Source organism: Aeromonas allosaccharophila (assembly GCF_016026615.1).
GTDB lineage: Bacteria > Pseudomonadota > Gammaproteobacteria > Enterobacterales > Aeromonadaceae > Aeromonas > Aeromonas allosaccharophila.
Genome location: NZ_CP065745.1, coordinates 1,260,557 through 1,318,227 on the forward strand (window position 1 = coordinate 1,260,557; position 57,671 = coordinate 1,318,227).

Here is a 57,671-nt window from a genome sequence, read left to right on the forward strand (position 1 = left end):
GATTGGTCGATCCTCATACCTGGAAAAACGTTCTTGGTAAGATGGCATAACATGAAAAGTGTGCGGTTTCCCAAATAATCAAGGCAAGCCGCAGCTTGCCTTGGAAGAGAGGGAAAGAGGATCAACCGTGAGTGTTGTGGACAAAACAGGTGGTGAGCTGGGCGTGAATGGCCTGCATCACGTTGTGGCGATTGATGACCCCGAGCAGGCGTCCCTCCTCTACCACCGGATAGATCTTCGGCTTTTGCCCCATCATCATCTCTGCCAGGGTCAAAATGCTGGTATCGGGCCTCACCGTCAGCACTTCTTTGCGCATCACATCCTTGACCTGTGCCACCTGCTCGCAGTGGTAGGCCTCCTTGAGCATCACGGCGATGCAGTCCTGCTCGGAGATCCAGCCGATCAGATGGCCCTTCTCATCCACCACCGGCCCCCCCAGCTGATGGCTGTTCAGAAATTTTTCGACCGCAGATTGCACCATCATGTCGGCTGTGAAGGTGATGGGTCTGCTCTGCATATAATCCTTGGCTTTTAGCGATTCCATATCTGTCCCCTAATGGTCATTCAAGCTCTCTTCTGCATACCGATACGGCATTCTGCACGGCTTGTTCCAAGCATAGCTGGCTCACTGCAAGATGGTTCAGTGACCAACCCTCCCTCAACATATTGCATGCACCTCCTCGCGAGTCGGGATCGCCGCCATCATCATCTGCGGCAGGTGGTCAGCCAGCACCGCCACCACGGCGGGATCGACCCGTCCCTGATCCGCCAGTTGTTGCAAAAAGGCCAACGCATCACGAGCTGGCAACCCGCGTCGGTAAGGTCGGTCCTGCACCATCGCCTGAAAGATATCGGCCACCCGCAAAATACGCGCTTCCGGCGCCATGGCGGATGCTGGCAGATGGAACGGATAGCCCTCCCCGTCCGGCTCCTCATGGTGATAGGCCGCCCAGCAGGCAATCTCTTCAAAACCCTCGATGTGGCGCAGGATCTGGTAAGTCTCGAAGCTGTGGGCCTTGATAACGGCACGCTCCTCTTTCGTCAGGCTGGCAGGCTTGTCGAGGATTTCATCCGGTACCCTGAGCTTGCCCAGATCGTGCAATAACCCGGCGATCTCCAGCATGTCGCAGTGAATGGCACCCACCCCCATCTGTTCCGCCAACGCACGAGACAAGCGACTCACCCCGAGAGAGTGGGTCATGGTAAAGGGGCTCTTGGCATCGACGATGCCGGAGAAGATCTGCGCCAGCGCCTTCAACTCCCCGTTGAAGGTCAGACAGGGCTCCCGCTCTTTCAGCATCTCCAGCATGTAATCGTTGATCGCGCGAGCTTCCAGCTGCAGCCAGAATGCCTCCGAACGGGACGCCTTGAGGAAAGCATCCAGTAACTCGGGGGCAAAAAACTCACCGCTGCATGCCTTCAGTCTCTCCCGGATCTCGGCAGTGTGCATCAACAGCGATCCGTCAGCGTAATAAGGGGCAGCCAGCGCATCACAACGATCCACCAAAAAGATCAGGTTGGCCTGACGGGCAACCCTGGGATCCACATCTGCCATCTCGTGCAACAGGTGCCAGTGGGTATGGTGATAACGGATGGGAAGCGCCAGCGGGGCCAGCAAACGGAAATCCTTGAGCAGCTGATACCCCACCTCGCAGTGGCGCTGGGAGGACTCCCAATCGAACTCGCTGACCAGATGGTGATGGGTAGTGGTCGAGGAGACACCGATATCATGCAGCACCCCCAGCTCGAACAGCAGACAGCGCTCGGCTTCACTCATCCCCAGCACCCGGCTGCACTCGGCGGCCATGATCCCGACACGTTTACCGTGGGCCACATCGCCAATGCCCACCAAGTCCAGCGAGGCTGACAGGGAATAAACCACCTGTCTGAGATCTACTTGCAACGAAAAGGGGGCTGCGCGTTGTACTCTGTCCATGATCCGTATCCCATGGGATGTGATAGTTGAAGGTTGGAGTCGTTTTGCTCCTTACTGTCTATCAATTTAGTCAATGGCACGCGCCTTTGCCTCACCCTTTTCGGCGGATATCGGCCCCAACATTCACAGACTCGCACTCACACTGAAGCGCACGGCTTGCGATAAACCGCATTCTCAATCTGTCCATTATTTTTCAGTTAAATAATGAACGTACCAGGCCGCCTGTTCGATGGCTAACTGACTCATATTTAAAAATGCGGGCGAGCTTAATAAACCACCACCGTGCTTTGCTTAAGTGTCAGTTAATTTAAATTAAAGTGTCGCTCTGGCAAAAATACCCAATAAACACGGCTGTTTATTTCCCCTGATTTGAATACCGCTTTATTACCCGAGATGTGAGCCCTGTCACCCCGCCCATTAAGCAGCACCCGTTGACGACAGGGCCCCGCACCGCCTGTGCCCCTTGTGTTGTATGGGATAGCGCTCCCAAGCAGGCTAAAAACACACCGGATAACCAGCAGTTATATTCGCTATAAGGCGACAGGGAGATAACCGCTCAATAGAGTGAAACTGTTGAACGCTGTTTTGTGGAAACTGATGGGTCAACCCGACGGATTTCGCCCCGCTATTTTCCGGTCAAGGTGAGCTACGAGATAACACCACGCCTATCTATGTTATTGGTGATGGCTGATATTTCCGCCCTGTCGATAGGTATTCCCGGTTTTCATCAGACCGCTTTGTGTAAACATTCACATCAGATTAGGAGTTGAGCCAATAATGGCCATTAATTTAAACAAAATAGCAATGAGCCTTGCATTAATGGCCACTGCCGGGAGTGCCGCAGCCGCCGCCAAACCCAACATTCTTGCGATCATGGGTGATGACATCGGCTACTGGAACATCAGCGCCTACAACCAGGGCATGATGGGCTACCAGACCCCGAACCTGGACCGTATCGCCAGCGAAGGTGCGGTCTTTACCGATCATTACGGTCAGCAATCCTGTACCGCCGGTCGCGCCGCCTTTATCACCGGTGAAGAGCCGTTCCGTACCGGTCTGTTGACCATCGGCATGCCGGGCTCTACCCAAGGTATTGCGGAGTGGACTCCCACCATCGGTGATCTGCTCAAGGAGCAGGGTTACATGACCGCTCAGTTCGGCAAGAACCACCTGGGTGACCGCGATCAGCACCTGCCGACCAAGCACGGCTTCGACGAATTCTTCGGTAACCTCTACCACCTGAACGCGGAAGAGGAGCCGGAAACTTACTACTACCCGAAAGATCCGGAATTCAAGAAGAAGTACGGCCCGCGTGGCGTGATCAAGGCCTCTGCCGACGGCAAGATTGAAGATACCGGCCCCATGACCCGCAAGCGCATGGAGCATGCTGACGAAGAGTTCCTCGAATCCACTCTGGCGTTCATGGATAAAGCGGTCAAGGCCAAGAAGCCCTTCTTCATCTGGCACAACGCCACCCGTATGCACGTCTGGACCCGCCTGCAAGAGAAGTATCAGGGCAAATCCGGCGTCAGCATCTATGCCGATGGCATGCTGGAGCACGATGACCACGTAGGTATCCTGCTCAACAAGCTGGACGAGCTGGGTGTCGCCAACAATACCATCGTGATCTACACCACCGACAACGGCGCCGAAACAGCTACCTGGCCGGATGGCGGCACCACGCCGTTCTACGGCGAGAAGGGCACCACCTGGGAAGGCGGAATGCGGGTACCCCAGCTGGTTCGCTGGCCGGGCGTGATCAAGCCGGGCACCAAGGTCAACGCCATGATGGCGCACCAGGACTGGATGCCGACCCTGCTGGCTGCCGCTGGCGTGCCGGACGTGAAAGAGAAGCTGGCCAAAGGCTACAAGGCCAACGGCAAAGAGTGGCGCGTCCACCTGGACGGCTACAACTTCATGCCGTACCTGTCTGGTAAAACCGAGACTGCACCGCGCAACTCCATGCTCTACTTCTCTGCCAACGGCGAACTGAACGCCGTGCGCTGGAATGACTTCAAGCTGAACTTCGCCACCATGCAGGGCAACATCTCCGATGCCACCCGCGAGATCCCGAACTGGCCGCAAATCATCAACCTGCGCGCCGACCCGTTCGAGAAGGCACCGCACGAGTCAGGCATGTACATGCGCTGGATGGGTGACAACATGTGGCTGTTCGTCCCGGTACAGGGCATCCTGAAAGGGTTCTTCGACACCCTGCCAGGCTACCCGATGCAGCAGAGCTTCCAGATGAACCCGGCCAACATCAGCTCCCAGAGCCTGATGCTGCAGGGCAAGCTGGCAGAGCTGGACGCACTCAAGCAAAAAGTCGCCACCATCAAGTAAGGTGCTGACGCCAACGCCCATCAATGTATTGATGGGCGTTTTCACTTTCCGCTCCGCTCCCCCCGAACCGTGCGGAAAGTGAAAACCGGTTGGCGCCCCTGCCAGCCCCCTCGCTTTGCCTCGTTATATGCACTCAGTGGAAACCGCTATGAACCCCTTGCAACAACAGATCTCTCAACTCATCGAACAGGTTGGTCAAAGCGTGGTCGGCCAGTCCCATGTGATCCGCGCCTTGGTCATCGGCCTGCTGACCAATAGCCATGTGCTGCTCGAAGGTCTGCCCGGTACCGCCAAGACCCGCTCGGTCAAGGCGCTGGCCGAGGCGCTCAACGCCAGCTTTGGCCGCATTCAGTTCACCCCCGATCTGCTCCCCTCCGATGTGACCGGCACCGAGATGTATCAGGAGCACGAGGGGGCCCACCAGTTGCGCTTCCAGCAAGGCCCCATCTTCAACAGCATCGTACTGGCCGACGAGGTGAACCGCGCACCGGCCAAGGTGCAGGCCGCGCTGCTCGAAGCCATGGCCGAGGGCACCGTCACCGTCGGTGACAAGAGCCACCGCCTGCCGGAACTCTTTATGGTGCTGGCCACCCAGAACCCCATCGAGCAGGAGGGCACCTACCCGCTGCCGGAAGCCCAGATGGACCGCTTCGCCCTCAAGGTGTCGGTGGCCTATCCCGACGACGAGGCAGAGCTTGCCATCATTCGGCTGGTGCGGGCCGAAGAGCGTGGCAACCACCAGCAGGGCGCACGCTTCGCCCCCCTCTCCCCCGAGCTGATCCTGCAGGCTCGGGCCGAGCTCTCGGCCATGACCATCTCGCCGCTGGTGGAGCACTACATCATCGCGCTGGTGATGGCGACCCGCCATCCCGACCGCTATCCAGACGCCGATCTGGCGCAGTGGCTTGCGGTCGGCGCCAGCCCCCGCGCCTCCATTGCGCTCGACAAGTGCGCCCGCGCCTATGCCTGGCTACAAGGCCGCAACCATGTGCTGCCCGACGATGTACGCGCCATGGTGCCCAGCGTACTTGGCCACCGCTTTACCCTCAGTTATGACGCGCTGGCACAAGGGGTGGATCACCAGCAGGTGGTGATGGCGCTGCTCGATCACGTTGTCATCGGATAAGTGACGCCATGAATCCTCGCACCTTATCTCATGACGGGCTGACGCATAGCGGGCTGACACATAGCGGACAGCCGCCCGGTGGCGACCCGCGCATTCATTGTGATTACCTGACGCTGGTGCGGCTGCAGGGACTGGTTGGCCAGTTTTCGCTGCTGCCACGGCTCAATAGCGGCAGTGTGCTGTGCGGTCGCCATCAGTCCCGTTTTCGCGGCCGGGGGCTCAACTTCGAGGAGCTGCGCCACTACCAGCAGGGGGATGACATTCGCACCCTGGACTGGAAAGTGACCCTGCGTACCGGTCGCCCCCATGTGCGCAGCTACAGCGAAGAGAAAGATCGCCACGTGATCCTCTGTGTCGATCAGCGCAGCAGCATGTTCTTCTCCTCGGTGGAGGTGATGAAGTCGGTGGTGGCCGCCGAAGCGGCCGCCCTGCTCGGCTGGCAGGTACTGAAAGAAAATGATCGGGTCGGACTCGCCATTCTGCATTGCGACGGCGTGGAGTGGCTGCGGGGCCAGCGATCCCGTGGCCACTGGCTGGCGAGGTTGCGCCAGCTATGCGCCGCCAATCATGCCCTCTCGGTGACCAGCCATGACAGCGAGGCAGGCGGGCTGGGCTCGCTGCTGGCGATGCTGGGCCGCCTCAAGTTGAAAAATGCCACCCTGATCTTTCTCAGCGACTGGTCAGGCGTCACCGAGGCCGAGCTGACCCGCCTCAACTACTTGCAGCAGCACAACGATGTGCTGGCCCTGCATATTGCCGATCCTCTCGAAGCGACGCTCTCGACAACCACCGCCAATGCCCCCTGGGTGGTCGGGGATGGTCAGTACCAGCTCAATATCGCCCCCCATCAGTTACCCATGCTGGATCAGGGGCTGGCTCGCCAGCAACAGCTGAAAAAAGATCAACTGGTGCGCTTGATGGCGCTCAAGAGCTTGCCCCTCATCTGCCTCGACACCAGTGGCCACCACCTCGCCCATCTCATTACCGCCTTGGGAGGAACTCAGTGACGATCCACAAGCTACCCGGCACCTATATGCTGCGCGAATTGCAGGATGTGACCATGCCTGACGCCATCAGCTGGCAACCGCAAACCGCAGGCTGGCTGCTGCTTGCCCTGCTCCTGGGCGCGCTGGCGCTGCTCTGGCTCTATCACAGGGTGCAGAGCTGGTGGCAGCAGCGTTACCGCCGTGAAGCACTGGCGGCCCTGCGCGCCATCAACTGGTCTGATGCCGGGGCCAGTCTGGGGCTGTTTCATATCATCAAGGCGGTGTTGACCCACCTTGATCCCCGGCACGCCAAACTGTTTGGCATGGCCCTGCTGCAGACCCTCGACAACGCCCTGCCCGAGCGGCAGCCCCGCTTCGCCACCGAGTTGGGGGAGCGCTGGCTGGTATCGCTGGTGTGTGATCAGGTGGTGTTGAGCGTCAGTGATCAGCTCTGTCTGGTTTCCCTGTGCAGCGACTGGCTTGCCCATCACCAGCCCCCCGTTCACACTGCCTCGCTGGCGGCGGAGGCCCGCCATGCTTGATGCCGGTCTCGAATTTGCCCATCCCCACTGCTTCTGGCTGCTGCCCCTGCCCCTGCTGGTGTTTCGCCTGATCCCGGCCTATCGCACCCGGCAGAGTGCCATCAAGGTGCCCTTCTTCACTCTGCTGATTGAGCTGCTGGATGAGCCGCCGCAAGAGGGGGCGACCCAGCTCACCCCCAGCTGGTGGCAACGGGTCGCCCTGATCACCGTCTGGTTGCTGGCGGTAGTGGCGCTGGCCAAGCCCACCATCTATGGCCCACCGCAAGTGCGCGAGCGGTTCGGGCGGGATGTGATGATCGTGCTGGATCTCTCCGGCTCCATGGCCGAGACCGATTTTTCCCCCGATCCCGGCAAGCCGATCAGCAGACTGGATGCCGCCAAAGGGGTGCTGGAACAATTTGCTGCAACGCGCGAGGGGGATCGACTCGGGCTGATCCTGTTTGGCGATGCTGCCTTTATCCAGGCGCCGTTTACCGCCGATCTCGACACCTGGCAAGCCCTGTTGCAGGAGACCGATGTCGCCATGGCGGGTCAGAGCACCCATCTGGGGGACGCCATCGGGCTGGCGATCAAGGCGTTTCGCCAAAGTGATCGCAATGAACCGAATGCCCAGATGGCCAGCAAACGGGAGAAGGTCGTCATCATCCTCACTGATGGCAACGACACCGGCAGTTTTGTCAGCCCCCGCGATGCGGCCCGGGTGGCAGCGGTCAACGGGGTGCGGCTGCACGCCATCGCCATGGGGGATCCGGCCACCGTCGGCGAACAGGCCCTCGATCTCGACACCCTGCAGCAGTTGGCGACCCTGACCGGTGGCCAGCTGTTTCAGGCCCTCGATCAGGCGCAACTGACGCGCGCCTATCAGGTGATCGGTGAGCTGGAGCCACAACGCTACGAAAGTACCCGTTTTCAGACCCGCGAAAGCCTGCACCACTACCTGATCGCCGCCTGCGTCGGCCTTTATCTCGGTCTCTTTTCCCTGTTGACCCTCAGGCGTTATCGCCTGCGCCCTGCTCGCCAAGGAGACACCCATGATTGACACCCTGTTCTGGCAACAGCTCTGGTTGAATGCCCACTTGCTGCGTCCCTGGTGGCTGCTCGCCTATCTCCCCCTCATCGCCATCATGGTGCTGCGCTGGCGCATGGACGAGGCGGGCAACTGGCAACGGCGCCTGCCTGCACATCTGCGCAAGGCGCTGACGCTGGGTGAAACCGGCTGGAAAAAGAATCTGCCCCTCAAGGCGCTGGCGCTGTTGATGGGGCTCGCCATCCTGATCTGCACCGGCCCGACCTGGAGCCGCGAGCCCTCCCCCTTTGGCGAAGATCAGGGGGCGCTGCTGATCCTGCTCGATAACAGCGACTCCATGCTGGAAGAGGATATCGCTCCCAACCGGCTGGCGCGGGCCAAGCAAAAGATCAACGACCTGCTGGCGACCCGCGGCGGCGGACGCAGCGGTCTGGTGGTGTTTGCCGGCTCGGCCCACACCGCCATGCCGCTGACCCGCGACACCGCCGTGTTTGCCCCCTTTCTCGCCGCCATTCGCCCCGAGATCATGCCCAAAGCGGGCAAGCATACCGAACAGGTGATCCCCCTGCTCACCGATCTGCTGGCCGATGAGCGAGGCAGTACCGTGTTGCTGATCAGCGACGGCATCAGCCCGTCCGCCATCGCCCCGCTGGCCGACTATTTCCGTGGCCAATCCCACCAACTGCTGATCCTGGCTGCCGGCGATCCGGCGCAAGGCGGCAAGCGCCCGCTGGATCTCGCTTCCCTGCGGCAGCTGGCCAGCGACAGTGATGGCTCCCTGTTTACCATGACGGTCGATAATGGGGACGTCGCGGACATCAACCGCGCAGTGGCTCGCCACTTTCAGATCCACAGCGACTCCCTGATGCCCTGGCAGGACATGGGCTACTATCTGCTGTTTCCAGTGGTCGCCCTGCTGCTGCTGTGGTTTCGCAAGGGCTGGCTGGTGCAGTGGAGTCTGGTGGCGGCGGTCGGTCTCTCCCTGTTGCAGACCACGCCGGCGCAAGCCACCACCTTCTCGCTGGCACCGCCTGAGCCGCAAGCGCCAACCAGCAACCACTGGGCTCAGGGGCTGAAACAGCAGTGGCTCGATCTCTGGCTCACCTCGGATCAACAGGGGCAGTGGTACTTCCAGCAGGGCGACTATCTGGAAGCGGCGAAACACTATGCGGATCCCTTCTACAAAGGGGTGGCCTACTACTATGGCGCCGAGTTTGCGCTGGCCCAGTCTGCCTTCCTGCAAGCCGACTCCGAACAGGCGCTGCTCTATGCCGGCAACGCCCTCGCCAGACAGCGCGAATATCTGGCCGCCCGCAGCCTGTTCCGGCAACTGGCGGATGAGGCGAGCAACCCCGTGGTGCGCAATGCAGCCGCCAACAACTATCGGGTGATGTGCGGGATCGTCGACGAGATCAATCGTGCCAGCCAGAGCCAGACCGGCACCCCGGACGGCCCGGATCACTCCCGTGAACTGCCCGAAGATGAACCGCGCACCGCCGAAGGAGCCGAGGAGAAAGTCCCCGCCGCCCTGATGGAGCGGGAAACCCTGACGGCGGATCAGATCCTGGCCAATCCGGCCCAGGCCGAAAAATGGCTGCGCCGGGTCGAATCTGACCCGGGCGACTTCTTGCAGGCCAAATTCCGCCTGCAGTTGCAGGAGCAGCAACAGCGATCACGTCAACCGCGGGTCGCCAGCCACGAGGAGCCTGCCCATGCGCACTAACTACCGGATGCAGATCGCCATCACCCTGTTGCTCGGAACAATGTTGCTCGGGGCCATGCTGCCCGCGACTGCCGCTGCACAGGAGCACGCGCCAGCGGCTCAGGTGACCCTCAATAGCTGGCTGAAAGATCAGGGAGAAAACAATGCCCCCTATGCCGTCAACCAGCAGATCACCCTCTATCTGGAGCTGGCCACCAACCGCTGGTTTACCGCCGGCACCCGCATCGGCCAGTTCGAGCTGCCCGGGGTCATGGTCAAACAGCGCAGCACACTGGCGACCAACTTCACCCAGCGCCAGGATGGCGAAACCTGGTCGCACCAGCGCTGGGAGCTGACTCTCTATCCCCAACAATCCGGCCAGTTCGAGATCCCCGCCATTGCGGTGCGCGTCACGGTCGCCCAGCCGGATGGGAGATCGCAGCCGCTCACCCTCACCACCCGGCCCCAACGCTTTGCCGCCGCCCTGCCCGACCCCGCCCTGACGGTCGGCGGTCGCTGGCTGAGTGCCAGCAACCTCACCCTGAGCCAACGTTGGCAGAACTCTGCAGATGACCAGGCCGACGGCGAGCTGCGGGTGGGGGATGCCATCACCCGCACCGTCACCGCCAACGGGCAGGATACCCTCTCGGTGCTGATCCCGCCGCTGATCCCGGCGTACGATGACGATGAGCGGGTGCAGGCCTATCCGGCGCAAGCCCGGCTAGACGACACCCAGGAGCGGGGGGAGTACCTCTCGTCGCGCGAAGATCAGACCACCTATATCGTGCAGCGCGGCGGTGAATTAACCCTGCCCGCGCTGGAGCTGAGATGGTGGAACAGCCAGACCCGCCAACTGGAGACCCTGACGCTCCCCGGCCAGAACTTGCGGGTGCGCCACACGCCCGCCTCCTGGCTGGCGGCCTATGGGCCCGGGCTGGCTGCGGTGGCGGGCGCGCTGACCCTGCTGGTGCTGGTGCTGTTGGCCATCGCCCGCTACTACCGCCACCGCCCTCGTCCGCTCGGCTGGCAATACGGCGCCGCCATCTGGCGCCAACAGTGGGGAACGGTACGGGTACTGGCCTATCGTTATCTGCGCAGCAAACAGGGGACGCTGGAGCTGGGCCGCGTCAGCTGCGATCCAGCGTGGCAACAGCAGCAGGCCGCCTTCCAGCAAGGGACGCTCGATCGGGTTGGCTCGCTCAGGATGGGGTGGCGCCTGCTGGCGCACCTGCGACTGCCCAAAGGCCTGCGTGGCGCGCAGCTGCGCCGCTATATTGGCTGGCGAGCGGCCCTGCCAAGCCTGGCAAAGCCGGATGACAGCACGACGACCGGCGATCACTCTGCCAGCCACGCATCCGCCAGCAACTCGGCCACCAGCAATAGCGGCAATAAAGAGGGATAACCGCAACCCCTTCTGTGGTTGTACCTGCAGGCGCTCTTCATTACACTGCCGGAACTGGATACCGGCCAGCGGGCCGCGCCAAGTGATTGGTGTGGCACGCTTTCTCTCCCTTGCTACCAAGCAACCTTTGCGGCCGCGTGATCGATCCCACGGACATGTAACGAGGCCCCCTTTGCTTGATATCCGCAGTACCGAGCTGAATCTCATCCCGATCTTTGTCGCCATCTATGAAGAGCGCAGCCTCTCGCGGGCGGCGACGCGCATGGAGATCAGTCAGCCCGCCGTCAGCAAGGCCCTCAAACGGCTGCGGGAGATCTACGACGATCCCCTGTTTCACCGCAAGGTCGCGGGGATGGAGCCCACCTCCTTTGCCATCGACATCTATCCGGCCATGGCGGCGGCGCTGAAGAACTTCAGCTCGACCCTCTCCACCTCCCGAGCGTTCAACCCGCGCACCTCCCAGCGGGTCTTCTCCATTGCCTGCATCACCCTGGTCAGCGCCCGGCTGATCCCGGCCCTGCTGTGCAAGATCCGCGAGCAGGCTCCCGGCATCGCGCTGGAGGTACATCCCCTCTTTACCGAAGATATGGAGAGCGATCTGCGGATGCAGCGCTATGACCTCATCATTGACATGACCCAGAGCGGGCGCAGCATGCTCAAGAGCGAGGTGCTCTATGCAGAGCAGGTGAAGGTGGTGTGCGCCAGCGACCACCCGCGACTGGGCAGCGACCTGACGGTGGAGGCGTATTTTACCGAGGAGCATGTGGCGCTGGCCCAGTGGCAGGTACGGGGCAGCATGATCACCGCCGAACACCTGCCGCAAATGGCCAATCGAAATATCGTGGTACGGGTACCGAGCGCCATGGAGATGCTGCCCATCATTGCGCGCAGCGAGATCATCGGGGTATTGCCCCACTCCACCATAGAGACCTTTGCCGGCATCTATGACGTGCGGGTACTCCCCTTTCCATTTGATGAGTCGGTGTTCAGTCTGTCGGCCATCTGGCACCCGAGCCGGACGGCCGAGGCGGGCCACCGCTGGTTGCGCCAGCAGCTGTTCGAGGTGGTCAGCGAGCTGGGGCTGACCCCCTCCATCGAACAGCCCTAGCGGGCATCACGCACCAGGCGCAGCCCCATGTCAGCCATCATCACCGACTGGCTGGCAAAATCGCGCCGGTAGTTCTCGCAAAGCTCTGCCTCGTAGGAGTAACTGCCCCCTCGCACCGACTTATGGGCGAGGTGGATCTTGCTCTCCTGAGCGTTGTTCGGGTTATCTTGCGGGCTGTGGCGGTAGAAGGTCTCTTCAAAGGCATCGACCACAAACTCCCCCACATTGCCGGTCATGTCGTAGATCCCCAGCTCGTTGGGCTTTTTCAGCCCCACCGGATAGGCGCGGTTCTTGGCGTTGTCGCTATACCAGGCCACCTCGTCAATCTGATCGGAGCCGCTATAACGATAACCCCGACTGAGCTTGCCCCCCCTGGCGGCATACTCCCACTCCGCCTCGGTGGGCAGACGGTAAGTGCCACCGGTCAACGCGTTAAGCCGCGTCACAAACAGATTGGCCTGCTGCCAGCTGAGGTTGTTGACCGGTACGCTGGGTGACTGGAAGTAGCTGATGGAGGGCCCCATCACCGCTTCGAACAGGGCCTGGGTCACCTCGAATTTGGCCATGTAGAAGCTGTTGACCGCCACCGTGTGTACCGGCCCGTCAGCAGGTTTGGCGCCCGGTTCTTCTGAACCCATCTCGAAACGGCCTCCTTCCACCAACACCATGTCCGCTTCAATCTTCTGCTGCAGCGGATGGATCGGCTTGTTGGCATGGTGCCAGAGGGTACAGCCCGCCACCAGCAGGGTGGTGGCCAGCAAGGGAATCGCAAGTTTGAATGGCGTGTAGTTCATCATCTGACCTGTGCAGTAAAAGAGAGCGCAGCCGTTATTGGCCAGCCAAAACCGAAGGATTGCCCGCTTGGCCCGAGCGCTTGCCGTTAAGCTCGGCCAGCACCTCGGGGGGCGCTATCTTGCCAAGTTCGCTCATGCAGGCATCACTCTTGGGGTGAGCGTGGCGCAGATAGATATCGCACACCGCATAGAGCTGCTCCGGCGCACCGGAGATCCGGTAGGCCAACTCGAACGAACCGGTGGCCTTGTCGAGATCCAGCGGCTCTTGCAGCACTCCGTTGAGATACCAGAAGTAGCTGTTAGTGCCAGCGAGCTCCGCCGCCTGCTCCATGGTCGCCGCAGCGGCTGTTTTATCGCCGAGCCGGACTTGCGTCAGCGCCTTGGCGTAATGGAGGCTGGCATTCTCCGGCAGCGCGGTGAGCCCTTTGTCGAGCACAGCCAGCGCCTCGGTATCCCGTTGCTGGGCCCGCAAGTTGTCAGAGAGGCCAAGCCAGAGCTGGGGATTGTCGGGCTGATTGGCAAGCAACTGTTCGTAGCCCGCCTGCGCCTTGGCCCATTGGCGGGTCCAGCGATAGAGATCTGCCTGCAACTGTTTCAACGCTGGATCCGGCTGTTTGGCGAGATAATCGCTCACCTCCGCCAGCGGCTGGCGCATGGCGCGCAGTTGGCCCTCATCCATGGCGCCATAATCGCGCGCCAGATTGAGGGTGGCCACGCGACGCACCTCGGCACTGCTGTCTGTGAGCAGCGGCGAGAGCAGCCGCCAGCGGTGCGCAAACTGATAAGGATCTGCGGCAATCACCGCCGCTTCGCGCACCAATGCATTCTCATCACGCAGGCTTCTGGCCACCGCCACCAGACTGTTTTGGTTCGGGTAAGCAGCCAGCTGGCGCAGGGCATCGGCCCGTTCCACCGCTGGCAGGGAGATATCCTGGGCACTATAGGCCCACTGCTGGATCTGCGCTGCCGAGATCTGTGCTGCCGAGGGCGCCGCCGCAGATTGTGCGACCACCGGGGGCGTCTGCACCACCGCAGCCGACGGCTCGGCCGCTAGCACATGACCCGCACAGACCAGCCCAAGGGCCAACCACAGGGGGCGCACCGCCCCCGCCAACGGACGACGGCCATCACGCATCTTCAACATATTCACCCCTTATTTCACCAGCGGCTTGTTGATCACCGCATCGCGGTATTTGCCATGCGCCACCGGATAACCGGCGCGGCGCAGGATATAGGCCATCGACTGATCGATGTGGTTGAAGAACTTGTGCCATCCTGCGCAGAGGTAGTTCAGACCCGCCTCCCCCTCGTCAGTGCGGATAAAGCGGTTCTTCGGGCACTCGCCATAGCAGGCAAACTGGTAGTCACACTGCTGGCACTGACGGGTCAGACTTCGTGACTTGGCAAAGCCGAACGCTTGCTGATCGGGGGAGTAGGCCAGCTCGCTGAGCGGCTGATGGTGGATATTGCCGATCTTGTACTTGGGATAGACATAGTGGTCGCAGGCGAACACATCGCCGTTGGGCTCCATTGCCAGCCCCTTGCCGCAGATCTCCCCCAGGGTACAGAGGGGGTTCTTGCGTCCCATCCAGGTCTCGACACACGCCTCGAAATATTGCACGAAGACCCGCCCCAGATCCCGCTCTGCCCACTCGTTGAAAATAGTGATGAGAAAATCCCCCCACCCTTCGGCCGAGACGCACCAGGGCTCGACCACCGAGTTCTTGTGCCACGGATTGAGGCGCTTGTCCCCCTGCCGGAGCTGCTCCTGCTGCTGCCAGGTCTGGGGCGCGGTGGTGCGAAAGCTCTTCTGCTCGACGATGGGGATAAACTGCATCTGGGGCGACTTCACCTCGTCGCGCAGGAAGCGATAGACCTCCAGCGCATTCTTGCTGGTGAGGTTGTTGACGCAAGTCAGGGTGGCAAACTTCACCTTGTACTTGTGCAACAGCGCCACCGCCGCCATCACCTGCTTGAAGGTGCCACGGCCGGCGCGGTTGACCCGATAGGCGTTGTGCAGCAGCTCGGGGCCATCGATGCTCAGGCCAATGAGGAAGTTGTTGGCTGCCAGAAACTCGCACCACTCGTCGTTGAGCAGGATGCCGTTGGTCTGCAGATCGTTGGCGATCACCACCCCTTGCGGCTGGTATTTGCGCTGCAACTCGACCACCTTGCGAAAATAGTCGAGCCCGAGCAGGGTCGGCTCGCCCCCCTGCCAGGAGAAGATGATCTCGGGGGTATTCTGCCCCTCGATATATTGGCGGATATAGGTCTCAAGGGTCTGCTCGTCCATCTCGGGAGAGCACCCCTTCTTGTATTGCAACAGATCCTGCTTGCTGAGGTAGTAGCAGTAAGTGCAGTCGATGTTACACACGGCCCCGATCGGTTTGGCCATCACGTGCATCCGCTTGGATGCCTTGCCGTTGAACTGTGGACCCTGAGTAATCACCATAACTGCACCACCTGAAAAATTGTTGTTTTGAGGTGTGCAGTCTAAAGGCTCGTGCTGTCACGCGCTTGTTATACCCCTTATAACCAGAAGGCATGGGGCACCCGTGGGTAGAGGGATCGCTGGCTCCGGCAGCCAGCTGACAACGCTGCATGACACCACCATAACCGGCCATCAATACATCGCGTTGGAACGCGTGCTCAACTACTGTTAAAAGCATGCTGAACAACGGGTTAGCGCAAGCGGCCCGACAACAGGCGGCAACAACAACTCACCAGGGATGACGATCATGAGCCACAAGAAATCAAAATCAGCGCCATCGGATCCGACCACAGACAAGGAACCGCTTGGCAACAAGGCATACGAGAAGGAGTTGCGGCGCCTGCATGCCGAGCTGGTGAAACTGCAGCAGTGGGTGGTACACAAGGGGCTCAAGGTCTGCATCGTCTTTGAGGGCCGTGATGGCGCAGGCAAGGGGGGAACCATCAAGGCGCTCACCGAACGGGTCAGCCCCAGGGTGTTCCGGGTGATCGCGCTGCCCGCCCCCACTGAGCGGGAGAAGAGCCAGCTCTATTTTCAGCGTTACATTCCCCATCTGCCGGCCGCGGGGGAGATCGTGATCTTCGATCGCAGCTGGTACAACCGGGCCGGTGTTGAGCGCGTGATGGGATTCTGCAGCCCGGAGGCCAGCGACAAGTTCCTGGCTGGCACCCCGCTGGTCGAGCGGGCCATGGTCGATTCGGGCATCATACTGCTCAAATACTGGCTGGAGGTCAGCCCTGCCGAACAGGAGCGTCGCCTGCGAGACCGGATCGATGATGGACGCAAGATCTGGAAGCTCTCCCCCATGGATATCAAATCGTTTGATCGCTGGGATGAGTACACCCAGGCACGAGATGCCATGTTTGCAGCCACCGACACCGCCTGGGCGCCCTGGTTTGTAGCCCGCTCTGAAGACAAGAAGCGGGTGCGGCTCAATATCATTTCTCACCTGCTCGCCCACGTCCCTTATGAGGCATTGCCAAGCGCGCCCATCAAGTTGCCAAAGCGCAAGATCGGCAAGATAAAACCGGCCGATCATCCATTTCGCTATATTCCGGAACTATTCTGAGCCCGTCGGGGGAGCTAACGCTCCCCCTGCTCCCCTGACCATTGTTGCTGATACTGACGGATCGCCGCTCTGGCATTAAATAACAGACGCGTCTCTCCCAACTGCCGGGCCAGACCACAGCGGCGGACATTTTCCAGCACCTCGGGATTGAGCCCAGCCAGAGCTCACCCCCCTTGAGCCGCGCATGCTGATCTCCCTCCACCAGCATCATCAGTGCCGAATACTCCACATCAGTGACGCGACTCATGTCCAGTACCACCACCCGGGGCTGATGCTGTGCGATCAACTGCCGGATCCGGGCCGCGACATGCTGCACATTGATGAAAAAGAGGCGCCCCTCCGGACGAAGGATGAGCAGCCCCGTAAAGGTCTCATCATCGGGATGACGCTCCGACAAGGGGCGCAAGACATCCTCTCCGGGTTTGCGCCCGATCACATAGACCCGGGGCTGGGCCGTCTGGCTCGCCAAGCCCAGCAGTGAGGCCAGGATGGCCACCACAATTCCCTGCAGGGTGCCAAAAATCAGTACCCCCAGGCAGGCGATGATCGCCCAGCGAAACTCCATCATTCTGATCTGGCCAATCTTGCGAAATTCACCCGGCTGGATCAGACCCACCGAATAGACGATCACCACCACGGCCAGCGTGGCGTGCGGCAGCCAGGAGAGCAGCGGTGCCAGAAACAGCATGGTGGCCAATGCCATCGCCGCCGTCACGACAGACGCCCGCTGGCTGACACCACCCACAGAGCGCACCACGGCCGTCTGGGACGTCCCCCCTCCGGCGGGCATACTGCCACAAAATGTGCCACCCAGATTGGCAAGCCCGGTGGCAACCAGCTCCCGGTTCGGGTTGAGCTCCGGCTCTCCCTCCCCGACAAAGGCTCGGCCCGCAGCAATGGTTTCGGTAAAGCTCATCAAGGCTATCCCGGCGGCGCCTTGCAACAGTTGCAGTACCAGCGCCAGATCAGGCAATCTCAACGCGGGCAGGCCGGTAGGAATAGTGCCGACAATCGACACCCCCTGCTCGTTCAGGCCCAACCCCCATACCAGCGCGATACCGATGGCAACTCCCAGCAAGGGCGCGGGTGAGTGCGGGAAACGCCACTCCATGAACACCAGCACCGCCAACGTCACCAGGGCGATGGCCAGCGTCAACCATGAGGTCTGGGGCAAGGCCTGCAACAGATGGTAAACATCGGCAAAAAAATTCTCTTTATGGATATGCACGCCGAACAGTTTGGGTAGCTGGTCCAGAATGATCACCAACCCGATCCCCCCCTTGAAACCGACCAGCACAGGCAAAGAGATAAAGTTGGCGACAAACCCCAACCGCAACACCGCCGCCAGCATCAGCAATATCCCGACCAGCATGGTCAGGGTTGCCGTGACGGTCAGCAGCCGGTCGGGATCACCATCCGGTACCACGATTCCCAGCTGGGTCGCGGTCAGGATGGCCAGCGTACTGGTCGAGCTGACGCTGAGTACTCTGGAAGAGCCCAGCAGCGCGTAAAGCACCATGGGAACAAACGCTGTATAAAGACCGATCGCCACCGGCAACCCCGCCACGGTGGCATAGGCCATCGCCTTGGGTAGGACCACGGCAGCAGCGGTGATCCCGGCCAGTAAATCGGCAGTGGCACCCGGCTTGGCAGACGTGAATGATGACATGTTACCTCCATGAACGATTTCAGCCCCGTGGCGCTCGACCCGGGCGGTCAGTCCTCCCTTGCACCGTGCCGCCAGCACATGGCGCGAAATAATAGACGGTGCTTGCTCTAACTATCTGTCAAAACCTGATGGGTCATGCCGGTAGTTGCCAAATAAAGCTGACAGGCCACAAAACCAGCATAAACAGCTGTAGGCTCTCTTTGCATGTACACCACTGAAGCGGGGCCACACACTCGGCGCCAGACACCTGTGGTCATAGTACGCAAGGGGTTGTTAATCAGGGGCCACATTCCAGTAGAGATCTGTGAGACCCGCGGCACTCATCGCCCCATCGCTGTGGTAAGGTGGACCGAAATGGAGCTTTGTTTGAGGAATGTCATGCCGATTGCACCACCCCCCTCCACTTTTCGCTGCCCAAAGTGCGGCTGGCACAAGACGGTTGCTCCCAAGAGCGATGTGATGGTGCGTGGCCACAGCTGGTTTGAGGCCTGTCCCGAGTGTCATCATGCGCCACTTGAACGCTCGCCAGCGTCGGTGTTGGAACTGGCCATGGCAAAGATCAGAGATGTGATTGGCAAGTGACCATCACCACGGCCAGAACGCCATGCTGATATCCCGATCACCTATCGCAGATGACCTTGATGTCACTGGTGCAAACTATTCATCCGAACCTGATTGAAAAGGAGTCCATCGTTGAATTTTGAACAGTTGAAAACCCGCCACCGCACACTGCGTAAACACGCCCCCGGCAACCTCAACCTGCGGGTCCATCGGGCATTAAGCTGGCTGCAACGCGCCGAAATGGCCGAAGATGAAGATGGCCGCTTCATCTTTCTCTGGATTGCGTTCAATGTGGCTTATGCCACTGAAATCGATGACAATCGTCGCCTCTCGGAACAGGAGACCTTCAAAGGCTTTCTGGAGAAACTGTGCGACCTGGATGAACACCAGCATATCGAGCAGCTGGTCTGGCAAGAGTTCTCGGGCAGTATCCGCATACTGCTGGACACCCCGTTTGTGCTGCAAAGCTTCTGGGATTATCACAGCGGCAAGATAAGCGAAACCCAGTGGAAAGAGCGGCTGGCACAAGGCAAGAAGATGGCGACCCTGGCGCTTACCAGCGGCAACACCCCGCAGTTGCTGGGTGTGGTGTTTAACCGCCTCTATACCTTGCGCAACCAGTTAATCCATGGCGGTGCGACCTGGAACAGCTCGGTCAATCGCAAACAATTGAAGGATTGTGCCAACCTGCTCGGCAAGCTGGTGCCGCTGATCATCGAGTTGATGATGACCCATCCCGATACCCTGTGGGGAGATGCCTGTTACCCGGTGGTTGAGCTGGCGGGTTAACCGCGTGCAAGATGGCGGGGTAACGACTGCCCTGACTCTTCAATCCGCCCGATCTGACAGATAGAAGGCACCGGTCAACAGACCATAGGCCAACCGCACCCGCTCATCCCTGCCGAGCAGCACACCGAGTAGCACTTCGCCGCTGGCCAAATCGTCACCATGCCAGAAGCACCAGAGGGCTGCCTCCACTACATCCAGCCAGCTGGCATGGCCCAGCTGATTGCGAGACTTGCGCCGCCAGCTGCCACGCACCACGGCACAGGTATTCGGGGATCTGGCCGCCAGCGCCCGCTGCTCCATCACGCTTGACGTGAGTCCATCCAGCTTGGCCTGACGGCTGCCGCGCCCTCCTCGCAGCAATTTGTCGAGTAGCAGCGCCAACAGACGAAACGCATCCTGATCTTCAAAGCTGGCATCCTCCCCCAGCAAATCGGCTGCACCGGTCATCAGTTGCTCACGCCCCTGATAGATCGGCTGTGATGTGCAATCCAGCCGATGTTGCTCGACATGGATAGCCAATGCCGTCACCACCGCCAACGGTGAAGTCTCACCCTCTTGGTGACACGTGCCTTTGGCAAGCAGAACGGTCAGCTCCCAAGCTCGCTCGGCTGACAGCAGGCAATAGATCCCCTTGATCAGGGGCATGGCCGCCTGACCTGATAACAGACTTGAGTTCATAGCGCCTCAGTGACGATCGCGTTTGAAGTGAGTGGTTTTATGACCGACGGTGACAATCTCGCCGTCTTGCAGGACCAGATAGTGACGGCGCAGACGCTGGCAACATGCCGCTGGCAATCCGTACTCGGCTTGCAGCATGGCCACTCCTTTGCGATCGAGATAAACCAGTTCGCGCCCCTGGTGATAAGCAGAGCGTCCGATGTTCAGCAGCATATCCACCAGCTCGGGTGCAATACCGCGCTGCTGCATCCGGCACGCGGCATGATGGCTGTACGCACTATCCAGCTTCCCGTTCATAACGTGCTCCTTTGGCGCTCATTTCGATGGACTCATTATATGTAGCCTGTATACTCATGCCGATACTGGTTACATAAACATGTCGCATTTTGGAGCACGTATGGCACCCAAAGAGCTCACCTGGGATCAAACCCTGCGCTTTCGTCTGCTGGAAATCGTATTGCAGTGGGAGGGACGGCTGACCACTAATCATTTGATGACCGCCTTCAATATCGGTCGCCAACAGGCGTCACGGGATATCAACCACTACCTGACCCACTACTCACCGGAAGGGTTGGTCTATGACAGAAGCCTGAAGGGATACAAACCCACAGAACACTTTGTGCCGCGCTTTAGTGAGGGAAAAGTAGATGAGTACCTGATGCTGCTACACCGTGAAAAGCAGCACCAGCGCCAACATGAAGCGGGCCTGTTGACCCTGCCGCTGATGGATCTGCGCTACGGCCATATCGAGATCCTGGATGTGCCAAACCGCCATATCGACCCGAAAATCGTGCGAGGTTTAGTGCAGGCGGCGCGCGGCCAGTTACGGGTCGATGTCGATTACGTATCCCTCAGTTCAGAGGAGCAGAGCGGCCGCAATATCGTGCCCCACACTCTGGTCTATGACGGGATCCGCTGGCACGTACGTGCCTACTGCGAGAAGAAAAGGGAATATCTGGACTTTGTGATGAGTCGTTTTCGCGGCGAACCGGATCTGCTGGATGCCTCCCCTCACGGCCGGGATCAGGATCTGGAATGGAACACCCAGGTAACTGCTGTTGTCGTTCCCAATCCAAGTCTTAGTCAAGGGCAGCGAGCCATCATCGCCAGCGACTACGCCATGCCAGATGGCAAGCTGCTGATCAGCCAGCGTATCCCTTTGATGCACTATGCACTGGAACGGATGCAAGTGAGCTATAACGGCGAACACCAACAACATCCCCTGCTCTACCCGCTGGTGCTGTCCAACCGGGAGGAGCTCATCCAGCAAGGCTGTACCTTCAAGCTCAAGAGTGCGGATTTGCTTTTACCAAGCATTTCACCAGACTCCACGCGTTAATAACGACGGGTAAAGAGAGGGTGTTCAAAAGAAAAATTCCCGAGCAATGCTCGGGAATTTTTGGATAAGAAACAACCGCATTAGGTTATAACGTGTCAGCACACACTTTACTGACAAGCGCCCACCAGCTTCCAGGGACCGCCCTGATCCGGCTGACTATTTGTGTTCCACCACTTGGCCTCGTAGAGGTTGCCGACATAGGTCGCCTTGTCACCGGTGTTGTACACCTGAGTGCTGTCCCAGGAGGTCGGACAGGCACTGCCCTTCTCGAAGCTCACTTCAAGGCGGTGATTGGCCGCCAAGCTCGGGAAGGTATAAGCGCTCGCCACCGGCTGGGCCGCGCCATCAACGGTGATACTCTTCACCCGATAACCGGGATTAGGAATAAACGCGACTGTCAGTGCACTTCCCCCTTTTGCCTGAATGATACCCGCGGTATCCGGTGCAGGAGAGATGGTGCCACCGGTGCCGACAACACTGGCACGGATGTCGAACATCACGGGAACATCGATCGTCACCTCTTTGTACTGCCCGCTGAAGCCGGAGAAGTTCTGTGCGGAGAGACTCTTCACATCAGTATTGCGCAGGATAACGATCTTCTTGTCACCCTTGGCAAACGGCTCGAGCAAGGTCAGCTCGGTGTTGGCGCCATTTTGAGTTAACTTTACAGCAGAAAATGGCACTGGCTGATTGCTCGGAACGGTCAGCACCGTTTTTTGCGGATTGAAGCTGTTCACCACCAGCGACATATTCCAGCCCCAGGTTTTGTGATCAAGCGGCACGATAAAGCCCAGACGATCAAAGCTGCCGGTCACGTTGAGGAACATGTCAGGCGACAGGTCGGCCAACGTCAACCCCATCAGCTCATACGAAGCATAAATGCCACCGTCATCGGCTTGGGGACCAATCACCACCGAGGAGCTGGTCTCATAAGCTTTGAGATGTTTGAACCCAATCCCCGACGAACCCTCGATACGATCCACCTTGGGGTCAAACTGGGCGACGACCTGCTTGCCTGAATTCCACGCCAGCGTGTACACCATGGACTGAATGATCACTTGTGAAGGATTGGCCAGTACATCGCCAGCATTGATGTTGTTCAAAATAATTTTTTGCCCAGAAACATCGATTTCAGTGCCATTTTTCCCCTGAGTGACCACCATGGACGCCAGAGGTGATTCGCTGGACCAGCCACGTAGTACGATCTTATCCTGGCCGATCACAAAGTCGGTAACCGTGGTGATAGAGCCCTTCTGCTCATTGAGCAGCAGCTGGTTGTTGCCGCCCCCCAAGATAACAGTGTCATTCCCCCACCCCGCCATCAGTACTTCATCGTAAGGGGAGCCTTGGGTGACGCTGTCACCAGGCACATCAAATAGTGTGTTGTAACCGCCAAACTTATGCACATATTTGGTGATACAAGTTCCCTGCTCGTCACACGTGATCTTGTCTTTTGTCAACAGCTCAGCGGTTCCCCACGCCCCACGCAAGTGAGCTGCGGCCAGGATACCGGACATAGTTGCCTTGACCGTTACCTGTTGCCCGTTATCATCAGTATCGGTCCAGCTTTTCGACAAGGCCTGTGCCCAGGTCATATTGGCATCTTGTAGTAGCTTGCTGATGACCTTGTAGTTGAAGTGCATGACATCCCGGATCACCAGCTCCTGTTTATCGGGCTTGATGAAATCGGTGAAATTGTTGACCCCGTTCTTGCCGATAAAATGCCCTTGCCAACGGTTAATATCCGTTACGTACACCTGATTACCGCCTGATCCCGGGATTTCAGCCAGCGCCTCGGTTTTACAACCGCTCCAGGTCGAATCGGGCACGAACATATAAAAGCTGTCGTATTCCTTACCTGCAATCTGTACTGTCGGCGGGCTGTAATAGCCTCCATCGATCAATACCGCTTCACCCAGCTGATACCCGACAAAGCCCCACGCATTCATCGAGCTGTACTGCATCAACTTGAACATGCTCGGATCATGAGGGGTATTTTCGTTATAGATGCTGCCAAGACCCAGTTTGGTAAAGTACTGCTTTATCGTGGTAGGCTCTTGCACCATACTCCCTGTGGCGCAGTCCCTGACGAGTCGACCAGGCTTGGTGACCTTAGCGTAGGTATAAACGGGGTTATCCAGATTATCGAGGTAAAACTGACTCAGTGCCGGATTAATACCCGACTCGAAATTTCTGAGACTATCGAGAAACTCTTGCATTCCCCCAGTTGAGGCAGATGCCGTGGTCGCAACAAATATGCCACCTAATAATGAAAGACTTAATCCATGTTTCATCGAGCAACTCCTGATTGATAATATCGATTTATCTCACCTAAATACCCAGTAAGGCGTGAAAATAAAAACAACCATAGCCTTATATATCGTCAAACACCAATCTTATTGGTGATCCAAATTCTGGCAGGGGGGCATTAAAGAAATGGGCGACACTGGCCCCCACATCAGATAGCGTATCGCGAACACCTAACTCAACCCCCTTTAATTCATGGCTAAATAACAATATTGGCACCATTTCTCTAGTATGAAGAGAATGGCCGATAAAGGGATCGTTGCCATGATCGGCCATAACAATCAGAATATCGTTTCTGGACATCACTGCTATGATGTTTGATAGTCCAGCATCAGCCCTCTCAAGCGTATTCCAGTAACGCTCTGCATTTTGCTGGTGACCGGAAAGATCCGTTTCCTGAACATTGAGGCAGAAAAATGCGTTATCCTCCCTAACCACATCCCGTTGTAATAAATCGAAGAGCGTATTGGTGTCAACTACTCCTGGATATGAGACACCGTGTTCATTCTCTACGATATCGGCTACCTTACCATATAAGAACGTCTTGATTCCGACCTGATTAAGACAGTGTGGCACTTGTGTCGATGAATCCACTCCATAGCCAAGGTGAATAACCTTGAATCCGTTGTTATAGGCACCAGAGCGGGGAGCATTGACTCCAATAAATGTTTCATTGCCGTTTTTGTCTGGTTTTGTTTCTATGGCTGAATAGATGTCATCCATTGAATCCACCAGTCCACCAAAAGCAATGTTTCGGCCAGCCTCGTTATATTTTCTGACTACTTTCCCAATCTTCATGACGTCATCGAACGATATCAGATTCAGGTTAGCTGTGATGTTATATACTTGGCCCAACTCAGCCTCGAGGTTATCCCCGATCAATACACAGTTGTTGACCTCAAGCAGGCAGGGTGAGAGCGTGAACATTTTGTTAAATTTCACCCAGTTTTTTGAGACCCGCATTGAGTACCGTTTCCAGATATTCACTGCTCATTCCTGCGATTTTTTGCTTCCGTCTTACGCTCGCCTTGCGTGAAGTCTCGGCCCTGAGCATGTTCAGCCCCATGTGCCGGATGCACGCCAAAATCTCTGCGGCATCACCGCGATAAATCGGGCAATCATCCTCGCCCATCGTGACGTCCAGCACCCAGTGCAGGCTATTTTCGATGGCCCAGTGCCCACGCACCGCTCGCGCAAACTCATCCTGCACCAACGCTTTGGAACTGATGAAATAACGCTGCTCTATGGTAATTTTTTGCATATTTTCAACGCGATAGGAGATGGCCACGCCAATGCTGTGCAACTGTTTCCAATGAGGAAACTGGGCGGCCAACTCGCCCGCCGCCATGACATGGTACTCACGACCATCGATGCGGCCATGAGCCTTCTCAAGCGTCATCGTCTCTGCGCATAACGGGGTGGCCGCCAGCGGGGCGAGGGCCTGTCGAACCGCCTCGAACAACTTGGGTTGGTTGCCTTTGACGGCCAATAAGTAATCGCCACCTTGCTGAAGGATGGTCTCGGCGATCTCGGTCTGGCACCCCATCGCATCGATGGATACCAGGCAGCCTTTGATGTCGAGCAGCGCCAGCAACTCGGGAATAGCGGTAATTTCATTGGACTTGGCGTCGGTTTTTATCTGTCCGAGCACCAGCTTATTGGCGGCGGCATAGGCACTGACCATGTGAATGGTCGACGTTCGATCCTCACGGTCATAGGAACTGCGCAGGGTTTTGCCATCGATAGCGACCAGGGCGCCATCGGTGTGCTGGTTAATGGCTTGAGTCCACCGCACAAAGGCGGCCTGAAACGGCTCTGGTTTGATGCCGGAGATGATCCTGGCAATGGTGTCATGGACAGGAATGCCGTTTTTAAACAGTCCCTTGGATTGAAACCAGGGAAGATGAACCTCGCCGAAATCCTCAATATCTTCCCAGCCCTCAGCCCCGCCGATCACGGCACAGACGGTGAGAAACAGGACATCGTAGAAGGGATAATAAATCTTGGCATGCTGGCGAGGGTCGTGAATATTGTCGAAGAACTGAGCGAAAACGGCATCAATAGACATGAGAGCACTCCTGAAAAGGAGCATGAGATCACAGCCGGATCACCAGGTCAAATTTCAGGGTGAGGATGTGAGCAAATTGTTAACTATGGAAATCATGGAAATTATCATTTTTTGGATTTCATGCGCATTTTTTGAGCTGAAATGACGTGCAGTGACGATTAAAAAGTGTGAAGGCGATCCTGACTATAAAGTTAACTGCATATCACAGGCCTATAAGTATTTGTTTTGTAGGCAAAAAACTATTTTTAATTTTTAACAAAATGTTCACGATCTCGCCCTGCTCAAGCAGGGCAAGCGCATCCCGATAAATTCGGTTTACCTGGTATCCTTCGGCAATCAATCCAGCCTCAATCTTGTCGATATATCTCTTGAAGGGTGCTTGTAGCGGTGATCTCGGTTTGGTCCCCATGATCTCCTGATGCCCCATAAAGGTGTCACACCCTTCGTGGCCCAGCATTGACTTACCCCAGTTTGCAGTCTCACTACGTTGCATCACCGAGTTGACTGAGTAGACCGAATTCAGCAATCCAAGCCGTGCCAACGTCGGCAGATGTTTATCTGAAAAATGCTCAATGAGCTTTCTTGCTGTATTAGCACCGTGATCTTGTGGTCGGTCAGTCTGTACATCAGGCATTTCGCCGATACCAAAGCCATCTAGGACGACAACAATAAACCTTGCCATAATCCCTCCCTTACAGCTCTCGCCCTTGCGAATCATAGAGTCCGATAATTTTCGGGGTCCCTGTCGATACCCCTGAAACCAGTGCAACATCACTCCGGGTCACAAACACCTGAGAGCGGAAAGCCATGATGACGGGTGTTCCGACGGGACACGTTCCCGCCAACTGGATGTGATAATCGATGCTGCCATCATCACCTGCCATAAACGGCATGAAGCGTCCGTGTGGATCTGAACCGTCCATTGCCAGTGCACCACAAATACGTCCACGCCGATAATATCCACCACCATAGCAATAACTATTTCCGCTATGCTGATGAGATATCTCACTCAAATAGAGCATCGCTATTTTTTCTGGCTGCATCCCATTCTGATTTGATGGAATAGTCCCGGTCAAAGCATGTCCTGGTTCGCCATGTGTCCCACCTCGAGAAGCAATTAGAGGTATCGTTTCACAACTAGTGGAAGACGGAACATTGACCTGTGATATCCGGCAACCCAATCGTTCAGCCTGCTCTTTGGCAGTCATCGTTGTCCTGAAATTATGCGTGGCAACGGTCACATCTTTATCTTCATCATAGAGAAAACTGGGGAAATGAGTGACCCCCTCTACGGCAATATTTGGCAGTGCAGATAATGACTGAATAACTTCATCCAGCTCACTTAACAGAAATCCAGATTCCTGACTGGGATAGATAATGTCACCATGCTGATAAAACTTGACCATAATCTTTTGAACTACATTCGCGTTAACTGCGGCAGATGAAATCTCCTTGGCCTTTTCAATCGAATAAACGGTGATAACCTCAGGTTTGGTAATACTCACCAATTCATGGACTATCCCACTTGGTGGTTGAACCAAATGCCCGACATGACTAACATTTATTCCCAGAGCTGAAAAATGGCGGGCCTCTTTAAAATCAACACAGACAATACCATCATAACCTAACTCATCGACCAACAATTTTGCTAAAATTGGATTACGTCCAAATTGCTTCGTCATCGCATAGAGAGTGACCCCATACTCATCAGCAGTTTTCTTTATCACTCTGGCATTTTCAACAAACTGGTCGACATCAATGAGATAAGTATCAGGCAACACTTGGTTGGATTTTAATAATTCAGTTGCACATTCTATAAATCTCGGATTTTGTTTTTTCAATGCATCAAGAAACATCTTTTCTCACCTTATATATAGCTTACCCGGCCCGATAGGTTTCAGGCTGTCAAACCGGGTGAACCCTAGAATCAGATATTAAAAAGCCCGACAACATTGAAAACATTGAGCGCAACACCAGTTAAAATTGCCGCAAGAGCAGGAGCTGCGATCTTGAGTACAGGACGTCCCATCACTTCATTGAGGAAGAACAAAATAGTGAAAATGGTAATTCCGGTGGTTCCACCCATTTTCATTACCGCCAATACACCACCAATAAGAAGTGCAAATTCCATCAGCGTGTTCATCGAGTTACGGATATTATCCGATGCATTACGAATAGATGGGAATTGTTCCAGGAAATGGCCGATCCGACGTAGCAGGAATACTTCCGCACAAATAGTCAAGGCACCCAACACCGCCGCAACCGGTACGTTGGGTGAGAGGTAACCAACTACAAACACAAAGGTCATCCCGACAACACCATATACACCAGTGGCCAGTGCCGTTGTGGCGATCAGGGGCACAAAGCCAAGCCCGCGCATAAATTCGGAGAGGGCAACCTGGTTGATAGCCGTCTGCTGCGCGACAGGGTCGGTCAGCTTGTATGCATCTGCCAGTGGATAGATAGACACTTCGGAACCAGCAAAATAGCCCGCGTTGACAACCACGGCGACCAACGCACCGGTTGCCGCCAGGAACGGCAGGTTTTTCATGATGCGCTTGGTGCGTTCTTCAAACAAACTGTGCATACCCGACATATCGGGCGGCGCGATACCATTTTTCTTATCGTTGATGTCTTTGTAAATGGCAGTTCCTACCAGCATCATCATCCCTACGAAGATTTGCAGGGACTCAGGATAAATAGTGGTAAATTTCATCGTGGCCAGCCGGGCCAGCACAATAACCGCAGCGGAAATAGCACCGGCTTTCCAACCGAACTGATAAAAGATGGCTAGCAGCGGAAACAGTGCAAAAGCGGTCATCACTGGCGTACCCAATTCACCCAATGCACCAACCGCATCGACAGGCAATCCGGTCAATACCGCATTCACACCGGAAAGAGAGGTAACAACCAAAATCCCCCACAAACCGCCAGCTAATGCGGCTTGCCAGCGCCGAGCCATCATCACACCAAGAATGTCGGTCGGTAGAAAGAGCAGCCAAGGGTTTAGAAGACCAGTGGAGAGCGTAAACGAAATACCGACTGAGGCGACGAAACCAATCGACAAGCCAAACGCCACGGATCCCGCATCACGCCGCGACATATTTCCTTCGACGACTTGGGGCAGGATCGGTCTGATCCCGTCATGAAATACCGATGCACTCATATTGGCCAACAGAGCTGTCATGGCACACAACAGAGTGACTAACCCTAATTGCATAATGTCCATTTTTGTACCCTCAATTGGCAGCAAGCTTGGTAATTAATAACGGAATGGCATGTTCGACATGTTCCACTGAAAGACCAAATGCAACCTTACCCTCTTGAATAAATTTCTCCACCTCTTCGGACTTTGCCTTGATGGAAGGTTTGGCAATGGTGCAGCTTTTCGGATAACCGATAATGGCGATAGCGATAGAGAGTGCAGCCCCAGCACCGGTATTACAGCACCCGATGTAATAATCCAGGACTCCCGCCTTTACCTTCATGGCGGCATCCATATCATTGAGAATATGACACTCGAACTCCCCCGGTGCAGCTTGCTCAATCTGAGCTTTTATCTGCTCACGTTGCAATCCAGCGATCCCTATTTTTTTCATTTTATATCCAGCCTCATTTAAAAAAGTGGTAAGGGGTAAGACGTAACATTTGTTCTATTTGATCTTTGCTAATACCTGAATCAAGTAATTGTGGAATAAAACTTTCCACCAGATAGCAAAACCCAGGGCCTCCATTTTTTTTAAGGTGTGATTTTCTCGTTATATCCATAGACAGCATGACTCTATCCAACAAATTCCTGCTGGCCAATTCTTTCAGCATGTTGATTCTCGACGAATCAGGGAAGTAACTGTTCTTGCCGATAGTGTCAAACTGAACATGACAGCCCTGTTCAATCAACCACAAGATGTCATCTAGATTATTTTTAAGATCGCAATGACCGATAGTGATCCTTTCCATTTCGACTGAATACGACTTGAATAACTTCACCTGTTCTCTTGCCATGGTACTCATAGAAAGATGGGTCGAGATTGGGCGGCCAGTCTCATAATGTGCCATAGCTGCAGCTTCGAATACTTTTCGCTCAGTTTCGGTAAATGTGTTCTCGCTACTACCAATCTCCCCAATGACACTTGCTTTAAGTGCACTTTTATCAATGCCCACCGTAATTTCATGCACCATCTCATCGCAGATCTCGCGAGCTGACATACGGTAGAGCTTTTCTGGAAAAAATCCTTCAATGTAATAACCGGTCGACATAAGTACATTCATACCGGTATCCAGCATCAAACTTTCAATAAAATGAGGATTTCTCCCCATAAAATGATTGGTCATCTCAATAATGTTGATTACTCCACATTTCTTGAGTGCGAGAAGTTCATCCCGGATCAGCTCGTAGCTATTCAGAAGACAGTCGTCATCCTGTTTTTGCGAAGAGAGGTCAATGTGCAGATGTTCATGGCAATAAGTGTAACCATCGAGATTAATCGACATTACATGTTCTCCTGACATGAGTAGTGCAGTGATAAAAGATTACTCAACATAAATGTTTTCTCGCTATCAGGAGTAGTTGCAAGGTCAATTGCATCGAGCATTTTTCGGTTGAGAGCATCCATTTCATGAAAGAATGGATCTTCCTGCACTTCAGCAAACAGGGATGGGTCCATACCTTGCTCGATAGGCGCTCCGGATTTAATCCTATCAAATGCCCTAGCCAGATGAACAATCATCATCTGGAACTGCTCGTTATCATCACTGACAGGAAAGCATTCACGGAGACCATCCATCACTACTAGACATGCTTTTAATGCATCATTACTGATCACATTGGCTGACTGGAGTAACTCTAATCGCTCTATCACTGCATATCTCCATACTCAAAATATTAATAACTGGGTATCAACTTCCCTTTAATAACCAAACGCTGATGCCCCAAAAGTTGATGAACATCAAGTAATTTATTAATTAGCTCGCTGATATGCGGGCTCTGGCGACTGACAAGAATGACCGCCTGGGATGCCTGACGGCATTCATCAATATGCTGGAGCGATTTTTCACTCAGCCCCGATACATCCATATCGATGGCCTCGGGCAACCACACGACCGCATCAATTTGTCCGGAAACGAGATAACTCAAGCTGTTGGAATAGTTGATCTCGACAATTTCAATCTCCTTTCCTACAAACGCCTTCTCGGTCAGAATGCTCTGGTCGGGAGATGCCGGATCCACCCCCACGCGCCTGATGGTTTCATATTCGTTTGTCCGATAAATCAGACGGTGCTCGAGTGAATAGGACTCTGCCCCCAGATCCGCCAGGATCTTAACGCTACCGCCAAACGTACCGGCTGCAAGCTTGGACATAATGGCCAGGTCATAAACACCGTTTTTCAAACATTCGGCCCGCACATTGGCGCCGCGCATATGGGCAAAATAGAGCGGCAGGCTGCCAAGTTGAGCTTTCAAGCCACTGGCCAGTCCCTCGTAGTGCTTTGTATAAGGTAGCGGCATTGCGCATACCACATGGCTGATGCCGGAATAACGAACCAACTTTTGATAATCGAGCTGTCGAATATAGGTCCCGTTACGCCCCTGTTTGCTCAGGCTGACCGCCTTATCATTTTCCAGCGTGGTAAACGCCTTCTGTATAAATCCGACCGATACACCGATCTCGTCCGACAAGGACTCTATCGTCCTCAGACGGTCGTCAGGCTGGGTCGTCATGAGATACTTCGCAAGGCATATCACCGCCATGCCTTCTTTACTGATGTATGGGTTTGTCATTATTTTTATCTTCATTATTTTGAATAAATGATACACCAGAGATTTCGTCCAAAACTAAACGATTGCTCAAATTTGTGAGCGCCTTCATAACAAATCGGATGAGCGCGGATCCTTGCAAAAAAACCACGGGCAAGATCAACGCGACTCAAAAGAGCAATGTCTCCGACCTACTGAAGCGGTGGATGTAGTGACATAGTAAATTTGGCCACCTGATTGGCTGACTCCCCTCGATTTCTATGAGGTCTCTGTCCGCCCAATAAACCATCACCTGCGCGGCTCGCCCTTCGTTCTGCCTGCGCTATGGTTTACCATGCAGGCAATTGTGGTGCCTGGCACCGCCCACCCTGGCGCCAGGCGCCGTCATCGGATACCTCATCTCGAGCAACATGAGCAAAACAGCACACGCCGGCAACGAGCCCACATTCTACTTCCACGACTACGAGACCTTCGGCATCAGCCCCGCCAAAGACAGGCCGTCACAGTTTGCCGGTATCCGTACCGATGCGGATTTCAACCTCATTGGCGAGCCGCTGGTGATTTATTGCAAGCCGCCAGCAGACTACCTGCCGGATCCGGAGGCATGCCTCATTACCGGCATCACGCCACAAAAGGCGATGAAAGACGGGCTGTGCGAGGCGGATTTCATTCGCCAGATCCACGAGCAGTTCGCCACCCCGAATACCTGCGTGCTGGGCTACAACAGCATCCGCTTCGATGACGAAGTGACCCGCTACACCCTCTATCGCAACTTCTATGACCCCTATGCCTACAGCTGGCAAAACGGCAACTCCCGCTGGGACATTCTCGACATGCTGCGGGCCTGCTATGCCCTGCGGCCGGAGGGGATTGAGTGGGCGTTTGACGATGAGGGCAAGCCGAGTTTCCGGCTGGAGAAGCTGACGGTCGCCAACGGTGTGGCGCACGCCAATGCTCACGATGCGCTCTCGGACGTGCTGGCCACCATCGAGATGGCCAAGCTGGTAAAAAAAGCCCAACCCAAGCTGTTTGGTTACCTGTTTGACCTTCGTAACAAAAACAAGGTGAAGGCGCTGATTGACGTGGTGACCATGAAGCCGCTGGTACACGTCTCCGGCATGTTCTCCCCCTGGCAAGGGTGCGTGAGCTGGGTCTCGCCGCTCGCCTGGCATCCCACCAACCAGAATGCGGTGATCATGGTGGATCTGACCCGCAACCCTACCCCGCTTATCGAACTCACCAGCGAGGAGATCCGCGAGCGCCTCTACACCAAGAAAGAGGAGCTGGGGGATCTCGCGGCTATTCCGGTGAAACTGGTGCACATCAACAAGTGCCCGGTGCTGGCACCTGCCGCCACCCTGACGCCAGAGCGGGCCGATGAGCTGGGCATCGATCGGGAGCAGTGCCGCAAGAGCCTGGATCTGCTGCGTGCCCACCCGGAGGTGCGGGAAAAACTGGTGGAGGTGTTCAATCAGGAGTTTGCCGGCAGCAATGACAGCGACCCCGATACCCAGCTCTACGCCGGATTCTTTGGCCACGGCGACAAGTCCACCATGGATCTGGTGCGCGCCACCCCGGCGGATCTGCTGGGTGAGCGGGAGTTTGCCTTCACCGATTCAAGGCTGCCAGAGATGCTGTTTCGCTACCGCGCCCGCAACTGGCCGCACACCTTGAGCGAAACGGAGCAAAAGCGCTGGCGCCTGCACTGCAGCGACTACTTCAGCCGCCGTCTGCCGGACTATGTGCCCCGTCTCGAGGCGCTGGCAGAGCAGAACCAGAGTAACGAACGGAACTTTGCGATTCTCAAGAGTCTCTATCGCTATCTGGAAGATTTATGAGTTGTGAGTAGTTTCACAATAAATCCTTCCCGCCCATCCCCTTCTTCAGGTCATAATGACGAAGGGGATTTCCCAAAAAACCAATATCTTGCAACGTCCTGAGCGGATGTTTCCCAAGCAAGAGATCTGTTTGGCCGAACGGAAGCCATTTGCTGATGCCTCGTCACCACGCATTGCTCGGATTACTGACCCTGCTGCCGCTGGTAGCCAACGCCGCATACCGGTTCGATGTGCCGGACTATCTTGCTCGCCTGCCGGAGCAAACCTATCGCATCGTCGAACACAACTTCAGCACGCTCTACCAGCAGACTGACTTCACTCCCCAGATCACCAACAGCTACTTCAACGGTTCCCATCTCTACAAGTTTGTCGGGGTGCCGCTGGCCATCAGTGCCCAGTCCGGTTTTCAGCTGGAGGTATTTGGTCAGGCCTATAACCGTGCGTCACAGGCGTATACACACCTGAGCGAGGATATGTCCCTCTATCGGGTGATGCGGGTTGATCTGATGGGGAACCCCAACGATCAGCTGGCCATCGGCTTCGGTCTGGGGATACCCCTCACCCCGTTGCTGACCCTCAAGGCGATCGCCTCCGGCAGCGACATTCCGGGCTATGGCTCCGCCAAATACGCCATCGGCTTTGAGTGGCGTTACTAACTGCGGCGTGATAACTAGTGATTGAAAACAATTCAGGCTCCGTGATGGAGCCTGAATTGTTTGTAGTGACGCAGTGATCAGGTGTAGTGGATCACCCGCCCCTCGCCCCCTTGCAGGGTCACGCTTGTGCCGACAGCCTGCTCATCCCAGAAATCTCTTCCCCCTTGCGGCAGCAGAAACTCCTGTGGTTGCGCCTCCCAGTTGAACAGGCAGAGCAAGGATCCCCCTTGCGGCAGGTTCACTTCGCCGCAGGCAAAGTCCATCGACTCGAAACGGGCAGAGGGTGCTCGGGCCGCGCAGAGCTCCAGCAGCTTACGCAGTTGCGCCGCCTGCTCCTCATCGAGATCTTGCAGTCGATCACCCGCCAGCATCATGCCGCCGCTCGCTACCAGTGCAGCCAGATGGAAGCTGTATTCAGTCTGGCTTGCCTGCTGGGTCGGCAGATCCCGCAGGCAGATACAGTCGGGGTCGAGAGCCCAGAGCTTGTCATTTTGCCAGGCACGGCAGAAGGCCTCGCGGGCAATTTGGCGATAGCGGTGGCCGTTGCGCTCCACATCATCGCTCACCCGCATGCCGTGCACCAGCCCAAGGCTTGGCCAGATGGGGGCGTTGCAACCGAGCAGGAAAGCCCCTTCACCTGCACCGCGCAGGATGGCCGCCGTACCGCGCCGATATGCTTCAACCCGGGTGGCGGCCGAGTCGTGGAATCGACCACCGTGGATTGCGCCCCAGAAGTTGGCATCGAGCTTGAAGTAGTGGATGCCCCACTGCTCACGCAGGGTGCGGAACACCTGCTCAAGGTGCGCTTGCACCTCGGGGTGGGTACCATCCAGCACATACCAGGGAGTGCAACGCCAACCGCCATAAGTCACTCGTTCGGAAGGGAGCGGCAGACCGTCATCCCCCTTCACAAACCAGTCGGGATGATCCTGAAACACCTGCGAGCTTGGTTCGGCAATAAAGGGAGCGACCCAGAGAGCGGGCTCGCAGCCAGCCTGTTTGATCTCGGCGGCCAGTGAGGCCACCCCTTGCTCGAACTTGGCGGAGGGCGTGAGCCAGTCGCCCATTTTGGCCTGATAACCGTCATCGATCTGCACATAACGCAGGACCGGGAAGCGCTCGGCACGCACCTGCAGGTTCTCGCGAATATCGGCAGCGCTCACCTCGGCATAGTAGTGATACCAGGAACACCAGCCATTGGGGCGCTCACCCACCTGGCCGATCAGCGAGCCGTGCTCGGCCTCGATCATCCGGGCCAGCTCGGCCAGCAGATCCTCGCGCTCCGCCCCTTCGAGACAGATCAGCGCCTCGCTCTGCCAGTGCTCACCGGCCGCGAGTTCCCGCCCTTCGCAGTTCATCAGGATCTGCAAGCGACCATCGGGATAGAGGCGAAACTCCCCGCCAAAACGGTGACAGCTGGCAAAGGCGAGCAGCAGCCACCCCTTGTTATGCTCCACCAGCAACAGGTTGTGAATGGTGTGATGGCCATTGTCATCGGTGATGCGATAGACGCTGGCATCGGGACAACGGCCGACATGTTGCGGTGATTGCCAGCTCCCCATGGTCTGGGCCAACATCTGGAATCCTTCGCCATAGATGGCGCTCTCCACCGGCAGGCCAAGCTTGCCGTCAAACAGCACCCAGTGGTCAACCGGGGTAGCATCAGCGCCGGTGTTGTCGAGTCGCACCCGGCACAGAGGCCCTTCCCACTGACGGGTTTGCAGCAGATGGGGGGGCAATGCGTTATCGTTCGCCAACTGGCGAACTCGGGACAAGAGGGATGTCATCACTACTCCTTGTAGTTCGAAAAAGGGTTCTATCAGACGATGTTCAAAAGATTGTTCAACCGATCATCGCCATACAAATCAGCTTCAAATGAACTGATTTCAGTTGTTATTGTTTTAATGCCGCGACCCGGCCTCTCTGGTAAACTGCGATTTTTCTTCCCAGTCGATGAGGCTCACGTGATCGCGCAACGCGCCTTGCTTTACCTTCGTGACTTTATGGTCATCGTCGCCTGCCTGCTGGCAGGCAAAACCGTGGCAGCCATCCTGCCCTTCGCCTTTCCCGGCAGCATCATCGGCATGCTGCTGCTGTTTGTGCTGCTCTCCCTGCAACTGATCAAGCTGCACTGGGTCGAGCTGGGCGCTGGCTTGCTGCTGCGCCACATGGGCGTTTTGTTCGTGCCGGTTGCAGTCGGGCTGGTGGCCTGGCTTGAGCCCCTGCGCCAATCCTTCGGCGTCATCATGCTCTGCATCGTGCTCGGGATCGTGCTGATCCTCGCCACCGTCGGTCGGCTCTACCAGAGGATGAACAAATGATCTTCTGGCTCGCCATTCCCTTAACGCTCGCGCTCTATTTCGCCACCCGCGCCCTCTATCGCCGCCTGCCCTGGCCCATCATCAATCCGGTGCTGGTGCCGACCGCGGTGATCATCGGCCTGCTGCTCTGGTTTGATCTGCCCCTTGAGCAGTACGAGCGCGGCAGCAGCCCCATTACCATGCTGCTGGAGCCCGCCGTGGTAGCGCTGGCGCTGCCGCTCTATCAGCAGGCACGCCAAATTCAGGCCAAACTCAAGCCCATCCTAATCTGTACCCTCGCCTCCGTCTTGATCTCGGTGTGCACAACCCTGCTGATCGGTCACTTTATGGGCACAGCTCCGGCGCTGCTCGCCTCGCTTGCCACCAAATCGATCACCACCCCGCTCGCCATGAGCGTCAGCCAGTCCATCGGCGGCATTCCCGCCATCGCGGCCGCCGTGGTAGTGGTGGTGGGGATTGTCGGCGCCCTGATCGGCTATCCGCTGCTCAAATTGCTGAAAGTGACTGACCCGGAAGCGCAAGGACTCGCCATGGGCGCTTGCGCTCACGCCATCGGCACCGCTACCTCTGCCGAAAAGGGGATCACCCAGGGGGCCTTTGCATCGCTCGCCATGGTGGTGTGCGGGATCCTTACCGCCGCCGTCGCCCCGCTGCTGTTTGCCATCTATCACTGGCTGATCTGATCGTACTGTTGACCACAGATTGAGCACCCCGAGGGGCCCGCTGGCCTCTCGGAGTGCGACCTGCCGCACAATTTGCACAAGACAAACGTTTCCATTACCATCCCCCTCCGTTTGCCCGTCAGGGCGTGAGCCTGCTCACACATTTACCCGAGCTTGCTCCCTACAATGGCCGCCCAATTGGCCTTTGAGGACACACTATGCATCCCCGTTTTGCCAAGCCATTCGATACCCTCTCTGCCCCGCTCAAAGCAGCCGTGCAGCCCATGCTGGATAGTGCCGACTTCAACGCCCGCTTCACGCCGGAGCAAGTCACCACCCTGAAAGCCGCCACAGGTCTCGATGATCGCGCCCTGCGCCTCGCCCTGTTGCCGCTGGCCGCCGCCTGCTCGGTGGCGCCCATCTCCAAGTTTTATGTCGGTGCCATCGCCTGCGGCCTGAGCGGCAGCTGGTACTTCGGTGCCAACATGGAGTTTGCGGGGCAAGGTCTGTTCCACTCGGTTCACGCCGAGCAGTCCGCCATCTCCAACGCCTGGCTGGGTGGCGAGACCGGGATCTCTGAAATCACCGTCAACTACACCCCCTGCGGTCATTGCCGTCAGTTTATGAACGAGCTGAGCACCGCCAAGATCCTGAAAGTCTCTCTGCCCGATGACCTGAGCGCCCTGCAATCCTTCCTGCCCCACTCGTTTGGCCCGGCGGATCTCGACATCACAGATGCGCTGATGAGCCCGCAGGATCACGCAGAGCTTGAGCTTCAAAGCGAAGACCCGCTGTGGCAAGCCGCGCTGGCCGCCGCCCGTCAAAGCTATGCCCCCTATAGTCAGGGCTATGCCGCGGTGGCACTGCAGTTTGCCGATGGCCGCATCTTCTCGGGCCGCTACGCCGAGAACGCCGCCTTCAACCCCAGCCTGCCGCCGATGCAGATGGCCTGCGCCCATGCGGTGCTTAACGGCGAAGATCTCGCCACCATCCGCCGCGCCGTGCTGCTGGAGAACAAGAACGGCCAGATCAGCCAGCGTGACTCCGCCCAGTCCACCCTCAAGGCGCTGGGCTCCGTCGAGCTGGAGTATCAGGCGGTCTGACCCCAGCTTTACTTCGATAAACGAAAGCCCCCGCACCTTGGTGCGGGGGCTTTTTTACTGGGCCATTTAACCGGGAATCGCCGGTGATCATCACGGCTTGGTACTGTTGATCACCCAGTCTGATCGGTTGCTGATCAAACCGGTTTCAGCCGCGCCGTGAAGTGCCGCAGCAGCGGCGGCTCGTAGTCAAAGGTGAGCCCGCGAATGTCGCTGGCCCGCGCTTTCACCGCGATCAGGCAGTCGGCCACATAGTCCATGTGATCCCGGGTATAGACCCGGCGCGGAATGGTGAGACGCAACAGCTCGAAGTCCGCCGCCTCCTGCTTGCCGGTGGCGGGATCGCGCCCCAGCAACAGGGAGCCTATCTCCACCCCGCGCACGCCCCCTTCCAGATAGAGCTCGCAGGCGAGCGCATGGGCCGGGAACTGCTCGGCCGGAATATGGGGCAGCAGCTTTTTGGCATCGACAAAGACCGCATGGCCGCCGGTGGGAGTCTGGATGGGGATGCCCGCCTCGGCCAGCCGCTCGCCGAGATAAGCCACCTGACTGATGCGGTAGGTGAGATACTCCTCATCCATTCCCTCCCGCAGGCCGATGGCGAGCGCCGCCATGTCCCGCCCCGCAAGGCCGCCATAGGTGACAAACCCCTCCATCGCCACGCAGCGCACCTGTACCGCGCGGAACAGGTCGAGATCTTCCTTGAAACAGCAGAGCCCGCCGATATTGACCAATCCGTCCTTCTTGGCCGACATGGTGAAGATATCCCCCAGCGCGAACATCTGGCGCACTATCTCCTTGATGCTGCTTTTGGCATAAGCAGGGTCCCGCTCCTTGATAAACCAGGCGTTCTCGGCGAAGCGGGCGGCGTCGATCACTACCGGAATATGGTGGTGACGGGCCAGCTCGGAGACCGCCTCCATATTGGCCATGGAGACCGGCTGGCCACCGGCGCTGTTGCAGGTCACCGTGATGATGACCCCGGCTACGTTGTCGGCCCCCAGCGTCTCGATGGTGTCGGTCAGGCGCCCGAGATCAAAATCCCCCTTCCAGGCGTAAGGCGCAGTGGTGTCGAGGGCTTTCGGGGTGAGCAGGTTGATGGCCCGCGCGCCAGCCAACTCCACATGGGCCTTGGTGGTGTCGAAGTGATAGTTGGAGATAAAGACCGGCGCCTTGCCCTTGCAGCGCTTGACCAACTCGGGGAAGAGGATCTGCTCGGCCCCGCGCCCCTGGTGGGTGGGCATCACATGCTGGTAACCAAAAATGTCGCGCACCGTGCGCTCCAGCTCAACGAAGTTGCGACTGCCCGCATAGGCTTCGTCCCCCATCATGATACCGGCCCACTGACGGTCGGACATGGCACCGGTGCCGCTGTCGGTCAGCAGGTCAATATAAACATCTTCGGCCAGCAGCAGGAAGGGGTTCCAGCCAGCGGCCTCGAGTGCGGCACGGCGCTCGGCGCCAGTGGTCTGTTTGATGGGCTCGACCATCTTGATACGAAACGGTTCGGGTATACGACGCATAAAAGACTCCTCACCGGCGCGGGGCCAGTGTGTTTGAAATTGGAATTGGCAAAGAGGCCGGGGCAATCAGGGTCGTCCGGCTGACAAATTCAAACGGCGGGTGCCGCCAATCAGCGGTGAGGGAAGTCGAAGGTGAGAATGGGATCCCGGGTATACCAGTGGGCGAGCAGGCAAGCTGCCCGGGGCGTAGCTGTCATGACTGGCATCACTCCCCTCCATGTCGGTTGTAAACAGTCGGTGGCCAATAAGATCCATTGATGGGTGCTGCCAGCGGGCAGCCTCGCCACGTTAGCGGTAGGTTAATTGGCAAACAAGGGGCGCACCGACGGGCTGTGCGCCCGCTCACAAAGTGCGCACTCACTCGACCCGACGCGATTCTCGATGATCCACGAGGCGCCCCGCTTCGTTAAGCTGTTATCCCGTTGAATTGACCCCGTTCACGCTACCTCGTTGCCCACAGCTGGAAGACCCATGCATCGCAAACCCCATCTGCCCGAAAAAATCTGCCCCGTCTGCCAGCGCCCCTTCAGCTGGCGGCGCAAGTGGGCAAACTGCTGGGAGGACGTACGCTACTGCAGCGAGCGCTGTCGCCACGCTCGTCACAGCAGCCGTCAAGATAATGGGGAACCAGCCTGATGGAGCTGCGCCTTGTTCTCGGCGATCAGCTGAACGCAGGTCACAGCTGGTTTCGCACGCCGGATCCGGCGGTTTGCTACCTGATGGCGGAGCTGCGTCAGGAGACCGACTACTGCCGCCACCATCGCCAGAAGGTGCTGGCCTTCTTTGCCGCCATGCGCGCCTTCGCAGCGGCCCTTGGCAAGGCTGGCCACCGCGTCTGTTACCTGACCCTCGATGAAAGTGCCCGCTGGCCCGACTTGCCCGGCTTGCTGGAGGCCCAGCTCGAAGCACATCAGGCCAGCAGCTTTGCCTGGCAGAGCCCGGACGAGTGGCGCCTCGCCAGCCAGTTGAAAAGCTGGTCGGCGGGCCTTGCCATCCCTGCCACCGAGGTGGAGAGCGAGCATTTTCTCACTCCCCGTGATGGCTGGCAGCGCTATCCCCACAGCCGGATGGAGTTCTTCTACCGCGCCCTGCGCAAACAATACAAAGTTCTACTTGATGAGCGCGGCCAACCCCTTGGCGGACGCTGGAACTTTGATGACGAGAACCGCGCCAAACTGCCGGAACGCCAGCCAATCCCGGCCCCCCTGACCTTTGCCAACGAGGTGAGCGAGATTGACGCCATGCTGACCCGCCACGGGGTCAGCACCATCGGCGAGGCGGATGCCAGCAGACTGCCGTGGCCTATCACCCGGCGCCAGAGTCGCGAGCTGCTGGCCCATTTTCTGGCGCACTGCCTGCCCCACTTTGGCCGCTATCAGGATGCCCTGAGCGAGCGGGGCTGGAGCCTGTTTCACAGCCGCTTGTCGTTTTCCCTCAACAGCAAGATGCTCCATCCGCTTGAGGTGATCCGCGCCGCCGAAGCCCACTGGCAGGCCAATCAGGGCACCATCACCCTGGCGCAGGTGGAGGGCTTTATCCGCCAGATCCTCGGCTGGCGCGAGTTCGTGCGCGCCCTCTATTGGGAGAAGATGCCCGACTATCGGCGCGCCAATTTTCTCGGGGCCAACCGGCCGCTGCCCGGTTTCTTTTGGAATGGAGAAACCAAGATGGCCTGTGTGCGCCACGCCATCGGCCAGTCCCTTGAGCACGGTTACGCCCACCATATCCAGCGGCTGATGGTGACCGGCAACTTTGCCCTGCTGGCGGGGATCGATCCTGACGAAGTGGATGCCTGGTATCTCGGTATCTATGTGGATGCCATCGAGTGGGTCGAGCTGCCCAACACCCGCGGCATGAGCCAGTTTGCCGATGGCGGCCTGATGGGCAGCAAGCCCTACGCCAGCAGTGGCGCTTATCTCGAGCGGATGGGCCACTACTGCAAGGGGTGCCACTATCAGGTCAAAGCCCGCCACGGCGACGGAAGCTGCCCTTTCAACAGCCTCTACTGGCACTTTCTCTGGCGTAACCGGGACAAACTTGGCGGTAATCCCCGCCTCGCCCTGCCCTATGCCAACTGGGATGGCCAACCGGCAGCGCAGCAGCAGGCCATTCTGGCGACGGCGGAGCAGTATTTGATCAAGCTGGAGCAGTTGTAAGCGGGCCATGCCCCCTGACACATGCCCTCTGAAAACAGCGCAGCGATTTACGCTGGCAATCAGGCTCACCATCGCACCAAACACCAGCCTGTAACCGGCAAGCAGACGGAGATCCCAATCCTGCGCAGAGCGGTTGAATATCCTGTGGCGGCTGATTATGGTGGTGGCCACATCAGGAGATCAGTCAAGGAAAGACGATATGGAGATAGTGGTTCTCGGTGGCGGCGTGATTGGGGTAACCAGCGCCTGGTATCTGGCCAAAGCGGGTCACAAGGTGACCCTGCTGGAGCGACAAGATGGCGTTGCCCTTGAAACCAGCCATGCCAACGCCGGGCAGATATCCCCGGGCTATGCGGCCCCCTGGGCGGCCCCCGGCATTCCCCTCAAGGCCGCCAAGTGGATGCTGCAAAAGCATGCTCCCTTCACCGTGCGCCCCACTGCCGACCCTTTCCAGCTTCGCTGGATGCTCAGAATGCTCGCCAACTGCACCCCGACCGCCTATGCCACCAACAAGGGGCGCATGGTGCGTCTGGCCGAATACAGCCGCGACTGCATGAAGCTGCTGCGTGACGAGCTGAACATCGATTACGAAGGGCGCCAGCTCGGCACCCTGCAGCTGTTTCGCAGCCAGTCCCAGCTCGATGCCAGTCAGCGCGATATCGAGGTGCTTGAGGAGTATGGCGTGCCCTACCAGTCGCTGGATGCCAGCGGCTGCGAAGCGGCAGAGCCTGCGCTGGCGCGGGTACGCGGCAAAATCGTCGGCGGCCTGCGTCTGCCCGGCGACGAGACCGGCGACTGCTTCCGCTTCACCAAGGCCCTTGCCCTTGAAGCCGAGAAGCTCGGGGTCAAGTTCGTCTTTAACTGCGATATCGACGAGATTGAGCAGGGCCGTGGTCGTGATAGTGGCCGTGCCGTGGCGGTGCGGGCGGGCGAGCAGCGCTATCGCGCCGATGCCATCGTCTGTGCGCTTGGCAGTTATGCCACCGGTTTTTTGCGGCCGCTGCTGCGCCCGATCGGGCTGGAGCTGCCTGTCTATCCGGTCAAGGGCTACTCCCTCACCCTGCCGATGATCAACGCCGAGGCCGCACCGCGCAGTACCGTGCTCGACGAAACCTACAAGGTGGCCATCACCCGTTTTGACGAGCGGATCCGGGTCGGCGGCATGGCGGAGCTGTCGGGCTACAACCTCGCCCTCAACCCCAGACGCCACGACACTCTGGCGATGGTGGTCGGCGATCTCTTCCCCGAAGGGGGCGATATCAGCAAGGCTGAGTTCTGGACCGGCCTGCGCCCCATGACGCCGGACGGCACCCCGCTGGTGGGGCCGAGCCCCATTCCCGGTCTCTGGCTCAACACCGGCCACGGCACATTGGGCTGGACCATGGCGGCCGGTTCGGGTCAGCTGTTGTGCGATCTTATCAGCGGCAGCGAGCCCGCCATCAGCGATGAGGGGCTGACTCTGGCCCGTTACGGCTAAGCGCCCACGCTGTCGGGCTGTTTCAACCGCTTTATTGACAGGCCACCGCCATAACCGGTGGCCTTTTCGTCTGATGTTGACCTTCTCCCTCCCCGTCTACCTGAGCGGTGCTCTGGCTGCCGGTTAATGCAGCAAACGGCACAGAATATTGCGCAATTCGACTTGCGCAAGCCGCCACAATCCGTAATGTGGATAGACGCATTTTTCGCAGCGCATATTTTTTAAATGGCCTGTAAACCGCTTGTAAAACAGGCATCGCCAGACAAGGGGTTACGGGTGTCACCGCGAGTTTCTTTAGCAGCAATCCAGGGTAGGACAATATGAAAAAAGTAGGTTTGGTCGGTTGGCGTGGCATGGTGGGATCGGTTCTGATGAGCCGGATGCAGGAAGAGCAGGATTTCGCCCATATTCAACCCACATTCTTCACCACCTCCCAGGCCGGTGAGGCCGCGCCCAACTTCGGTGTCGATGCCAGTACTCTGCAAGACGCCTTCGATATCGAGGCACTGGCCAAGCAGGATATCATCATCACCGCCCAAGGCGGCGACTACACCAAGGATGTCTATCCACGCCTGAAAGCCGCTGGCTGGCAGGGTTACTGGATTGACGCCGCCTCCTCCCTGCGAATGGAAAAAGACGCCGTCATCATTCTGGATCCGGTCAACGGCGACGTCATCGAGCAGGCCCTGAACGATGGCATCAAGACCTTCGTTGGCGGCAACTGCACCGTCAGCCTGATGCTGCTTGCCCTCGGCGGCCTGTTCAAGGCCGATCTGGTGGAGTGGGTCAGCGTCGCCACCTATCAGGCAGCCTCCGGTGGCGGTGCCCGCCATATGCGCGAGCTGGTCACCCAGATGGGGATGCTGCGTGACGAAGTGGCGGTCGAGCTGGCAGACCCCGCCTCCGCCATCCTCGACATCGAGCGCAAGATCACCGAGAAGACCCGCTCCGGCACCCTGCCGGTGGACAACTTCGGCGTGCCGCTGGCCGGTGGCCTTATCCCCTGGATCGACACCAAGCTCGACAACGGCCAGAGCCGTGAAGAGTGGAAAGGTCAGGCCGAGACCAACAAGATTTTGGGTATCGAGAACGCCGTCATTCCGGTGGATGGTTTGTGCGTGCGGATCGGCGCCCTGCGCTGCCACAGCCAGGCCTTTACCATCAAGCTGAAAAAGGATGTGCCGCTGGCGGAGATCGAAGCCCTGCTGGCCGCCCACAACGACTGGGTGAAAGTGATCCCCAACGATCGCGACATCACCGCCCGCGAGCTGACTCCGGCGGCCGTCACCGGCACCCTCAGCATTCCGGTTGGCCGTCTGCGCAAACTCAATATGGGCCCCGAGTATCTGGCTGCCTTTACCGTGGGTGACCAGCTGCTGTGGGGCGCCGCCGAGCCGCTGCGCCGCATGCTGCGTATTCTGCTGGCGCGCTAATCCGCCACAGCAGCAGAAACAACAAGGGCGGGGAGTCACACTCCCCGCCCTTTTTCATTGCCTGTTTTTATGAGCCGTTTAGCGGACTCTCACTCTTGCTGTCACTTAAGCAGAATGCGCTGGCAACCGCTGTAGATCTCGGCCCGACCGGGACGGCAAAAACCCACCAGCGTCAGCCCGGTCTGCTCGGCCCGCTCGACCGCAAGCTCGGTGGCAGCAGAGATGGCGAGCAGGATCTCCACCCCGGCGCTGGCGCACTTTTGCACCATCTCGAAGCTGGCGCGGCTGGTCACCAGAATGGCGCCGTCACGGCGGCCAGTGCGGCACAGATGGCCCACCAGCTTGTCCAGCGCGATATGCCGCCCCACATCTTCGCGAATGGCGAGAATATTGCCCGCACTATCCAGATGCACCGCGGCATGGGTGGCACCGGTGCGCTGGCCCAATAGCTGGAGCGGACGCAGCGCGCTCAGCACCTTGTCGATATGGCCCACGTCCAGACGCTGGCTGTCGGGCAGCACTGGCTGGGTGCGGATCACCTGATCCAGACTCTCGCTGCCGCAGATGCCGCAACCGGTGCGGCCCGCCATGGTGCGCCGCTTCTCTTTGAGGCGATGGACGCAGCGATTGGCGAGGGTGATGTGCAGCTCAATCCCCTGACAGCCGTCAATCTGCTCGATGTCGTGGATATCGAGCAGGCTGTCGATGATCCCCTCCGAGAGCGAAAACCCGATGGCGAAATCCTCGAGATCGGAGGCCGAACACATCATCACGCTGTGGGCGATGCCGTTATAGACCAGCGCCACCGGCGTCTCGGAGGGCAACTCCATCTCGCTGTCGCTGGTTACCGTATCGGCACGGTAGTGCACCACCTCGCGATGGGCGGCGCAGCGAGCCAGTTCACTCTGCTCTCTTTGTTTTCTCTGCTCGCCACGCTCCTCCAGCAGAATTGCGTCGCCCCTCATGGTGCGACCCCGTCAATGATCTCGGGATCCCGGGCCGAGATGCCGAGCCGCTTCATCTTGGAGAGCAGCGTGGTGCGCTTCATGCCAAGGCGTGCCGCGGCCCCCCGGTCACCGGCGACAATGCCATTGCAATCGCGCAGAGCGGCGATGATCGCCTCGCGCTCATCGGTCGGCCCCTCTTCGGCAAAGAGCGGAGAAGCGGGCTCGTCATAGACCAGGGTCTCTATCTTGTGGTAGCCCTTGAGTGGCATCAGCTCGTCCGGCGAGAGGTTGAGCACATGGCCGCGGGTCATCACCACGGCGCGCTCGATGACATTCTCCAGCTCGCGAATATTGCCGTACCACGGCAGCGATACCAGCATCTTCATAGCATCGGCAGGGATCGAGGTGATGGTGCGGCGCATCCGCTTGGCGATCTTCTTGATAAAGAAGTTCACCAGCAGCGGAATGTCCTCGCGCCGCTCCCGCAGCGGCGGCAGCTCGATGGGAAAGACATTGAGGCGGTAGTAGAGGTCGCTTCTAAAGCGCTTGTTCTTGACCATGGAGAGCAAATCGCAGTTGGTGGCGGCCACCAGCCGCACATCCACCGCGATGGGGTTGCTGTTGCCCACCCGCTCCAGCTCGTGCTCCTGCAATACCCGCAAGAGTTTCGGCTGCAGATCCAGCGGCATATCCCCCACTTCGTCGAGGAACAGGGTGCCCTTGTGGGCCCGCTCGAAACGGCCGATCCGCTGGGTCAGGGCGCCGGTAAAGGCCCCCTTCTCGTGGCCAAAGAGATCGCTCTCGATAAGGCCGGTGGGGATGGCGGCGCAGTTCACCTTCACCATCTCGTGGTCGTGGCGGGCACTCAGGGCGTGAATCGCCTGGGCGATCAACTCCTTGCCGGTACCGGTCTCGCCGAGGATCAGCACGGTACTGTCGCTCTCGGCCACCAGCCGCACCTTCTCCAGCACGCTCTCCATCACCGCGCTCTGATAGATGATGTGAGGGAACTCCCCCTGCATCTGCGGCTCGTTGATGCGAATGGTCTTCTCTTTGGCGCCATTGGTGTTGGTGATCTCCTGCTGCGCCTGCACGTTGTTCATGGCAATCGCCGTGCGCGCCGCCACCTGCTCCAGCAGGGAGATATCGATATCGGCAAAGAAGTCGGCATGGGGGTGCGAGAGGATCAACACCCCCAGCAGGTTGCCCCGATAGCGCAGCGGCAAAACGCAGGAGCTGTCCGCCTCGGGCGGCAGGATCTGGGAGGTAAAGCGGCAGCGATTGCTGCAGCCGTTACCGTGCTCGCGATAGACGAAAAACGGCTCGCTGTGACCAAGGGCTCCCTGCAGGCACTTCTTCTCGAAACAGGAGTGATCGATGATGCCCGGCTGATCGCTCTGGTGCTGATTGACCAGATAGCTCTTGAAGCTGTCGGAGGTGGCGTTGTACTCGGCCAGACACAAGCTGCTGATACCGAAGTGGTGCTGCAGGATGGCAAACAGACTCTTGGGCAGCTCGGCGATCCGCACCAGTTTGATCACCGCATTGGTCACATCCACCAGAATTTTGCAGCTGTCGCGCTCAAGGCGCAGGGAGTTGGCCTGCTCCAGGGTGCGCTCCTTGTCGAGCACGTTCTCCAGCGCAATGGCGATAATGGCCGCCAGCTGGGTCAGCTTGGCCAGGGTCTCCATGGTGAAGCTGTCGAGCCGGGTGTTGATAAACTCGACCCCGCCAAGGTGGCTGCGGGCGGTGGTGATGGGGAGCTGGCAGTAGGAGCGCAGCCCCGCGTAGATCCCTTCGCTCTCCAGTGCCGGGCAGCGATTCTCAAAGCGGGCGGCAGCGAGAATGATGGCCTGTTCCGGGGTTTCCTTGGTAGGACGGGGGGAGACGTGCAGCTCTGCCTTGGGGCAGACCAGATGCTTTGGGCCGATCGCGCCCATGAAATAGACGATGGCCTCCTCGTCCGCACCCATATTGAGGATCAGGTTGACCCGGGTCACGCCGCCAAAACAGGCATCGATCTTGTTGAGTTTTTTTATAAAGTCGTCGAGGGTGACTGCCGACAGCAGGGTTTTGGACAGAGAAAGAAAACCGTCATCCCAGATGGGGGAGATTTCGTCCAGAGGAATGGCACTCACATTTAGCATTCTGGCCTCACGTTACCGCTATGCAGGCAAGACATCAGCAAGGACGGGGAGCTCCGTCAGATGTCACAATAAAAAAACGTAGTCCATTAACGTTTAATCATAAAAATCAATACTCATTAAATGGTATCGCACTGAGCGTTGGATCATAAGGTAGCCCTATTTTCAATACAACCATGGGGGCACACACGGGACTCATTACTCCGGGCCGATCCCTGCCACACCTATATTCGCCGATCCACTCAGCGCGGATCCGTTATCGCCAGTGGGTTGTCGTTTTTCAGCACCCTGTTGTCATGCGTTGTCTTGGGCTCGCACAAAACCAACCCGCTGATATTCCGACATGCATGCGCACCCTTCGTCCGAATGCGGGTATTGAGTCTCCCGAACCCGATGACAGCGCCTCTGGCTCACGAGATGCCGTGTCATCCCTGCATCGGGGGGCATATCGGCATCATCGCGTCGATGTGGTCAGCGGCACTCAGTGGCGATGAGCTGTTGCCCTTCGACAAGGCCGGGCTGCCAGACGGCATCGAGCATCAATTTGAGTAGCAGCTCGGGCGGATTATCGAGAAACCGGCCCGTTTCCTGCGGCAAACGGCCATCGGCCCGATACACCTGGCTGGCCTGAACCTGCCCGGTTTCATCGACGATCTGGATGATACCGTTGAGTTCTCCCCGCTCACCTGGCTGACAAGAGAGTCTGAGCTCGCGCGTCTCCCCCAACAGGGTGAACGCCCGGCACAGTGGCGGGGTATCCTCGTAATCGGGCCAGTTGAAGAACTTGTATTGCTTGGCGAGGGTGCCCGCCCGCTGGCAAAACTGGTCAAACAGCAGGGCGATGCCCTGATACTCCAGATCCAGCAGTTGCGCTTGCTCTTCAATACGTTTCATATATTTGACTCCTTACTACCGATTTGTTCGAAAATTGATTTTCCAATATTGCCCGGATGGAACTTGAGTCCACCGAAAATAAAGCCAGCCGATAGCAGCTGAAATGCCATCAATAACCAACTGATATTTTGTGATATGTCTTCCGACACCGCCTGATGAGTCAGATAAACCACCAGAGCAAAAAGGCCCAGCAGCAGGGTATTCACCAGCGTGGTGGAGAGGAAGGCCACGAGCCAGGCCAACTGCACGCTCAGGGTTGCCAGCACGGCGCCCATGGCGATGCGCGCAGCGATAAAACAGCCGAAGAAACCAAAGCCCAGCAGAAATATCAATTCGTCGTACCAGAGGTAACACCCCATCCCCAATGACATTGCCAACAAATAGGCTGAAACATAAAAAATCCCGAACGAGATAGTTAATTCACGGTTCATGGTGGAGACCTGCCAGCTGAAAAAAGGATGAGGGGATCCGGGCCCTGTAAACAGAGCCTGGATCCACTTTATTAACGACGATTACCCTTTGGCAGCGCTGCGCAATTTCGCCTTGAGCGCACTGTATTCAGTCTGGACGTACACTTCCGCCTCAGCCTGACCTTCAATACGCTCAATCTTCACCGCACAGTACTTGTACTCGGGGGTGTAGGAGACTGGATCAAGGTGCTCGATGGTCAGCTCGTTACAGGCCCCGATCCACCACTGGTAGGTCATGTAGACCACCCCGGCGTTGACTCGCTCGTTGTAGTTGGCGCGAGTGATCACCTTGCCGCGTCGTGACGAGATCCACACCAGCGCCTGATCCTTCACCCCGAGCTTTTGCGCATCACTCGGGTGGATCTGCACATAGCCCGGCTCATCGGCCAGGGTTTGCAGCGCCGAGCAGTTGCCGGTCATGGAGCGGCAGGAGTAGTGCCCTACCTCCCGCACCGTGGAGAGCACCAGCGGATATTCCGCACAAGGCTGCTCCAGCGGCGCCCGCCACTCGGAGGCAATCAGCTGACCCTTGCCGCTCGGGGTGGTGAACACGTTCCCCTCGAACAATGTGCTGGTGCCCGGGTGATCCTCGGTCGGGCAGGGCCACTGCACGCTCTTGAGATCGGCCATCTTGTCGTAGCTGACCCCGGTATAGAGCGGGCAGAGGGCGCGCATCTCGTCCCAGATCTGTTGGGTGTCGCGATACTCCATGGGATACCCCATGGCGGTCGCCATCAGCGAGAAGATCGCCCAGTCCGGTTTCACGTTCTCAGGGGGCGTCACCGCCTTGTAGAAGCGCTGGAAGCCGCGATCCGCCGAGCTGTAAACCCCCTCGTGCTCGCCCCAACTGGTGGCGGGCAGAATGACATCCGCCATCTCGGCGGTCTGGGTCATGAAGATATCCTGCACGATCACCAGATCCATTCCGCCCAGGGTGCGACGGAACTGGGCCAGATCGGCCTCGGTTTGCGCCGGATCTTCACCGAAGATGTAGAAGGCCTTGCACTTGCCCTCCTCCACCTTGTGGCCAAGCTCCGTCAACCGGTAGCCGGGTTGCTGGGAAAGAGACGGCACGCCCCACGCCTTGGCGAACTTGACGCTGATCTCGGGGTCGCTCACCGACTGATAACCCGGGAACTGGTGCGGCAGCATCCCCATGTCGCAGGTGCCCTGCACGTTGTTCTGACCGCGCACCGGCCCGCAGCCGGTGCCACGGCGACCGAAGTTGCCGGTCAGCAACGCAATCCCCGCGAGCCCCTTGACCACATCCACCGCCTGACCGTATTGAGTCACCCCCATGCCCCACAGGATCATGGACGCAGGCGACGCGGCATAGGTGCGAATGGCGGCGCGGATATCCGCAGCTTTCAGGCCGGTGATCCCCTCGACATATTCCGGGGTGTATTTGGCGACCGTGGCCTTGAAGGTGTCGAACCCTTCGGTGTAGTTGGCGACAAACTCTTTGTTGTAGAGCCCTTCACTGATCAACACGTTGGCGAAGGCGTTAACCAGCGCCATGTTGGATCCGTTTTTGAGCGGCAGCCACTGATCGGCGATGCGGGCGGTCTCCACCATGCGGGGATCACACACAATCACCTTGGCCCCGTTTGCCTTCGCCTTGAGAATATGGCGGGCGACGATGGGGTGAGAGTCAGCAGCGTTGTAACCAAACACCAGCAGGCACTTGGTCTCTTGAATTTCGGGAATGGCGTTGCTCATGGCGCCGTTGCCTACAGTTGTCTCCAGACCGGAGACTGAGGGTGCGTGTCACACCCTCGCGCAGTGGTCGACGTTGTTCGTCCCCAGCACGGCGCGGGCAAATTTCTGCATTACATAATTGGCTTCGTTACCCGGGCCACGGGCCGAGCCGGTGGTCATGATGGCGTCGGCACCGTATTTCGCCTTGATGGCAGCCAGGCGGCTGCTGGCAAAGTCGATCGCCTCATCCCAGGAGACAGCTTCGAGCTTGCCACCGCGCTCGCGGCGGATCATCGGGCTCTTGAGACGGGGGGTCAGCAGGTTGGTGTCGTTGAGGAAATCCCAACCGTAATAGCCCTTGAGGCAGAGCTGCCCCTCGTTGGTCCGGCCGTTGGCGCCTTCGGCACCCACCACCTTGTCGTTTTCAACCAGCAGGTTGATTTTGCAACCGGTGCCGCAATAGGGGCAGACGGTAATGACTTTTTTCATGACTCACACTCTTGTTTGTTAACGGTAAAAGGCGGTTAACGCTAAAAGGCCTTTAACAAGAAACGGCTGAGAGACGGCGCCCAGAGCCAGCAAGGGCCAAATGCGCACGCCACTCTGATGCCTCAACCCTGTGCCAACACCGGCTGGCGCTGGCAGGCCGCCATCGCCTCGGCACTGGCCAGCTGCTTCTGACGATTCAGTTCGCCAAGGGATTCCGGCGTCACCAAGCGCAGCGCCTGGGTCGGACACACCTCGACACAGGCCGGGCCCGCCTCACGGTGACGGCAGAGATCGCACTTCAAGGCTTGCGCCTTGGTCTGCGGGCGCTTGAACAGCGAGTCAGCCGCAGGGGCCACCTCTTTCACCACCACCGCCATGGCACCGTAAGGACAGGCCACCACGCAGGATTTGCAGCCGATGCAGCGCGCCTGCAACACCTTGACGCAACCATCCTCGCTGACGATGGCATTGTTCGGGCAAGCCATGGCGCACGGCTTGTCTTCACACTGGCGACAGAGCACCGGCGTAGTCACCTTGCTGCCGACGATCACCTTCAGGCGCGGCTGGAAATAGCTGTCCTTGGAGACCAGATGTCCATCCTCGATGGCAAGATGCAGGCCGCCCTCCCGCTCAAGGGTCCAGCTGCAAGACCCTGACTGGTGTGAAACGGCGCAGGCCACCTCACAGGTACGACACCCAATACAGAGACTGGGATCTGCAATCACGAAGCTGTTCATAGAGAGGGATCCTAAATGGTTCGTTACTGCCGCACTGGCATCGCCCGACGTGGCCAAGTGCCAACCCAGATGGGCCTACACTCGCACAGCGACGACGCAGCCGGCTCACCCACAAAGCATTTATCAGACCAAAAACGGAAGTGAGCGAAATAAAATTCGCAAGCCACTGAAAATAAAGGGGCAATCAGGATGATAAACCGAAGATTTCAGGCCAGTGACGATGACGACCGACTCGCAGAACTGTGATCGACACGACAAAAGTGACGAGCTCGACACCGGCTGACAACGCCCTGCCCCGCCTGATGAACGGGGGAATAAACAACACCATCAGAAAGGATGCCGGGGCGACTTGTTGTTTGGTTTTACTATCGAGTCATTCCATCAGCATCAAGCAAAACCGAACAAAAAAGCACATTATATTGACCAATTTATTGAGCCAGAGCGGGTTTTCAACCCCTGCTCCTTCTGTTTTTTATCCCTCAGGTTACTATGTGTCACTTGACAACCAGCTCCGTTGGGGGTCGTTTCATGCAGACGTGAGATATAAGATGAGTGAGTTAAGCCATTTGGAAACATTATTTGATCGGGTAACATACTTACAAAATATGCTGATTGCGCAAGCAACTGGCAGTGTTGCTGATAATGCCGATTACCAAGTTATTAGAGCTGAATTACTTGGCAATCCAACAATAGCAACAATGACCCCACGATGTGTTAAAACTAATCGTAACCTTGATCAATTCTGGCAGTTCATAAAATATGAGTATGGAACCTATGCTGACCGTAGACAATACCTATGGCAAGAGTTCGACCAACTACTTGAGTACTTAGAGAAAGGTGAAACACACCCAGCTCAACAATCTATATCCGATGTTTTACAAAATTTTGATTCCGCCAGCATCCATCATGCATGGACTAAAGCTCTAGAGAGAAAAATTAGAGATCCCGAAGGTGCAATTACAATTTCACGTACAATATTAGAAAGCGTATGTAAACATATTTTAGAAGAACTTGGTGTTGATTATAACTCCTCGTCAATTGAACTATCTGATCTGTATAAACTTACAGCGAAAGAGTTAAATATGGCTCCAGAGCAGCATAATGAACCAATATTCAAACAGATTTTGGGTGGGTGCTCTGGGATAGTTAATGGTTTGGGTACATTACGCAATAAATTAGGTGATGCTCATGGGCATGGTAAGCATCCCGTTAAACCACAAGCGAGACATGCTGAACTTGCTGTAAATTTAGCTGGAGCAATGTCGTTATTTTTAATCTCAACATATGAGGAAAATAACAGCAGAACATAGTGAGGTAGGGTGCAATAAGCGTAGCGCATTGCACCTTTGTTCTTACGCATTAAATTCGTAGTGCAATTCACTTCGTTCATGGCCCCCTACGATCACATTTTAATGGAGTCAGGTTTGATTAATATAAAAATCCATAATGAATATCAAGATGAGATCTTCAATTCACTTGTTGATAATCTCAGACAATTCAACTTTAAGAAGATGGGTGAGGAGCGATCCCAACCATTAATGGTGATCATTCGTAATGATAACGACGAGATTGTGGGTGGCATTGCCGGACGAACCATTTATCATCAATTTTTGATCGAGGTGCTTTGGGTACACGATGATAAACGAGGCCAGGGGCTTGGCATTCAATTAATGGAAATCGCTGAATGCGAAGCAAAAAAACGAGGCTGTATTGCAGCTCAAGTCGATACTCTCTCATTTCAGGCCCCAAAATTTTATGAAAAAATGGGATTTAAAATCGTCGGTAACGTAAGTGGCGTTAAAGACAGTCCTGACCGCTACTTTTTATTGAAACACTACCATGGAGAATAATCATGACCATAGGGTGCAATAAGCGCAGCGCATTGCACCTCTTGCCTCCTTTAATACTTGGTGCAATTCACTTCGTTCATTGCACCCTACGTACTACGTACATATCCACTCTCGTTTTACTTGATAGTGGCTAACGTTATGGCGGCTACTTTATGTTTCCGTCACCCCTTCTCTCTCACATATCAAATAAAGACTCTATCGTCGCCCCAGTAGAAAATAACGACAGAAAAGATACACAGATAAAACAAACGGTTGCCCGCAAAGCGCGTGAATATTTCAATCGCCGGATAATTAATTCCCTTACTCAAATTGAACTTTTGATTATTTATAACTGAGCATAGTCTCGCAGAGTGTGTGTCATTATAAGCTTAATGACAGATGAACAGACTGTGTTCCATGACAAGCAGATCACTATTCGGTTAGCTCCCTTTCCCATCGCAATCCATTAATTCTCTCCCGATTAACTATCACGACTTTCCTGATAGGAAGGGCATGTGCGTTGGCAAACGTGTAAACATCAAACTGACAAGATGAACTCATGAACTGTGATAAACAACAAGCCACTCCCGGCGTTATGCTGGCGGCGATTGGCGTAGTCTATGGCGATATCGGCACCAGCCCGCTCTATACCTTGCGCGAGTGCCTGTCAGGTCAATTCGGGTTCGGCGTCGAGCCGGCCTCCATTCTCGGCTTTCTCTCGCTGATCGTCTGGCTGCTGATCCTGGTGGTGTCGGTCAAGTACCTCTCCTTTGTGATGCGGGCCGACAACGCTGGTGAGGGTGGCATTCTCACCCTGATGTCGCTGGCGACCCGCAACGCCTCCACCCGCTGGACGCCGCTGCTGATCATCCTCGGCCTGATTGGCGGCAGCTTCTTCTATGGCGAGGTGGTGATCACCCCGGCGATGTCGGTGATGTCGGCCATCGAGGGTCTGAGCATTCTCACCCCCGCCCTCGACCCCTATATCGTCACCCTCTCGGTGCTGGTGCTGACCCTGCTGTTTGCCATCCAGAAACATGGCACCGCCATGGTGGGCAAGCTGTTTGCCCCCATCATGCTGATCTGGTTTATGACGCTGGCGGTGCTGGGGCTGCGCGGCATCATCCACAACCCCGAGGTGCTGGGTGCGCTCAACCCCATCTGGGCGGTGCGCTTCTTTATCCAGTACCAGACCACCTCCTTCTTTGCCCTCGGCGCCGTGGTGCTGGCCATCACCGGGGTGGAGGCGCTCTACGCCGATATGGGCCACTTTGGCAAAAATCCGATCCGCCTCGCCTGGTTTATCGTGGTGCTGCCCTCGCTGGTGCTCAACTACTTCGGGCAGGGGGCGCTGCTGCTGAGTAACCCCGCCGCCATTGCCAACCCCTTCTTCCTGCTCGCGCCGAAATGGGCGCTGGTGCCGCTGCTGCTGCTGGCGACCATGGCGACGGTGATCGCCTCGCAGGCCGTCATCTCCGGGGTTTTCTCCCTCACCCGACAAGCGGTGCGGCTCGGTTATCTCTCACCCATTCGCATCGTTCATACCTCCGAGCAGGAGTCCGGCCAGATCTATATTCCGGTCATCAACTGGATGCTCTATCTCTCGGTGGTGATTGTGATCATGAGCTTCGAGCACTCCAGCAATCTGGCGGCGGCGTACGGCATCGCCGTCACCGGCACCATGGTGCTCACCTCGATCCTCTCCTGCTCGGTAGCCAAGAACAGCTGGCACTGGAACACCTATCTGGTGGCCATCCTGTTTGCCGCGCTGCTCTGTATCGACGTGCCGCTGTTTGCCGCCAACCTCGCCAAGATCTTCTCCGGCGGCTGGCTGCCGCTCACCCTGGGGGCGGTGATGTTCACCGTGATGACCAGTTGGAAGAGCGAGCGTTTCCAGCTTATTCGCCGCCTGAACGAGCACGGCAACTCCCTTGAGCCGATGATCGCCTCGCTGGAAAAGTCCCCGCCGACCCGGGTGGCCGGCACGGCTGTCTATATGTCGCGGGTGGTCAATGTGATCCCCCATGCGCTGCTCCATAACCTCAAGCACAACAAGGTGCTGCACGAGCGGATCATCCTGCTCACCCTGCGGGTGGAGGATGTGCCCTACGTCCACAATGTGCGCCGGGTCTGCATCGAGCAGCTCTCCCCCACCTTCTGGCGGGTGGTGGCCAGCTACGGCTGGCGCGAGACCCCGAACGTGGAGGAGATCTTCCACCGCTGCAACGCCGAGGGGCTCAGCTGCCGGATGATGGAGACCTCGTTCTTTATGGCCCACGAGTCGCTCATCATGAAAGAGCGCCCCTGGTATCTCTATCTGCGCGGCAAGCTCTTTATGCTGCTGCAGCGCAACGCCCTGCGCGCCCCGGATCAGTTCGAGATCCCGCCCAACCGGGTCATCGAGCTGGGCTCGCAGGTGGATATTTAAGCGATGCAAGCCACACCAGTGGCTTATGTCAGCCAGCTAAAATTCCCTATGCTTTTCATGCCAGGTTTTAAATATCGTGGTGAAGTCGATGAAAGAGACCGTAATGGTCATAGAACAAGCCCGAACTGATACCTGAGTAGCATGAACGTGATAAAATACGGCCTGTATTTACAGGCCGTACCATCTCCTTGTTATGCATCTATTAACCAGTATAAGGTTTATGTTATTTAGTATGAGTTAGTTCTTCCCACAAATAATGAAAGAAACCTTGTGGCCGTTGACTACCATTTTCAAGCAGCCATTTTTCAGTATTGGGGAGATAGACACCATTTATTTTAGATAAGTGGTTATACGCAATGTGCATAGTTCCTTTCAATCCACCTAAAACAGGAACATTCATACCACATTCGTTTAGCAAATCACGGTTCCCGGCCATATCTAGTGCTGCGTTAAACTCCATAACCGAGATAAACCGCTCTTTTTCTTGACTGTATAGATCAACACCTTGTACATAGGCAGTTTGTGCCGTATTAACAAACCCAGCTATTCCATAAGCCAGATGTTCCAAATCTCTACACGTTTCTTGTGCATGACCTTGTTTTAATGGTGTTGTCTTATTAGTGATACTCCAATATGAGTTGAATTTATCTAGTTCATCATGGGAATAACAGCCTGCTATTGGTTTTGGCAAACCACCATCAGAATATAAGTAAACATATGTTGAGAAATACTTATGGAATCGTTCTAAAGATTCATCGAACAGTTTTTGATCATCAAGGAAAACTGCAGAATTTAATTTTGCTTCCGTGATGACGGCCTGCCAATTCCCAAAATGACAATCTGTTTTTTGTCCATTTATATCGTCAATATAACGACTTCTGAGCATATACTCAAATTTCTTTATTTTATCTGAATTCCATTTTGAACTGCCGTCGATAATATATGTATGTTTGATTATCTCAGCTGCCCTGGCCCATACTGCGGCAGCCCATGATGCCTGAAGTGCTTGGTTTTGCCCAGTGTGATGCCCTGTAAACTGTTCAGACCAAGCATTCATTATATTTATCGAGTTTTCGGCATACACATTATCCCCGCTATATAACCAGGCAAGAGCTTGGGTATATGCAGCACGAGCATCCTCTCTCTCTATTTTGCAGCGTTGGGCAATTCCCTCGCC

General features: G+C 57.1%; 50 protein-coding genes (1 of these 50 cut by a window edge). 23 read left to right on the forward strand and 27 right to left on the reverse strand.

Annotation, left to right across the window (positions count from 1 at the left end):
* Positions 1-121: 121 nt before the first annotated feature.
* Together I6G90_RS05535 and I6G90_RS05540 are read right to left on the reverse strand one after the other, a co-directional pair.
* Positions 122-544, reverse strand: coding sequence for a CBS domain-containing protein (locus tag I6G90_RS05535; protein ID WP_042060467.1), 423 nt, complete (start codon positions 542-544; stop codon positions 122-124).
* A gap of 114 nt (positions 545-658) precedes the next feature.
* Positions 659-1,936, reverse strand: a complete 1,278-nt coding sequence (locus tag I6G90_RS05540; RefSeq protein WP_197930122.1) for an HD-GYP domain-containing protein — start codon at positions 1,934-1,936, stop codon at positions 659-661.
* 804 nt (positions 1,937-2,740) lie between these two features.
* Here I6G90_RS05540 and I6G90_RS05545 point away from each other — a divergent pair.
* From I6G90_RS05545 to I6G90_RS05580, 8 genes are all read left to right on the forward strand, one after another.
* Complete coding sequence (locus tag I6G90_RS05545; RefSeq protein WP_232254415.1) at positions 2,741-4,279, forward strand: arylsulfatase; 1,539 nt, start codon at positions 2,741-2,743, stop codon at positions 4,277-4,279.
* Between the two features lie 148 nt (positions 4,280-4,427).
* Positions 4,428-5,405 (forward strand): AAA family ATPase, encoded by a 978-nt coding sequence (locus I6G90_RS05550; protein WP_197930124.1) that lies wholly within the window; start codon positions 4,428-4,430, stop codon positions 5,403-5,405.
* Between the two features lie 8 nt (positions 5,406-5,413).
* Positions 5,414-6,412, forward strand: coding sequence for a DUF58 domain-containing protein (locus I6G90_RS05555; RefSeq protein WP_197930126.1), 999 nt, complete (start codon positions 5,414-5,416; stop codon positions 6,410-6,412).
* Positions 6,409-6,933 carry a DUF4381 domain-containing protein gene (locus tag I6G90_RS05560; protein ID WP_232254416.1) on the forward strand — a complete coding sequence of 175 codons (525 nt, stop codon included), beginning with the start codon at positions 6,409-6,411 and terminating at the stop codon, positions 6,931-6,933. The genes I6G90_RS05555 and I6G90_RS05560 overlap by 4 nt, the downstream gene beginning before the upstream one ends.
* Positions 6,926-7,972: a vWA domain-containing protein gene (locus I6G90_RS05565; protein WP_197930128.1), complete on the forward strand. Its 1,047-nt coding sequence runs from the start codon at positions 6,926-6,928 to the stop codon at positions 7,970-7,972. Before I6G90_RS05560 ends, I6G90_RS05565 begins: the two co-directional genes overlap by 8 nt.
* Entirely contained in the window at positions 7,965-9,683 is a 1,719-nt protein-coding gene (locus I6G90_RS05570) for a VWA domain-containing protein (RefSeq protein WP_197930130.1), read from the forward strand. The genes I6G90_RS05565 and I6G90_RS05570 overlap by 8 nt, the downstream gene beginning before the upstream one ends.
* Positions 9,673-11,064, forward strand: coding sequence for a BatD family protein (locus tag I6G90_RS05575; RefSeq protein WP_197930132.1), 1,392 nt, complete (start codon positions 9,673-9,675; stop codon positions 11,062-11,064). Before I6G90_RS05570 ends, I6G90_RS05575 begins: the two co-directional genes overlap by 11 nt.
* Before the next feature lie 172 nt (positions 11,065-11,236).
* On the forward strand, positions 11,237-12,172 hold the full coding sequence (locus tag I6G90_RS05580; protein WP_197930134.1) for a LysR family transcriptional regulator: 936 nt from the start codon (positions 11,237-11,239) through the stop codon (positions 12,170-12,172).
* Here I6G90_RS05580 and I6G90_RS05585 read toward each other — a convergent pair.
* Genes I6G90_RS05585 through I6G90_RS05595 form a run of 3 tightly spaced genes read right to left on the reverse strand, consistent with a single transcriptional unit; the run spans position 12,169 to position 15,418 of the window.
* Positions 12,169-12,966 (reverse strand): formylglycine-generating enzyme family protein, encoded by a 798-nt coding sequence (locus tag I6G90_RS05585; protein ID WP_197930144.1) that lies wholly within the window; start codon positions 12,964-12,966, stop codon positions 12,169-12,171. The genes I6G90_RS05580 and I6G90_RS05585 overlap by 4 nt on opposite strands.
* A gap of 34 nt (positions 12,967-13,000) precedes the next feature.
* A complete protein-coding gene (locus tag I6G90_RS05590; RefSeq protein WP_197930146.1) occupies positions 13,001-14,110 on the reverse strand; it encodes a tetratricopeptide repeat protein in 1,110 nt (369 codons plus the stop codon).
* A 9-nt stretch (positions 14,111-14,119) separates the two neighbouring features.
* Positions 14,120-15,418, reverse strand: a complete 1,299-nt coding sequence (locus tag I6G90_RS05595) for an anaerobic sulfatase maturase (protein ID WP_197930148.1) — start codon at positions 15,416-15,418, stop codon at positions 14,120-14,122.
* A gap of 286 nt (positions 15,419-15,704) precedes the next feature.
* Between I6G90_RS05595 and ppk2 the strand changes: the two genes are divergently transcribed.
* Positions 15,705-16,526, forward strand: a complete 822-nt coding sequence (gene ppk2, locus I6G90_RS05600; protein WP_197930150.1) for a polyphosphate kinase 2 — start codon at positions 15,705-15,707, stop codon at positions 16,524-16,526.
* Here the strand turns inward: ppk2 and I6G90_RS05605 are convergent.
* The gene (locus tag I6G90_RS05605; protein WP_232254417.1) at positions 16,450-18,195 is read right to left on the reverse strand and encodes a SulP family inorganic anion transporter; all 1,746 of its coding nucleotides are present in this window, start codon (positions 18,193-18,195) and stop codon (positions 16,450-16,452) included. The two genes, ppk2 and I6G90_RS05605, sit on opposite strands and share 77 nt — an antisense overlap.
* Before the next feature lie 693 nt (positions 18,196-18,888).
* Here I6G90_RS05605 and I6G90_RS05610 point away from each other — a divergent pair.
* Complete coding sequence (locus I6G90_RS05610) at positions 18,889-19,545, forward strand: HEPN domain-containing protein (RefSeq protein ID WP_197930152.1); 657 nt, start codon at positions 18,889-18,891, stop codon at positions 19,543-19,545.
* A gap of 39 nt (positions 19,546-19,584) precedes the next feature.
* On the opposite strand, the gene I6G90_RS21285 is transcribed toward I6G90_RS05610, so the two are convergent.
* Entirely contained in the window at positions 19,585-20,223 is a 639-nt protein-coding gene (locus tag I6G90_RS21285; RefSeq protein WP_232254418.1) for an ADP-ribosylglycohydrolase, read from the reverse strand.
* A gap of 6 nt (positions 20,224-20,229) precedes the next feature.
* Positions 20,230-20,520, reverse strand: a complete 291-nt coding sequence (locus tag I6G90_RS05620; protein WP_111806901.1) for a DUF4258 domain-containing protein — start codon at positions 20,518-20,520, stop codon at positions 20,230-20,232.
* 100 nt (positions 20,521-20,620) lie between these two features.
* Between I6G90_RS05620 and I6G90_RS05625 the strand changes: the two genes are divergently transcribed.
* On the forward strand, positions 20,621-21,562 hold the full coding sequence (locus tag I6G90_RS05625) for a WYL domain-containing protein (RefSeq protein WP_197930154.1): 942 nt from the start codon (positions 20,621-20,623) through the stop codon (positions 21,560-21,562).
* A gap of 107 nt (positions 21,563-21,669) precedes the next feature.
* On the opposite strand, the gene I6G90_RS05630 is transcribed toward I6G90_RS05625, so the two are convergent.
* The 10 genes from I6G90_RS05630 to yhfZ form a co-directional block, all read right to left on the reverse strand.
* Complete coding sequence (locus tag I6G90_RS05630) at positions 21,670-23,856, reverse strand: carbohydrate-binding protein (protein ID WP_197930156.1); 2,187 nt, start codon at positions 23,854-23,856, stop codon at positions 21,670-21,672.
* A gap of 79 nt (positions 23,857-23,935) precedes the next feature.
* A complete protein-coding gene (locus I6G90_RS05635) occupies positions 23,936-24,856 on the reverse strand; it encodes a phosphopentomutase (RefSeq protein ID WP_197930159.1) in 921 nt (306 codons plus the stop codon).
* Complete coding sequence (locus I6G90_RS05640; RefSeq protein ID WP_021141311.1) at positions 24,801-25,937, reverse strand: ISAs1-like element ISAs12 family transposase; 1,137 nt, start codon at positions 25,935-25,937, stop codon at positions 24,801-24,803. The genes I6G90_RS05635 and I6G90_RS05640 overlap by 56 nt, the downstream gene beginning before the upstream one ends.
* Before the next feature lie 202 nt (positions 25,938-26,139).
* Positions 26,140-26,619 carry an alkaline phosphatase family protein gene (locus I6G90_RS05645; protein ID WP_197930161.1) on the reverse strand — a complete coding sequence of 160 codons (480 nt, stop codon included), beginning with the start codon at positions 26,617-26,619 and terminating at the stop codon, positions 26,140-26,142.
* A 10-nt stretch (positions 26,620-26,629) separates the two neighbouring features.
* Positions 26,630-27,793, reverse strand: coding sequence for an alanine racemase (locus I6G90_RS05650; RefSeq protein ID WP_197930163.1), 1,164 nt, complete (start codon positions 27,791-27,793; stop codon positions 26,630-26,632).
* Positions 27,794-27,864: 71 nt separating this feature from the next.
* Positions 27,865-29,166, reverse strand: coding sequence for a YhfT family protein (locus I6G90_RS05655; protein ID WP_197930165.1), 1,302 nt, complete (start codon positions 29,164-29,166; stop codon positions 27,865-27,867).
* 10 nt (positions 29,167-29,176) lie between these two features.
* On the reverse strand, positions 29,177-29,536 hold the full coding sequence (locus I6G90_RS05660; protein ID WP_029303224.1) for a DUF2620 domain-containing protein: 360 nt from the start codon (positions 29,534-29,536) through the stop codon (positions 29,177-29,179).
* 13 nt (positions 29,537-29,549) lie between these two features.
* On the reverse strand, positions 29,550-30,428 hold the full coding sequence (locus I6G90_RS05665; protein ID WP_197930167.1) for a phosphotriesterase family protein: 879 nt from the start codon (positions 30,426-30,428) through the stop codon (positions 29,550-29,552).
* Positions 30,428-30,796, reverse strand: coding sequence for a hypothetical protein (locus tag I6G90_RS05670; RefSeq protein WP_197930169.1), 369 nt, complete (start codon positions 30,794-30,796; stop codon positions 30,428-30,430). Before I6G90_RS05670 ends, I6G90_RS05665 begins: the two co-directional genes overlap by 1 nt.
* A gap of 23 nt (positions 30,797-30,819) precedes the next feature.
* Entirely contained in the window at positions 30,820-31,716 is an 897-nt protein-coding gene (gene yhfZ, locus I6G90_RS05675) for a GntR family transcriptional regulator YhfZ (RefSeq protein ID WP_197930171.1), read from the reverse strand.
* 386 nt (positions 31,717-32,102) lie between these two features.
* On the opposite strand from yhfZ, the gene sbcB reads away from it, so the two are divergent.
* Together sbcB and I6G90_RS05685 are read left to right on the forward strand one after the other, a co-directional pair.
* Positions 32,103-33,530, forward strand: coding sequence for an exodeoxyribonuclease I (sbcB, locus tag I6G90_RS05680; protein WP_197930173.1), 1,428 nt, complete (start codon positions 32,103-32,105; stop codon positions 33,528-33,530).
* 155 nt (positions 33,531-33,685) lie between these two features.
* On the forward strand, positions 33,686-34,186 hold the full coding sequence (locus tag I6G90_RS05685; RefSeq protein ID WP_139405582.1) for a hypothetical protein: 501 nt from the start codon (positions 33,686-33,688) through the stop codon (positions 34,184-34,186).
* Positions 34,187-34,263: 77 nt separating this feature from the next.
* Here I6G90_RS05685 and I6G90_RS05690 read toward each other — a convergent pair whose 3' ends face one another.
* Positions 34,264-35,973 (reverse strand): glycoside hydrolase family 36 protein, encoded by a 1,710-nt coding sequence (locus I6G90_RS05690; protein WP_197930175.1) that lies wholly within the window; start codon positions 35,971-35,973, stop codon positions 34,264-34,266.
* Between the two features lie 177 nt (positions 35,974-36,150).
* On the opposite strand from I6G90_RS05690, the gene I6G90_RS05695 reads away from it, so the two are divergent.
* The 3 genes from I6G90_RS05695 (at position 36,151) to cdd (ending at position 38,272) form a co-directional block, all read left to right on the forward strand.
* The gene (locus tag I6G90_RS05695; RefSeq protein ID WP_101347227.1) at positions 36,151-36,507 is read left to right on the forward strand and encodes a CidA/LrgA family protein; all 357 of its coding nucleotides are present in this window, start codon (positions 36,151-36,153) and stop codon (positions 36,505-36,507) included.
* Positions 36,504-37,190 carry an LrgB family protein gene (locus I6G90_RS05700; RefSeq protein ID WP_197930177.1) on the forward strand — a complete coding sequence of 229 codons (687 nt, stop codon included), beginning with the start codon at positions 36,504-36,506 and terminating at the stop codon, positions 37,188-37,190. The genes I6G90_RS05695 and I6G90_RS05700 overlap by 4 nt, the downstream gene beginning before the upstream one ends.
* A gap of 197 nt (positions 37,191-37,387) precedes the next feature.
* The gene (cdd, locus tag I6G90_RS05705; protein ID WP_197930179.1) at positions 37,388-38,272 is read left to right on the forward strand and encodes a cytidine deaminase; all 885 of its coding nucleotides are present in this window, start codon (positions 37,388-37,390) and stop codon (positions 38,270-38,272) included.
* Between the two features lie 134 nt (positions 38,273-38,406).
* Here cdd and I6G90_RS05710 read toward each other — a convergent pair whose 3' ends face one another.
* Entirely contained in the window at positions 38,407-39,792 is a 1,386-nt protein-coding gene (locus I6G90_RS05710) for a tryptophanase (RefSeq protein ID WP_197930181.1), read from the reverse strand.
* A 471-nt stretch (positions 39,793-40,263) separates the two neighbouring features.
* Between I6G90_RS05710 and I6G90_RS05715 the strand changes: the two genes are divergently transcribed.
* The 4 genes from I6G90_RS05715 to asd all read left to right on the forward strand — a co-directional run bounded on the left by I6G90_RS05715 (position 40,264) and on the right by asd (position 44,858).
* The gene (locus I6G90_RS05715; protein ID WP_197930183.1) at positions 40,264-40,428 is read left to right on the forward strand and encodes a DUF2256 domain-containing protein; all 165 of its coding nucleotides are present in this window, start codon (positions 40,264-40,266) and stop codon (positions 40,426-40,428) included.
* Positions 40,428-41,948, forward strand: a complete 1,521-nt coding sequence (locus tag I6G90_RS05720; protein WP_197930185.1) for a cryptochrome/photolyase family protein — start codon at positions 40,428-40,430, stop codon at positions 41,946-41,948. The genes I6G90_RS05715 and I6G90_RS05720 overlap by 1 nt, the downstream gene beginning before the upstream one ends.
* Positions 41,949-42,147: 199 nt before the next feature.
* Positions 42,148-43,425: a D-amino acid dehydrogenase gene (locus tag I6G90_RS05725; protein WP_197930187.1), complete on the forward strand. Its 1,278-nt coding sequence runs from the start codon at positions 42,148-42,150 to the stop codon at positions 43,423-43,425.
* A gap of 320 nt (positions 43,426-43,745) precedes the next feature.
* Positions 43,746-44,858, forward strand: a complete 1,113-nt coding sequence (asd, locus tag I6G90_RS05730) for an aspartate-semialdehyde dehydrogenase (protein WP_197930189.1) — start codon at positions 43,746-43,748, stop codon at positions 44,856-44,858.
* A 101-nt stretch (positions 44,859-44,959) separates the two neighbouring features.
* On the opposite strand, the gene fdhD is transcribed toward asd, so the two are convergent.
* The 6 genes from fdhD to I6G90_RS05760 form a co-directional block, all read right to left on the reverse strand.
* Positions 44,960-45,823: a formate dehydrogenase accessory sulfurtransferase FdhD gene (gene fdhD / locus I6G90_RS05735; RefSeq protein ID WP_232254419.1), complete on the reverse strand. Its 864-nt coding sequence runs from the start codon at positions 45,821-45,823 to the stop codon at positions 44,960-44,962.
* Positions 45,820-47,952: a sigma 54-interacting transcriptional regulator gene (locus I6G90_RS05740; RefSeq protein ID WP_197930191.1), complete on the reverse strand. Its 2,133-nt coding sequence runs from the start codon at positions 47,950-47,952 to the stop codon at positions 45,820-45,822. The genes fdhD and I6G90_RS05740 overlap by 4 nt, the downstream gene beginning before the upstream one ends.
* 468 nt (positions 47,953-48,420) lie before the next feature.
* Entirely contained in the window at positions 48,421-48,843 is a 423-nt protein-coding gene (locus I6G90_RS05745; RefSeq protein WP_197930193.1) for a hypothetical protein, read from the reverse strand.
* Complete coding sequence (locus tag I6G90_RS05750) at positions 48,840-49,274, reverse strand: hypothetical protein (RefSeq protein ID WP_197930195.1); 435 nt, start codon at positions 49,272-49,274, stop codon at positions 48,840-48,842. The genes I6G90_RS05745 and I6G90_RS05750 overlap by 4 nt, the downstream gene beginning before the upstream one ends.
* 81 nt (positions 49,275-49,355) lie before the next feature.
* Positions 49,356-51,500 (reverse strand): formate dehydrogenase subunit alpha, encoded by a 2,145-nt coding sequence (gene fdhF, locus I6G90_RS05755; protein WP_197930197.1) that lies wholly within the window; start codon positions 51,498-51,500, stop codon positions 49,356-49,358.
* Positions 51,501-51,622: 122 nt separating this feature from the next.
* Positions 51,623-52,237, reverse strand: coding sequence for a 4Fe-4S dicluster domain-containing protein (locus I6G90_RS05760; RefSeq protein ID WP_197930199.1), 615 nt, complete (start codon positions 52,235-52,237; stop codon positions 51,623-51,625).
* A 548-nt stretch (positions 52,238-52,785) separates the two neighbouring features.
* On the opposite strand from I6G90_RS05760, the gene I6G90_RS05765 reads away from it, so the two are divergent.
* From I6G90_RS05765 to kup, 3 genes are all read left to right on the forward strand, one after another.
* Positions 52,786-53,547: an abortive infection family protein gene (locus I6G90_RS05765; protein ID WP_197930201.1), complete on the forward strand. Its 762-nt coding sequence runs from the start codon at positions 52,786-52,788 to the stop codon at positions 53,545-53,547.
* 78 nt (positions 53,548-53,625) lie between these two features.
* On the forward strand, positions 53,626-54,087 hold the full coding sequence (locus I6G90_RS05770) for a GNAT family N-acetyltransferase (RefSeq protein ID WP_232254420.1): 462 nt from the start codon (positions 53,626-53,628) through the stop codon (positions 54,085-54,087).
* 538 nt (positions 54,088-54,625) lie between these two features.
* Positions 54,626-56,494 carry a low affinity potassium transporter Kup gene (gene kup, locus I6G90_RS05775; RefSeq protein ID WP_197930203.1) on the forward strand — a complete coding sequence of 623 codons (1,869 nt, stop codon included), beginning with the start codon at positions 54,626-54,628 and terminating at the stop codon, positions 56,492-56,494.
* Between the two features lie 223 nt (positions 56,495-56,717).
* On the opposite strand, the gene I6G90_RS05780 is transcribed toward kup, so the two are convergent.
* Positions 56,718-57,671, reverse strand: partial view of an alginate lyase family protein gene (locus tag I6G90_RS05780; RefSeq protein ID WP_197930205.1) — the 3' portion only. Its footprint extends 240 nt past the window's final position; 954 of the gene's 1,194 nt are visible here — the last part of the coding sequence; its start codon lies beyond the right edge, outside the window; the stop codon is at positions 56,718-56,720.

What these genes read in the sequence shown, in the direction of transcription:
- I6G90_RS05565 (WP_197930128.1), top strand. Translation starts at nt 6,926, where the DNA reads ATGCTTGATGCCGGTCTCGAATTTGCCCATCCCCACTGCTTCTGGCTG.
- I6G90_RS05660 (WP_029303224.1), bottom strand. Translation starts at nt 29,536, where the DNA reads ATGAAAAAAATAGGGATCGCTGGATTGCAACGTGAGCAGATAAAAGCT.
- I6G90_RS05740 (WP_197930191.1), bottom strand. Translation starts at nt 47,952, where the DNA reads ATGCTAAATGTGAGTGCCATTCCTCTGGACGAAATCTCCCCCATCTGG.
- I6G90_RS05765 (WP_197930201.1), top strand. Translation starts at nt 52,786, where the DNA reads ATGAGTGAGTTAAGCCATTTGGAAACATTATTTGATCGGGTAACATAC.
- I6G90_RS05645 (WP_197930161.1), bottom strand. Translation starts at nt 26,619, where the DNA reads ATGGCAAGGTTTATTGTTGTCGTCCTAGATGGCTTTGGTATCGGCGAA.
- I6G90_RS05555 (WP_197930126.1), top strand. Translation starts at nt 5,414, where the DNA reads ATGAATCCTCGCACCTTATCTCATGACGGGCTGACGCATAGCGGGCTG.
- cdd (WP_197930179.1), top strand. Translation starts at nt 37,388, where the DNA reads ATGCATCCCCGTTTTGCCAAGCCATTCGATACCCTCTCTGCCCCGCTC.
- I6G90_RS05590 (WP_197930146.1), bottom strand. Translation starts at nt 14,110, where the DNA reads ATGTTGAAGATGCGTGATGGCCGTCGTCCGTTGGCGGGGGCGGTGCGC.
- I6G90_RS05540 (WP_197930122.1), bottom strand. Translation starts at nt 1,936, where the DNA reads ATGGACAGAGTACAACGCGCAGCCCCCTTTTCGTTGCAAGTAGATCTC.
- I6G90_RS05535 (WP_042060467.1), bottom strand. Translation starts at nt 544, where the DNA reads ATGGAATCGCTAAAAGCCAAGGATTATATGCAGAGCAGACCCATCACC.
- I6G90_RS05630 (WP_197930156.1), bottom strand. Translation starts at nt 23,856, where the DNA reads ATGAAACATGGATTAAGTCTTTCATTATTAGGTGGCATATTTGTTGCG.
- I6G90_RS05685 (WP_139405582.1), top strand. Translation starts at nt 33,686, where the DNA reads ATGCCTCGTCACCACGCATTGCTCGGATTACTGACCCTGCTGCCGCTG.
- fdhD (WP_232254419.1), bottom strand. Translation starts at nt 45,823, where the DNA reads ATGAGGGGCGACGCAATTCTGCTGGAGGAGCGTGGCGAGCAGAGAAAA.
- I6G90_RS05770 (WP_232254420.1), top strand. Translation starts at nt 53,626, where the DNA reads ATGGCCCCCTACGATCACATTTTAATGGAGTCAGGTTTGATTAATATA.
- I6G90_RS05545 (WP_232254415.1), top strand. Translation starts at nt 2,741, where the DNA reads ATGAGCCTTGCATTAATGGCCACTGCCGGGAGTGCCGCAGCCGCCGCC.
- I6G90_RS05710 (WP_197930181.1), bottom strand. Translation starts at nt 39,792, where the DNA reads ATGCGTCGTATACCCGAACCGTTTCGTATCAAGATGGTCGAGCCCATC.
- I6G90_RS05760 (WP_197930199.1), bottom strand. Translation starts at nt 52,237, where the DNA reads ATGAACAGCTTCGTGATTGCAGATCCCAGTCTCTGTATTGGGTGTCGT.
- I6G90_RS05595 (WP_197930148.1), bottom strand. Translation starts at nt 15,418, where the DNA reads ATGGTGATTACTCAGGGTCCACAGTTCAACGGCAAGGCATCCAAGCGG.
- asd (WP_197930189.1), top strand. Translation starts at nt 43,746, where the DNA reads ATGAAAAAAGTAGGTTTGGTCGGTTGGCGTGGCATGGTGGGATCGGTT.
- I6G90_RS05725 (WP_197930187.1), top strand. Translation starts at nt 42,148, where the DNA reads ATGGAGATAGTGGTTCTCGGTGGCGGCGTGATTGGGGTAACCAGCGCC.
- I6G90_RS05690 (WP_197930175.1), bottom strand. Translation starts at nt 35,973, where the DNA reads ATGACATCCCTCTTGTCCCGAGTTCGCCAGTTGGCGAACGATAACGCA.
- I6G90_RS05620 (WP_111806901.1), bottom strand. Translation starts at nt 20,520, where the DNA reads ATGAACGGGAAGCTGGATAGTGCGTACAGCCATCATGCCGCGTGCCGG.
- I6G90_RS05550 (WP_197930124.1), top strand. Translation starts at nt 4,428, where the DNA reads ATGAACCCCTTGCAACAACAGATCTCTCAACTCATCGAACAGGTTGGT.
- I6G90_RS05625 (WP_197930154.1), top strand. Translation starts at nt 20,621, where the DNA reads ATGGCACCCAAAGAGCTCACCTGGGATCAAACCCTGCGCTTTCGTCTG.
- I6G90_RS21285 (WP_232254418.1), bottom strand. Translation starts at nt 20,223, where the DNA reads ATGAACTCAAGTCTGTTATCAGGTCAGGCGGCCATGCCCCTGATCAAG.
- kup (WP_197930203.1), top strand. Translation starts at nt 54,626, where the DNA reads ATGAACTGTGATAAACAACAAGCCACTCCCGGCGTTATGCTGGCGGCG.
- I6G90_RS05715 (WP_197930183.1), top strand. Translation starts at nt 40,264, where the DNA reads ATGCATCGCAAACCCCATCTGCCCGAAAAAATCTGCCCCGTCTGCCAG.
- I6G90_RS05575 (WP_197930132.1), top strand. Translation starts at nt 9,673, where the DNA reads ATGCGCACTAACTACCGGATGCAGATCGCCATCACCCTGTTGCTCGGA.
- I6G90_RS05640 (WP_021141311.1), bottom strand. Translation starts at nt 25,937, where the DNA reads ATGTCTATTGATGCCGTTTTCGCTCAGTTCTTCGACAATATTCACGAC.
- I6G90_RS05585 (WP_197930144.1), bottom strand. Translation starts at nt 12,966, where the DNA reads ATGAACTACACGCCATTCAAACTTGCGATTCCCTTGCTGGCCACCACC.
- I6G90_RS05605 (WP_232254417.1), bottom strand. Translation starts at nt 18,195, where the DNA reads ATGTCATCATTCACGTCTGCCAAGCCGGGTGCCACTGCCGATTTACTG.
- yhfZ (WP_197930171.1), bottom strand. Translation starts at nt 31,716, where the DNA reads ATGACAAACCCATACATCAGTAAAGAAGGCATGGCGGTGATATGCCTT.
- I6G90_RS05650 (WP_197930163.1), bottom strand. Translation starts at nt 27,793, where the DNA reads ATGTTTCTTGATGCATTGAAAAAACAAAATCCGAGATTTATAGAATGT.
- I6G90_RS05750 (WP_197930195.1), bottom strand. Translation starts at nt 49,274, where the DNA reads ATGAACCGTGAATTAACTATCTCGTTCGGGATTTTTTATGTTTCAGCC.
- I6G90_RS05655 (WP_197930165.1), bottom strand. Translation starts at nt 29,166, where the DNA reads ATGGACATTATGCAATTAGGGTTAGTCACTCTGTTGTGTGCCATGACA.
- ppk2 (WP_197930150.1), top strand. Translation starts at nt 15,705, where the DNA reads ATGAGCCACAAGAAATCAAAATCAGCGCCATCGGATCCGACCACAGAC.
- I6G90_RS05700 (WP_197930177.1), top strand. Translation starts at nt 36,504, where the DNA reads ATGATCTTCTGGCTCGCCATTCCCTTAACGCTCGCGCTCTATTTCGCC.
- I6G90_RS05570 (WP_197930130.1), top strand. Translation starts at nt 7,965, where the DNA reads ATGATTGACACCCTGTTCTGGCAACAGCTCTGGTTGAATGCCCACTTG.
- I6G90_RS05665 (WP_197930167.1), bottom strand. Translation starts at nt 30,428, where the DNA reads ATGTCGATTAATCTCGATGGTTACACTTATTGCCATGAACATCTGCAC.
- I6G90_RS05745 (WP_197930193.1), bottom strand. Translation starts at nt 48,843, where the DNA reads ATGAAACGTATTGAAGAGCAAGCGCAACTGCTGGATCTGGAGTATCAG.
- sbcB (WP_197930173.1), top strand. Translation starts at nt 32,103, where the DNA reads ATGAGCAAAACAGCACACGCCGGCAACGAGCCCACATTCTACTTCCAC.
- I6G90_RS05720 (WP_197930185.1), top strand. Translation starts at nt 40,428, where the DNA reads ATGGAGCTGCGCCTTGTTCTCGGCGATCAGCTGAACGCAGGTCACAGC.